Consider the following 57671-nt stretch of genomic DNA (forward strand, 5'->3'; position numbering starts at 1 on the left):
GTGCCCAATAAGCATTAAGCACGTTCTGGGCGAAGTAGCATGTTGTCTCCTTCGTGCCGCGCCCCAGCCCCCCGCCGCCAACGCCCACCCTGCCTGAAGAGCCCGACGAGCGCTATGGCAACGCCGACGCGTTGGGACGGGCCTCGCAGCGCGCACTGCAAGCCAATCGACTTGCCTCACAGGCGAATACAGAATATCAGGCCGATACGATCGCGGCGCCGTACGTTTCGTTGCCCCCTATGAGCGTGGCGCGGGGCCAGGCGCATTCGGGGCCGCCCACGGGTCCGACGGTGATGCCGGATCGCGGTGCCGAAGACCGCTCCCGGCAATGGCTTGTGCCGATGGTGGTAATCGGCGTCGCAGGGGCATTGCTGTTGGGTGCCATCGGGGTGGTCATCGGTCTGCTTGTCGACCGGAACCCCGGGCCGCAGGCCGGTCCCTCGCTCTCGGCCCCCAACACAGCGCCACCCACGCCTTACCCGAGCCCGTCCGCGCAACTTCCCCCGGGGCCGGTATCGCGGTCGGTGCCCGCTCCGGCCACGCCACCGCCGCTGGTGACAGGCCCGGATGCGAGACAAGAGGAATGCAACCAAGGTTTTTCAAGGCCAGGCTCGGCGGCATGGGGAAGCCATTCCGGACGCGGCACGAAGGAGACAACATGCTACTTCGCCCAGAACGTGCTTAATGCTTATTGGGCACAACACGGCGCCCCGGTCCCCGACCTGCGAATCGTATCGGTGCGGGGCGCAGTCCACTGCGACGCTGTGACGGACGACTGCGACCCCGCTACAAACGGCGTGAACTTCTTCATGCATTGCCAGAAGGAAGGCTCAGATAGTTGGATCACCTGCCGAGGGGGGAATGGCGCAGTGGTCTACCTGTGGTAGCGGCTGACGTGGGGCGTCGGCCGCACTACCTGCGTGGCGATTCTTAGCTCCCGCAATGACCGGCGGGCAGCGTCGCGATATGAGACGTCAGCCAGTGGGCCACTTCTGTGAGGTCGTGGGTACCGTCGGCGAAGGAGCCTGAGTAAGGCTCGGCCGCCACTGCAACGGCGACCATGCCGGTTGGGCCGGAAAGTATTCCGATCTGCCGTACCAGATACTTACCGGCCGGCGACGGTCCCCACCCGCCCTTGAAACGCGTGCCGGAAATGTCGCCGATGCCCCAGTCCTGGCCCGGTTCGATTTGGCCCATCAGGGCGAATATCGGCTCATTCCGCTTCTCGCACACCGCGAGAGCCATGAACCGGGCCTGGTTGAATAGCGACCAGTCGCTTTGACCGAACGCGGTGAACTGCGGCCGCACCTTCCGCGATTGGACGGTCGTCTCATCGCCGGTTTCCCGCAGCACGTCTTCCACCTTGTGGGCTGCGGTGATGGGATCTCCCAGGCTCTGCCAGATCGACTCGGCTGCCGCGTTGTCTGATTCGGTGATGGCGGCGGTCATCTCGGAGGTGAGCTGGGGCGGATCTTCTTCGCGCAGCGCAGCGATCGTCAGAGGTACTTTCATCGTCGACCAGGCCGGACCGCTTCGCCAGTCACCCAGAGTCAATGGGTCTCGCCCGTTGCCGACTGCACCGACCGCGATCCCCATGGTCGCCTGCAACTTGTTCTCCAGCTGTGAGAAGTCGGTGGCCAGCACCGTCGAGTTGGTGGGAGCCGAGTTGGCTGGCGGGCTCGCCGTGGGTACGGCGGGGGAGACGAGCCGGTTCTGGGTCGGCGACGGGCCGGGGGCGGTTTGCGATGGTCGTGCGGTTGAGCGGCGGTCGATAACGAATCTTGTGCCCCACGCGACGGCGAACACCATGAGCAGGCTCACCACAACGGCGATTACCCATGCGATCCGGGCGCGAGAGAACCAGCGCCGCCGGTGTGCCGCGTGCATGGACGGTCGAGTGCGCTGCATCGTCCCCCTAACCGACACGCCACGTGCTGTCGCGGCCCGCGTGCGGGCCGCGTCGGGGCAACCTGTGTCATCACACTATGTTGCAGGGGCGTGCCCACCATGTGACGCCGATTGACCGAGACAAGTTGGCAAGCCATCACGACTAAGCCCGCTTTCCGCCACCACCAATAGTTAGGACTCAAGCTTCTGGGTATTGCCCGTAGCCCGTACCGGTCAGAATTGCGCGACATTCTCGACGCTGATGAACATGCCCTGGCCGGTGCTGTCATTGGTGAACCCGGTCCCGTCGCGCTCGGTTTCACCGATGGTGGCGCCGGTGATCGGTGGAGGGTCCGCCCGCCGCCGTCGGCGCCGGCACGCCATTGTGGTGGGGTTGGTGGCGCGCAACCGGTCCGGGTGGTGGGACCAATGGTCCTGGCAGCCGGGGACAAGCGGCTCTACGCCCGGCCTCGAAGCGGCACGAGAATCACAATTCCAGCAACCAAGGGAGCCCAGTGACGGCGTTGATCGCTGCGCTGGTCAGCGCACTGGGTGGGGCGAATTTCGTCGATTAGGGGCGAGCGGATGGCATATGTGCAGACACCGGCGGGGTCGGTGGTCGAGGGCAGGCCGTTTGGGCGTTACCAGTTGGTGGAGTTGTTGGGTCGCGGTGGGATGGGTGAGGTGTGGCGGGCCTATGACACCGTCATGGATCGGGTGGTCGCGCTCAAGCTGCTGTTGCCCACTGTGGCCGAGGATCCGGCCTATGTTGAGCGGTTTCGCCGCGAGGCCCACGCCGCGGCGAGTCTGGACGAGCCGCACGTCATCCCCATCTACGACTTCGGGGAGATCGACGGACGGCTGTATGTGACCATGCGGCTGATCGAGGGCCGCGACCTGCACGATCTGCTGGCCGAGGGCCCCCTGGAACCCGCGCGGGCGATCGCGATCATCGAGCAGATCGCCGAGGCTTTGCACGCCGCGCATGAAATCGGGTTGATCCACCGCGACGTCAAACCGTCCAACATCTTGATCACCAAGAACGACTTCGCCTACCTGATCGATTTCGGGATCGCGCGCGCGGCCGGGGAGACCGGGCTGACCAGCACCGGGGCGGCCATTGGCACCTGGGCCTACATGTCCCCCGAGCGGCTCAACACCGGACAGGCCGACGCCCGCGCCGACATCTACGCCCTGGCCTGTGTGCTGTTTGAGGCGCTGACCGGCCAGCGCCCCTACCCCGGCGACAGCCTCGAGCAGCAGATCGTCGGGCACCTGACCACCCCGCCGCCGCGGCCCTCGGCACGCCACCCCGGGGTGCCCGAAGGGATGGATGCCGTCATCGCCAAGGGCATGGCCAAAGACCCCGACCAGCGCTATGCCACCACCGTGGAGTTGGCGCGCGCCGCCCGCGACGCGACCACCGTGCCGCTACCCCGACCGGAGCAGACCGTGCAGGTGCATCCAGCGGACCATACCGACCAGCCCACCGCGGGCCCCATCCAGAGCCGCGACACCCTACTGGCCCCCACCGGGGCCGCACCCGCCCTGCCACCACCGGCACCACCGCCGGGGGTGACGCCCACCCCGCACCGGCCGGGTTGGCGGCGACCCCGCGTCGTGGTTCCGGCGCTGCTGGTGATCGCGGTGCTGATCGGCGGCGGTGTCTTCGCCGCCGTGAACGCCTCCCAACACCACAACAACAAGCCAACCCCGGCCGCGCCGGCCGCACCGCCGCCGAATACGGGTCCCTTCACCGGTATCTACACCGCCGCCTTCGGCCCACAAACCGATCTCGACGGGAAACCGGTCGAGGCTGCGCCGCCGAGGACCGAAATCTGGGGTCTGCGCTCGGTGTGCCGTCCGGGCGGGTGCGTGGCCACCGCGGCACGGCGAAGCGCCGACACCCCGCTCGTGTCGACGTTGGTGTTCGACGAGGTTGGCGGGCGCTGGCTGGCCGTCGGCACCGGCCCCGGAACCTGCCGCGACGCTCCCGCCGAACGCTGGCAGGTGTTGACGCTGCAACCCCGTCCCGACGGCACCCTCGCCGGCGACTACAGCTCGACGACCAGCAATGGCTGCGGCTTCAAGCGGGCCGTGAGCTTCACCCGCACCGGCGACGTCGACGTCACCAGCCTGCCCGACCCGACCGGCCAGCCGCCGCGAGTGGTGTCGCCGGCCGAAGCGCTGCACGGCCGCTACCACGCCACGGTCACGTTTCCCGACGGGGAAAAAAAGGAGGCCGACCTCGCGGTTCGCACCGACTGTCTTCGCGCCGGTGATCGGTGCATGAGCTATTTCCACAACCCCGATGGCAGTATGCCGTTGGTGTTCGCCGGCGCGACGTGGACCCGGGACGACGGCTTCGACCAACCATGTCCGCGCGGCGGCACGACGCACACGAAAATCACCGCGGCGTATCTGCTTCCGCGACCATCGCAGGATCCGATCCCGGTGCTGACCGGGCACGGTCGCGCGGAAGAGACCGGCGCCTGCACCAGCTTTGAGTTCGACGACAAGTTAGTGCGCACCGGCGACTGAAGCTGGCAGCTGACGGTTACCAGCCTGACCGTGGTCGCCGTCGGCGTCGCGATCACGATCTCGCCGCTCGACCACGCCCCGCCAGCGTGCGCCCGTCGGCTATTCCGCCGGCAGCCAACACCGGAACATTGGGGAACCGGGCCACCACCGCACAAAGAAAGGGCAGCAGGCTCAACGTCCCGGTGTGGCCGCCAGCCGCACTGCCTTGGGCGATCAGAAGGTCAGCGCCCCCCGACGGCGAGGTCGGCGTCTTGAAGCGTCTGCACTTGGCAGATCACCGTGGCACCAGCCCTCTTCGCCTGCCCAAGCCACGGGTTAGGGTCGCCGAAGGAGAACATGACGGCGGGCACGCGCGCAGCCAGTGTCGCCTCGAACAGCGGAAGAACCATGGGTATGGCCGGCGTGATAAAGCCGACTCGTTGGCGAAGCGCTCGGGCATACCCCTAGCATCGAGCGAGCTACCAAGGCCACCTGTAACGGGTACGCCGGCCCATCATGCCGGTACGGGTGCGCGGACCCATCACGCCTGTACCGATACGCCGACCCATCATGGGTGTACCGGTACGCCGACCCATCATCATGCCGGCACGCCGGCCCGTCACGGATTCGTAGATCGCGATGAGGACAACGGCAGCGGCGACTCCGATGAAAAACGGAATCCAGGCGATGCCGCCATTGGCATTGTGGTAGCCGAACTGGCTCGCCACCACGGAGCCGATCAAGCCACCCAGGGCGCCGAGGAGAACCGTCATGACCATACCGATGTCTTGCCTACCCGGCATGACCAGACGCGCCACTACACCGATGATCGCCCCAGCGAACAGGGCGAGAAGTATTGATCCGACCATGGCAGCTCCTGTGCTAGCGGCGCCCGGAATGAACACCATCTTCGACGACGGGTTCCCCGAACCGACGGACTTAACACGAACTGCGACCGAGCTGTTGGCCCCCGGCCTCCCTCAGGCGGCCGGACACGTCCGAGCCGGGCACCGCGGTGGGCTAGCACGATCTAGCCTTCGGCGATGGGGCGATGGTCTGCAACCGGGGCAGCCGCACCGCGGTCGGCGATCTGCGCATCCTGCGGCTCAGCCAGGCCACCGCCCGAGCCGTTAAGCGGTGATGCAGGCCGGGGTGAGGCTGCCCAGGCGCCCGCCGCGGCGCAACGTCTATCTGACCGCTGAACAACTGCAGCGTCTGGCCGCCGAATCTGGCCGCTACCGATCGCTGGTGTTGCTGCTGGGCGTCGGGGGTCTGCGCTGGGGAGAGGCTGCGGCGCTGCGCGTCTGTGATATCGACTTTCTGCGCCGCCGGGTCGAGCTTCACCGCAATGTCGTGGACGTCAACGGCACGATGTTCGTCGGCACGCTCAAGACCAACAAGAACCGCGCGGTGGCGCTCCCTCCGTTCGTCAACGACGCGCTGGCACAGACCGCCGAGGGCAAGGAGCGCGACGAGCTGCTGTGGCCGTCGCGCACTGGCGGGTATCGGGGGCCGCCGTCGTCTCCGGATTCATGGCTCGCCGGTGCGGTGCGCCGTTGCCAGAGCCAGGACAAGTCCTTCCCTCGGGTGACGGCCCACGATCTGCGCCACACGGCTGCGTCGCTGGCCATCTCGGCGGGCGCGAATCCGAAGGTGGTGCAGCGCATGCTCGGGCACGCCAGTGCGGCGATGACGCTGGACGTATACGCCGATCTTTTCGAGTCGGATCTCGACAAAGTAGCCGTTACTGTGGCCAAAATGTGGCCACGAGAGCAGGAGACGAACACACGTTCGGCACCGGAAACCCTCTGATCAGGCCTTATCCTGCGCTGCACAAGGACCCGGCCGCTACACCGTTGACATGCCCCGGTCGAGGGCGTCGACGATGTAGGGCCGCAGTCCCTCGGCGGTGATGATGTGATTGACCGAGCCGACCGCCAGCGCCCGCTCGACCGTGTGCACGCGATCGAACTCGTCGGCCACTTCGCTGAGCTTTTCTGCGTGCACCGCCGCCCTGAGCTCGGCGAGCTGGGCCCGTGCGCTCGCTGCATCGGAACCGGTTGCTTCGCGGGCCCTTTCGGCGGCCCCGCGGACACGGGGATCGGAATCGGTGCGCGCCTCCACGTCGCGGACGAAGACGGTGGCGGCGGCGGGCGCACCGCCGATAACGGAGGCGAACGAGCCCTCGACGGCGGCGATCTCCAGCCGATCGTTGAGTTTCGTCGAGAACACCACGAAGGCGCCGCCGTGGTAGCGGGAGACCACCACAAAGACGATCGGGCCGCGGAAATTCGTTACCGCACGGCCGATTTCGGCCCCGTACTCCAGTTGCCAGCGGCGCATCGACTCGGGCGAGCCGTCGAAGCCCGACAGGTTGGCCAGCACGACGACCGGGCGGTTGCCGCTGGCCGCGTTGATCGCGCGGGCGAGCTTGCGGGACGACTGCGGAAACAGCGTCCCCGACGACCACGAGGTGGGGCCGCCCGCCGGGACGAATCCGCGACGAGGCACGGTGTGCGACTCGATTCCGAGCAGGCACACCGGGATTCCGCCGATGTGGGCGTCCCACACGATCGCCGTCTCCGCGCCGCGCCATTGGCCCCAGCGTTCCAGCGGCGCGGAGTCGGCGTCGGCGACGGCCCGCATCACCGAGCGCATGTCGAACGGCTTCTTACGCTCCGGATTGTGGTCGTCGGAGAAGATCTCGCCAACGGTCGCCATGTCGCACCCGGAGTGCGGCGCGGATCGCACGTCACGGTCAACCGGGTCCGTGGTGGTGCGCCGCCGCGGCCACCTCTCGCCTGGCGGCACGTAGGTGTATTCGTAATGGCGCAGCAGGATTTCGCAGGCTTCGGCCAGCGTCGGAGCCCAATACTGCCCCTGGCCGTTGGGCCCCATGATCCGGTCGAAACCGCCGATACCGAAGTTGTCTTCGGCGGACACCCCGCCGGAGAAGTCCAGCGCCTGTTTGCCGGTCAGCACCATCGCGCTGGCCGGCGTCATCACCAGGATGCCCCGGGTGTGCATCAGCATCGTCGATTCGCCGTTCCAGTACGGCTGGGCGCCCACGTTCACGCCGGTGACGACGATGTTCACCTCCCCGCCGGCCTGGGTGAACTCGATGAGGCGGCGCAGCACCGCGGCAATCCAGTCCATGTTCTCCGTGCCGCTGTCCATCGCGATCTTCGCCCCGGACGACAGCGCGAACCACTCGACCGGCACCCGCATCCGCTCGGCCAGATCCAGCGCCGCGATGATGCGCCGGCACTCCGGCTCGGCCAGGTTGCCCAGTCCGCGGGTCGGGTCGCCGAACAGCGCCACCCGGGTCATGCCCTCCGGCACCTTCTCGGTGTCGTTGCGGAGCACACCGACCACGATGTTGGCGCTGTTGTTGCCGTACGGTCGCGACACCGGCGCCAGGCCGCCCTGCTCGTCCAGGTCGTGCTCGACGAACCGCCCGGCGGGAAACCGGGAAACGGCCCCGGGCGGAGGGGTGAGCATCCGCACGATCTCATACGGATAGGGGGCACCAAAGCGGTTGGCGCGCAATAGCTTCTGCTGATACGCCGTCAACGGGCGGACCGGCTGCTTGTCCGGCGGACGTTCGCGTATCGTCACGCCCCCGTCCAAGCCCTCCAGGTCGAGCACGGCGTGGCGCCCGTCGGGATAGCGCACGCGCAGCACCACCTTCTCCAGCCCGGCGCCGACGGCCAACGGTGCCAGCGATCCGGCCAGTTCGTCCCACGCGGCGCGCGGAACATCCCACGGGGGCCGCACGTAGAGCATCATCCGGTTGGCGGCCGGCCGGTTGCGCGCCTCGAACGCGGTCAACGCTTCCTGCATCGCCGACAGTGCGAGCAGACCCATCAGCTCCAGGCGCGGGTATCGCACCGCGCCGCCCACGGAGCGCACCGGCGTCAGGTCGCGCACTTCGGCGAGCGCGAACAGCCGGTGATCGGCGGGGTTGTCGCGGGCCACCGCGTGGAACACGTACACGTCCTCGGCCGAGCGCAGGCGGCGGAGTTCGAAGTTCGCCAGCCGCCACACGTCCAGCCGCTTGGCCAACATCGGATGCAGATTGCGATAGAGCGGGTCCTCGACGAATTGACCCTCCCGCTGCCGGTAGGTCACGTGGTGGGTGCGGAAGCGCTCCGGCGCGGTCCCGTCCAGGGTTGTCACGGTCAAATCCAGGCGCCACAGCAGTCGCCCGAAATCGCAACCGGCAAGCAGCTTTTCGGCCTCGGCGATGACGGTGTCGATATCCGTCGTCTCGCCGTGCCGCCAGAGCTCCAAATCCACCACGACCTGCCGATCGGGGTCGGCCGTCCGCAACTGCGCGGCGATCGCCCCGGACAGCTCGGGCAGCTCCGCCCACGGCGCGTACGCGGTGACCAGGTGGATGTGCTTGTCCTCGAAGTCGTAGTCGGCGCTGCCCAACAGCCAGCCGTCATGCTCATCCACGGCCACGTTGCGGAGTTGGCGGATCCGGTAGAACCGGCGGATGTACACCTCCGCCAACACCCGGTGCAGCGCCGGGTCGCGGCTGGCACGCCATCGCCGCAGCAGCTCGGCGCGCAGCGGCTGCGGGCAGGCGACGAGGCGGTCGATTCGGCGGGACCGGCCGGCGCCGTCGGGATCGTCCCGCAGCGCATCGAGATCCCGCTGCACGCGGGAGTACTCGAGGGTGACGGTCGCCGCGAGCAGGGGTTCGTCGAAGTAGTGGAACCGCACATCGCGGGCCAGGTCCGCGACGTTGCGCTGGCGCCCCTGGATGGCCGCCAGCCGGTCAAGCCGGGACCGCATCTCGGGGTCGGCCACCTTAGCCAGCTCGGCGCGGTCGCGGAGCCGGCGCTCGAGGATCGCGGTCACCGCTCCGGCCAGCTCGCCGACCCGGCGGAATGAGCGGAACATCCAGACAACCGCTTCCTCGAGCTGGGGCGTGCGCTCCAGGCCACGCACCCCGTACCGCGACAGCGCGCGCTCCAGCCGGCGCCGATACGAGTCGGGCAGGCCGGCCCGGTCCGCGTCCAGCCACTGCAGGAACGACAGCAGGTACTCCCGGGTGCTGCCGTCGACGAGCGCCTCCTCGGGCTCGACCTCGCCGCGTGGTCGGTACAGCGAGCCGACGTCGGTGAACAGGTCCAGCAGGCCGTCCTCGCAGCGCAGCAGGTCGGGGTCGGTGGGCGCCGCGATCTCGCCCAGCCGGCGCTGCCGGGTCAGCATCGCCTGAACCGAGGCGGGATCCAGGTCATACCCGAGCAGGTAGGAGCGCAGCGCGCCGTACACGCGCTCGCACGCCGGCGTCCCGGGTGGCTCCGCGGTGCGCAGGCCGGTGAAGTCGACCGCGGCCGCGCCGACGCGCTCATGAGTGTCGGCCGTCGTGATGCGGACCACCGGCGCTCCAGCTTCTACCTGCACGTTCGCGCCGGCTTCGACCGAGGCGACGGTCCCGGCGAACGGCGCCGTGAGGGTGGTTTCCATCTTCATGCTCTCCAGCACGGCGAGCCGGTCGCCCTCGACGACCTGGTCACCCGGCTCGACGAGAACCGAGACCACGAATGCCGGCCCCGGGCTGCGCACCAGGCCCCCGTCGTCGCGCGACACGGTGTGCGCGACGCCGTCGATGTCGACGCGCAGGGTGGCGCCTTCCACCACGGACACCACCCGGTGCGCCACGCCGCCGACGACCACCCGCCGCTCGTATCCGTCGCGGTCGGAGACCGTCAGGTCCGCGGTGCCGGCACCGGTCACGCGGTAGGTACTTACACCGGTGCGGTAGACGTCCAGGATGTACCGCTGGCCCCGGTAGCGGAGGCGGCACCGGTGTCCCACTTCTGCTGAGGTGTCGGCACCACCGCGAGCGGCGCGGGCATGGAACGCGGCGCGCTCGGCGGCCTCGTCGAGGTCGTACGACTCCACGGCGGCGACCAGTACGGCAACCGGATCCGGCGCGGGCAGGTGGGCCGCCTCCGCGGTCAGCCGGTCCAGCCAGTGGTTGTCGAAGCGCCCGTCGCGCACCTCCGGTCGGTTGAGCAGGCTCAGCAGAAACGAGCGGTTGGTGGTGCCACCTTCCACCACGATGGTGGTGTCGAGCAGAGCGCGACGGAGCCGGGCGAGGGCCTCGGTGCGGTCGCTTCCCCAGGCGACGATCTTGGCGATCATGGAATCGAAGTCGGGCGGGATCCGGTCCCCTTCGCGCACGCCCGCGTCGACGCGGATTCCGTTGCCGGCCGGCAGGCGCAGGCTGGTCAACCGGCCCGGCGCGGGGGTGAACGCCTCCTCGGGATCCTCGGCGCACACCCGGGCCTCGATCGCATGCCCCGACACCTGCGGCGGCGCGCCGACCAGCCGCCTGCCGCGAGCCACGTGGAGCTGCAGCTTCACCAGGTCCAGCCCGGTGGTGACCTCGGTCACTGGGTGCTCGACCTGCAGCCGGGTGTTGACCTCCATGAACAGGAAGTTCCCGGTGTCCGGGTCGACCAGGAACTCGACCGTGCCCGCGTTGCGGTAGCCCGCCGCGGTGGCCAGGCGTACCGCCGCTTCCCGGATCGCCCGTTCCCCGTCGGCGTCGAGCACCGTTGAAGCCGATTCCTCCAGCACCTTCTGGCGGCGGCGCTGCAAGGTGCAGTCGCGGACGCCCACCGCCCAGACGGTGCCGTAGTGGTCGGCGATCACCTGCACTTCGACGTGACGGGCGGCCGGCACGAGCTTCTCCAGGAACACCGTCGGGTCGCCGAAGGCCAGCTGCGCCTCGGCCCGCGCCGAGGGCAGTGCCGCGGCGAGTTCGGCGGCGCTGTAAACCGTTCGGATCCCACGGCCGCCTCCCCCGGCGGCCGCCTTCACCAGCAGCGGATAGCCGAGCCTGGTCGCAAGCGCGCTCGCGTCGGCCACGTCGTCGACCGGCCCGCCGCTCCAGCACACCACCGGGACGTCCACCTGCTCGGCGAGCCGTTTGGCGGCCACCTTGTCGCCGAGTCGCCGGATGGTGGCGCTGCCCGGGCCGACGAAGACGATGCCGGCCTCCTCGCATGCCTCCGCGAAAGAGGCATGCTCGGCCAGGAAGCCCCAGCCGACCCATACGGCGTCGGCCGCGCTCTCGCGCAGCGCCGCCATCACCGCCGGCTGGTCCAGGTAGCGGGACCGCCGGGTGCCGTCGGCCGGGTCGGCGAACGTCGCGGACCCCAGCAGCACGGCCTCGTCGGCCTGGCGCACGTACCACGCGTCGGCGTCCGCGTCGGTATAGCAGACGATTGTCCGGATGGCCGGTTGGTCGCCGGCCTGGTTGAGTTCGGCGACCGCGGTCAGCGCGCGAACCGCGGGTTCGCCGCGGTTGACGATCGCCAGCCGGCGAATCTCCCTGTCCATAGCCCCGTCCCCTCAGCCGCGCATGACGGAGCGGATCGGGGCGACGACGTCCGCCGGCGGTGGCTGCGGCAGCGGCACGGTGCGGTAGCCGTCGACCCGCAGCACGGGCCCGCCCTCGCCGTCGCGGACGGTGCAGACGAAACCGCCGCGCCCGTCCGGTCGCGCGGTGGCCACGAGCCCGGTCCCTTCCGTCGGCGTCCCGTTCAGGGGAACCGCATCGACATGCAGCGGCAGGGCCAGGACGCCCTCGGTGCCGGCCTCGAACAGCCCGACGGCCTGGAAGCACAGCTCGACGAGCCGCGGCCCGATCAGCACCGGCTCGTCGGTTTGCGGCGGCAGGTCGGGGGCGAATCGGGCGGCGGCGCCGTCGTCGCACTTCCACGCCGAACCGACCACCCGATAGGCCGGGCCGTGGAAGTAGAGCCGGTAGACCTGCTCCGGGGTCAGCGCGGGCGCTTCGCCGCCGCGATCAAGGCTGCCGTCGGCGAGGGTGGGTGGCTCGGCCGTCAACCGCACCGAGCCGGTGAAGTGCACGGTGCGCTGCGGCTGGTCGCTTCCGGGTAGCGTGCGCTCGGCTGAGAGGCGGCATTCGGCGACGAGGTCGTCCCCGTCGGGTCGCACCAGGGCCGTCACCGTGACGGTGCGCGGCTCGTCCCGATAGAACTTGAGCGGGGCCCGGAAGTCGACGTTCTCGATGGCGGCGACGTGCAGGTCGGGCGCCAGCAGCCGGGCGGCTTCGGCGAATGTCTCCATGCCCATCACGCCGGGCAGCACCGGTGTGCCCTCGATGCGGTGGTGATCCAGGAATGGCCGGGTGGCCGGGTCGAGGACGGTGTGCATGACCAACCCGTCGTGCACGCCGGCACGGACAACCTCGCCGATCATCGGCCCGTCGGCCGTCAGCGAAGCGGGGTCGACGCCGCCGGTGTCGTGAAGTTCGGCGGTGAGCGTGCCCAGCGCCCCGGCTACGACGACTTCGCCGTCGGTCAGGCCGGCGCCCAGTTCACGCCTGATCCACGCCACGCCCGCCTCGGCGGGGAGCATCTCGACCCCGGCCGCCGCCATGATCTTCGGGATCGATCCGCGGGTGGCCATGCCGATGCTGCCCCAGGCGGTCCAGTCGATCGTCAGCGCCCTTACCCCCGGCCGGGTGCGACGCAGGTTGCTCAGGATCTTGCATTGCAGGTCGTTGGCGGCGCTGTAGTCGGTCTGGCCCATGTTGCCGAACCGGCCGGCGACCGAGCTGAACGCCACTACGGCGCCCAGCGGGTGGTCACCGGCGGCATGCAGCACGTTGAACAGCCCGTCGCCCTTGACCCCGAGCACCAGGTCGAACTCAGCGGGCTCCTTGTCGGGGAGCCCGTGGCTGACCTCGACGCCGGCGGCGTGCAGCAGGACGTCGATGTGCCCGCTGGTCTCCCGCACCTGCGCCATCACTTTGTCCACGGCGTCGGCGTCGGTGAGGTCGACGCTGTGGTAGCGCGCCGAACCCCCGGCCGCCTCGACGGCACGGATCGCGGCCAGCGCGGCCTGCAGGCGCTCCAGGCGTGCCAGTTCCCGCTCGATCAGGACCGGTGTCGGGCGCTCGCCCCGCGCGCGGATCCGATCCGCCAGTTCGACTTTGAACCCGTCGCGGTCTTCGGCGTACCGGCGCAGGTCGGGGTCGGCCGGGTCGGGCTCCGGCGTGAGGTCCAGCAGGTGGAAGGTGCCCCGCCAGGCTGCGGCCAGGTCCGCGGTAATCGCCGACACGATGCTGCCGGCGGCGCCGGTGACGAGGAAGACCGGGTCGGGGCCGAGGACCTCGCTCGCCTCGCCGGAAAACGGTCGCTCCGCCAGGCCGACGCCCCAGCGGCGGCCGTCGGCGTGACCGACCTCGACACAACCGGGATCGCGGAGGGTCTCGTCGATCAGCGCGTCGGCCAGCGCCGCGGTCTTGCGGTTGACCGGGAAGTCGACCGCCTTCACCAGCGCCTCGGGGCGCTCGCGCCGGTATGCCTTGGCGAACCCGGTGACCGCCCCACCCAGGGGGCAGGTCGCGCCCGCCGCGTCGTAGCCGTGGTACCCGCCCAGCCGGGTGGCGACCACCAGGAATGGGCTGTGGTCGTACAGGTGCCGCATGGTGGTGTAGAGGTTGCGCACACGGCGCCGCAGCGCTTCGTGCCAGCCGGCGAGGTCCAAGCGCTCCAGCGGGCCCTCGTCGTCCAGGGCCGCCAGCCAGTAGACGCCGTCGACCGCGTCGCTCAGGACGGCGCCGACGTCGTCGTCGGGCCTCAGCGCCACCACGTCGACGCCGAGCCGGGTCAGCCGGGCGATCAGCGCATCCGCGACGCCGCCTGCGTCGCCCATGACGGCGACGCGCGTGCCGCTGCCGAGCGTGACCCCGGTTTGCACGCAGGCCGCGAGCTCTGGCCGCAGGGCGGGTACCGGCACCTGTCGGGTGATCCGGTCGGTGGCGGCGATGTCGCCCGCGATGGTGGGCTGCACCGCGACGGCGTTTGGCGCCGCCTGCGGTGTGTCAGCCGGCGCTTTTGGGTGGGCCTCCCCCGCCTTGTCACGGATCCAGCCGATGACGTGATTCAGGGTCGGAAAGTCACGCAACTTCAGGTTCTCGTCACGAGCCACCCCGTAGTGCTCCCGAATCGCGGCGAAAATCTCGGCCTGCTTAACCGTGTCCACCCCCAGATCGGCCTCCAAATCCAAGTCCAGATCCAGCAACTCACGCGGATAACCCGTCAACTCCGCCACCGTGCCCACCACCACATCGACGACCTCGTCGCCGGCCGGCGCCACCGGGACCGGCGCCACGGGCGCCTCGGCGGGCGGCGCCGCCACGCCGGCCTTGGCACGGATCCAGCCGATGACGTGATTCAGGGTCGGAAAGTCACGCAACTTCAGGTTCTCGTCACGAGCCACCCCGTAGTGCTCCCGAATCGCGGCGAAAATCTCGGCCTGCTTAACCGTGTCCACCCCCAGATCGGCCTCCAAATCCAAGTCCAGATCCAGCAACTCACGCGGATAACCCGTCAACTCGGCCACCGTGCCCACCACCACATCGACGACCTCGTCACCGGCCGCCGCCACCGGCGCGGACACCACCGGGGCCGGCGCCGGCTCCTGCACCGGGGCGGGCACCGGTTTCTGCGAAGGGGCGGCCACGGGAGCCGGCGGGGCCGGCACCGGCGCACCGGTGTCCACGACCCGCAGCCGGTGCTGCACGATCTCCAGGTCGGCATCCGGCCTGCCCGACACCTGTGCGAGCCAGCGCCCCCAGGCGGCGCGGTCGATGATCCGGTACTCGTAACCGAGTTCGTCGGGTGGCCGGTGGCGGCCGTCGGGAACCGGGGTCCAGCGCATCAGCGTCATCGCGATCTGCGAACCGAACCCGGCGCCCAACCGGAGCGCGTACTGCACGGGATAGCTGCCGCCCACCGACAGGTTCAGCCGGCCCAGCTCCGGATCGGGTTCCTTGAAGTTCGGGACGGGCGGCACCAGACCGGTTTCGAGCGCCTTGATAGCCACGATGTCCTCGATGCCGGCGCCCATCGCGTGGCCGGTGAAGCCCTTGGTGTTGGTGATGACCACGGCGTCGGCGTCAGACCCGAAAACCCTTCGCAGCGCATTGATCTCGGCCGCGGCACTGCCGCCACGGGCCGGCGTGTACGTCTCGTGGGACACGAAAACGGTGCTGGGCGCGATGGCGTGGCGGTCCACACCGCGCGCCTCGGCCTGGGCAACCAGGTTTTCCATCACGCCGCCGATGTGCTCGACGTCGAGCCTGGTGCCGTGGAAGGCGCTGTTGGCGGTGACACTGCCGAGGACCTCGCAGATGGGTTGCAGCCCGCGCTCGGCGGCGGACTCGGCGGACTCCACCACCAGGGCGGCCGCGCCCATGCCGAGGATCATTCCGTGGCGGCGGCGGTCGAACGGTGTGGCGGCCTCCTCGACGATGTCGTCGGTGGCGGCCGCGCCGGACGCCAGGAATCCGGACCCCAGCCAGGGCAGCAGCGCGTCGGAGCTGGCGTCGTCGGCGGAGACGACGATCACCCGGCGGCAGCGGCCGACCCGGATCCAGTCCTCGGCGAGCGAAATCGCCTGCGTCGTGCTCGCGCATGCGGCATTGACCTGCGTGTTGGGCCCGCGCGCGCCGATGATCTCGGCGAACTGCGAATGACCCATCGCCAGGCAGCGGAAGATGAACCGGCGGTCGAACTGGTACGGGTCGGACGCCAGCGCGTGACGCAGCTCGTGGATGCGCCGGTCGACCTCCGTCGCGGCCGGTTCGTCGCCGCTCATCCGGGCCCGCACCGCCTCCAATGCGAGCAGATGCTCCCGGTTGCTCCGGTCGACGTAGTAGTGCTCGAGGTCGCGGGCGAAGTTGTCGTAACCCGGGAACGCGGAGGCGAAGACGACGCCGGTGTCGTCGCGCATCGAGCCCGGCAGCCCCCACCGGTCGGGCAACTGGGTGCCCAGCGTCGTGGTCTTGTAGTGCATGACCAGCGGGATTCCGGCATCGCGCAGCGCGTCGAAGCCCGCCCCGATCGCCAGCTTGGTGGTCGAATCCAGGGCGGCGTCGCGTGCGGTGTCGACCGCGAACTCGGCGACCACGTCCAGCGGTGCGCTGCGCCCGGCCAGTTTGATGACGTCGGCCTCGTTGTCGATCGTCTCGAACGTGGGGTCGCCGGATTCCCGCTTGACCAGGCGGGTGATGTGCCGGTCGAGCATCGACCGCCGCAGCCGGTGCGGAATGGTGTCGATGAACTGTTGCCCGTCGAGGATCCGCGCGATGTTTTCTTCGTCGAAGACGCGCTCGACACCGGGCAGCCCAAGCGCTGCGCCGGTGATCACCACCGGCTGTTCGCCATTCATCGCGGACCTCCCGCTCGGCACTACGGTTTGCGGGGCGGTCGCCACCGTGGCGGTGCCCGTGCCCGCCGCGGCCGGGGGGCCGAATCCCAGCCCGGCCGCGTAGAGCCCGCACAGTGCCCGGTTGAACGAGGCGACATCGCCGGTTTTCGGGTGGTTCGTGAAGAGCGCCAACACGTCTTCACCGAGCACGTCTTCGACAAAGCCGTGCAGCGCCTTCTTCGGGCCGACCTCCACGAAGACGCGGGCACCCGCCGCGTACAGCGTGCGCAATCCGTCGACGAACCGCACCGGCGAAGACACCTGACGGCTGAGCAGGTCCAGCATGGTTTCGAGGTCGGCGTCGGCCGGATAGAACTCGCCGGTGACGTTCGAAACCACCGGCAGGCGCGGCGCATTCACGCCGAGCCGGCGCAGGACGGTCTTGAGTGGTTCGCTGACCGGCGCGACGATCGCGGTGTGGAACGCGTGGCTGACCGGGAGCCGGGAGGCGCTCATGCCGGCGGCCTGTAACGCGGCGACGGCGCGCTCGACGGCGTCGGTGGCACCGCCGATGACGGCCTGATTGGTGCTGTTGATGTTGGCGATGACGACGTAGCCGTCCGTCGACTCGACGATCCGCTCGATCTCGGACAGCGGACCGGTCACCGCCGCCATCGCGCCGTTGTCGGGACCGGGCAGGTCGGCCATCGCCCGTCCACGGACGCTGGCGGCTTCGAGGGCGGCGTCCAGCGACAGCGCGTCGGCGGCCATCAACGCGCCGTATTCGCCCAGGCTGTGGCCGATCACCATGTCCGGCCGCACGCCGTAGGCATCGAGCAGCCGGGCCAGGCCCAGATCCGTGGCCAGGACGGCCGGCTGGGTGATCTCCGTTTGCATGAGTTGCTGCGAGAGCCGTTGCGCGACAGTCTCATCGGCGCTGTCGGTGAAGATGTAGTCGGTGAGCGGCTTCTCCAGCAGGTGCCTGGTGACGCGGTCGGCTTCGTCGAACATCGCCTTGACGATCGGCTCCCGGGCGCGCAGGTCGGAAAGCATGTTGACGTACTGCGAGCCCTGACCGGTGTAGAGGAACGCGACCTTGCCCGGTGCGCCGCGGCCGACGAAGACGCCCTGCGCCCGCAGCATCCGCCACACGGCCGGATCGCTTTGCCGCAGAGCACCGGCCGCCTTCGTCGCCTTCGTGGCGAGGTCGGCCGCGTCCGCATAGTCGATGGCAACCCGAACGGGCGCGCCCGCCAGGGCGGGGTCCGGCGGAGCCACCGCGGGGGCCTGGCCGGCCGACGCCCGTGCGGCAAGCCGCTCCAGCTGTGCGGCCACGTCGGCGTCATCCGCGCCGCCGACCACCGCCGCGCCGCGCAGCGGGGCTTTCGCCTCGACGGGTGCGGCCGTCGCCGGCGCGGAGCGCTGCTCGATCGTCGCGCCCGGGTAGGAGCGGGCCTCCCCCGGCGGGCGATGCCGACCGGGGACGTACTCCTCGAGCACGGCATGAAAGTTGGTGCCGCCGAATCCGAAAGAGCTGACCCCGGCGCACCGCACCCCGTTGTCCGGCGCGGGCCACTCGCCCAGTTCGGTGTTGACCCGGAACGGGATGTCATTCCAGTCGACGTTGGGGTTCGGCTGCTCGAAGTGCAGGCTGGGCGCCAGCACCTTGTCGTGCAGGCTGAGCACCGTCTTGAACAGGCCCGCGGCACCGGCGGCGCCCTTGAGGTGGCCGATGTTGGACTTGACCGAGCCCAGCGCGATCGAACCGTGCGGCGCGCCGGCCTTACGGAAAACGTCTGTGAGGCTGGCGAGTTCGGTGGCGTCCCCCACCCGGGTGGACGTCCCGTGCGCCTCGATGCAGGAGGCCGCCGCCGGATCGAGACCGGACACCGCCCAGGCGCGCTCCACCGCCAGCCGCTGGCCCACCGGATTGGGAGCGGTGATGCCCTTGCCGCGACCGTCGCTGGAGCCGGCGACGCCGAGCAGCACCGCGTAGACCCGGTCGCCGTCGCGTTCGGCGTCGGACAGCCGCTTGAGGACGAACAGGGCGGCGCCCTCACCCATCACGAAGCCGTCGGCGCCCGCATCGAACGGGCGGGTGCCGGTCGCCGAGAGCGCGCCGATCTTGCAGAACTTCACGAACCCCGCCGGGTCCATGTTGCGGTCGAGTCCGCCGGTCAAGGCGGCATCGAAGTCGCCGGCCTGCAATCCCCGCACGGCGGCCGACATGGCGGCCAGCCCCGATGCGCACGCCGCGTCGGTGGTGAAGTTGGGGCCGCGGAAGTTGAACAGGTTCGCCACCCGGCCCGCTGCCACGTTCGCGAGCTCTCCGGGCATGGTGTCCTCGGTGATCTCGGAGATGCCCTCCAGGAACGAGGCGCGGGTCTCCGCGACCACGGCGTCCCGCACCGACCCCGGCAACGCCGCGAAAGACGGTGCGCTGCAAAGCTTCTTGATGATGGCGGGCAACTGGATCCGAAGGTTGGTGTAATGCTGCTTGTCGCCGCCGATGGCGCTGCCGATGATGACCGCGACTCGTTCGGGGTCGACCGTCCAGTCCGGCCACCCGGCTTCGAGCAGGGCGGAGCGGGCGGCCGCTACCACCCACTTCTGACCGTCGTCCATCTGCGCGCTGACCGCCGGCGGGATCGGTAACCGCCACGCCAGCGGCTCCCATGTGAAGTCGCGGACCCACCCGCCGATGCGGGAATAGGTCTTGTCGGGCGCGTGCGGGTCCGGGTCGTAGTAGAGCTCAGGGTCCCAGCGATCGGGCGGCACGTCGCTGATGCTGTAACGGCCGGCCTTGATGTTGGCCCAGAAGGTGGCGGCGTCGGGCGCGTCGGGCATGATCGCGCTGACGCCGACCACCGCGATGGGCTCCTGTGGCGTTGTCGTCATGATTTTCCGGCCTCTCTTCGATACAGCGCGTCCGCCACCCGGTCCATGTCATCCAGCAGGCCGGTTTGCGCGGCCCGCACCCGGTCGAGCGGCATACCGAGGGCAAGGTCCGCCCCGGAGCCGGCGCCGGTCACCCACCGCAAGCCCTCCTCGGCGACCCTCAGCGCGGCATCGCGCGCAAACACTCGGCTGATCGCGGCCAGCGCGGCCCCGTCGAAGCGGGTGTCCGATTTCGGCGGCAACGCACCGGTTGCGGCCGCGGCTGCGCGGCGGGCCAGTGCGCCCGCGCACTCGGCGTAGCTGATCAGCTCGCCCAGCCGCAGCAGTACGTGCTGGCTGCGGGTCAGCCGGCCGACTCGGCACGATTCCAGCACCGCGGCAAGGCATTCCAGCGCCAGCGCCGCCGTGGGGCCGCCACATTCGCCGGGGACATCGTCAAGCGCGCGAGCCGCGTCGCGGTAGTAGGCGCCCGACGTCTTGAGGTGCTGCTGCCAGCGCCCGCGGGCGATCGTCATCTCCATGATCTCCGAGGTGCCCTCGTAGATCGTGGTGATCCGGACGTCGCGCTTGATCTTCTCCACCAGGTACGGACGGGTGTAGCCGTATCCGCCGTGCGCCTGGATCGCCGCCTCGGCGGCCGCGTTACCGGCCTCGGTGGCCAGGTATTTGGCGATCGCGCCCTCGGTGTTGAGCGCGCCGCCGGCACCCGCGCCGCTGTCGATCCGGGTCGCGGTCTCCTCGATGAACGCGCGTGCCGCCTCCAGCCGCACCGCATGCGGCACGATCAGCTTGTGGGTAAAGCCTTGCTTGTTCGAGAGCGGCGCGCCGCCCTGCACCCGCTCGGTGGAGTAGGCGATCGCCCGGTCCAGGGCCGCCCAGCCGCCACCGAGCCCGAATGCGGCGACCATCACCCGCGTGTAGCCGAAAACCTGCTGAGCCTGGGCGAGTCCGTGGCCCTCCTCCCGGCCCACCAAATGCTCCGCCGGGACCAGCACGTCATCGAGGAATAGCGCTGCGGTGTCGGACAACCGGATGCCGTGCTTGTCCTCCGGGGGCGCCGCCGAGAAGCCGGGCGTGCCCTTTTCCACGACGAACCAGGACGGTCCGCCCGGCGCCAGGGCCAGCACGGAGTAGGCATCCGCGATGGAGCCGTTGCTGATCCACTGCTTGCGCCCGTTGAGCCGGTAGCCGGTCACCTGGCCGTCGGTCTCGACCGGCGTGGCGGTCGTGTTCATCGCGGCCAGGTCGCTACCCGCCTCGGGTTCCGTTGCGGCGTAAGCGAATAGAATGCCCCGTTCGGCGATGCGCCCCAGCCACTCCTTGCGCTGCTGCGCGGTCGCGCCCACGACGATCGGGTCGCTGCCGAGGAACGTGGCCAGCACGGCGGTGGCGACGCCGATGTCGAAGCGGGCGAGTCGTTCGCAGACCCGGTAGGAGTCGAACGCCCCGCCGCCGAACCCGCCGTACTCCTCCGGGATGAAGACGAGCTGCACGCCGAGGTCCTCACCGCACATCGCGCGGACGGTTTCCTCCGGGCAGACGTCGTCGTGGTCGAGGTCCAACCGGCGAGCATCCGGCAGTGCCTCGGCGAGGAAATCGTCGAGTGAGGCCAGCATCATTTCGAGGCTGTCGCGGTCCAGGCCGACGTCGGTGGTCATCGCATTGCCCCCGGTCGCCAACCGACCATGACGATCAAGCGCCACGTGCGCCTCGCGGCGGACGGCATGGACTTCCTCATCGAAAATGTCCTCCCTGGCAAGCGGTGACTCCCCTTCCACTGCTGCTCTTACTGATTCTTTGACCGTCCGGGTATCGCGGGCGAGAGCCGAAAGTCCTATTGCCGTAGGACAAGGTCATCGCTGGCCTGCATGAATTCGTGCTCGGCGGCATCGATCAAAGTGTGCGTACACTCGGCGGGGTATTTAGTCGGACGGGGGGCTGGCGCGAAAGGGCGTGCATGACCGCCGTTGATGATCAGGGCCTGGCTTTTGCCGGGGTGGCAAGGCTGGCGCAGCTGGTGCGCGATCGTGAGGTTTCGCCACGAGAGCTCGTCGAATTCCATCTGGAGCGGATCGCTCAACTGGACCCGATTTTGAATGCATTCCGCGTTGTGCTCGCCGACCAGGCGTTGGCAGAAGCGGCGCAGGTCGAACGCCGGCTGGCCGCAGGCGAAGCGCTACCGCTGGCGGGGGTGCCGATCGCGGTCAAGGACGACACCGATGTGGCGGGAGTGTCGTCGATGTGCGGCACCGCGATCGACACCGGCCCGGTGAGCCGCGACAGTGCCGCCGTGCGGCGCCTGCGGGAGGCCGGGGCGGTGATCATCGGCAAGACGAATCTGCCCGAGTTCGGTGCCGTCCCGATGTGCGAGTCCCCCACCTGGGGTGTCACCCGCAATCCGTGGCACCTGGAACGGACAACCGGAGGTTCCAGCGGCGGTTCGGCGGCGGCGGTGGCGGCCGGCATGGTGCCCGGCGCGCTGGGCACCGACGGTGGCGGGTCGGTTCGCATCCCGGCCGCGTGCTGCGGAGTGGTGGGCCTGAAGGGTCAGCGCGGGTGGATCAGCACCAAGCAATCGCCGGAGCGGGCGTACCGGTTCCACGGGCTGCATCACATCGGTGCACTGGCCCGAAGTGTGGCCGATGCGGCGCTGCTGCACGACGCGATGGCCGGCCTGGAACCCCACGACGAAATCGTCTCGGCGGCACCGCCGCCGACACTGATCGAGGCGGTGTCGCGCGAGCCGCGGCGGCTGCGGATCGCCATGTCCTTCAAACCGGTCGTCCCCGTGCCGGTCAGCGACGAAGTGCGCCGGCCGGTATTGGAGACCGCCGAGCTGCTGCGCTCGCTCGGCCACGAAGTTGTCGAGCGTGATCCGGTCTATCCGCCGGCCGCTGTCCTCTCGGTGTTCGCGCTGATGATGCATGGCCTGGCCGATGAAATCGAGCGGCTGCCCACACCAGAGCTGTTGGAACCGCGGATTCAGGCCGAGGGGCGTACCGCCCGGCTGGTTCCCGACTGGCTGGCGCACCGAGCGCTGGCCGCCCGAGACCGGATGAGCGAGCGCGGGCTGCGGCCCGTCGCCGATTTCGACGTGCTCTTGACGCCGGTGCTGGGTAAGCCGCCGGTGCCCGTCGGGCACCTCGAGGGGCTGGGACCCACCCGCGCGATGGCGCGGGTGCTGGGGTTCATGCCGTTCACCCCGACGCAGAACTACACCGGGCAACCGGCCATGTCGGTCCCGGTCGGAATCTCGCCGCACGGGCTGCCCGAAGCGGTCCATCTGGTGGGGCGGCCCAACGATGGGTTGACGCTCATTTCGCTTGCCGCGCAATTGGAATCGGCGCGCCCGTGGGCTCAGCACCGGCCGCCGGCCGCACGGTATCGCACACCGGCTTGAGTCGACCCGCAATGCACGACGTGGTAACCGGGGCAAGCGGCCTGCTGGGATCCAACCTAGCCGCCGAATTGATCGCTCAGGGGCACACCGTGACCGCGACCCGGCGTCCCAGCACCGATACGAGTTTGGTGTCCGATCTCCCGATCACGTGGGTGTACGCCAACCTCGGCTCGGTTGCTGATCTTCGCGATGTATTCGCCGGCGCCGACGCGGTGTTCCATTGCGCCGCATGCGTTACCACCAGGCGAAAGATCACTCCGGCGGTCTCGGCCGTCAACGTCGATGCGACGCGAGCCGTCGTCGAAGCCGCGATTGCCGTCGGCACGCCGCGCCTCGTGCATACCTCCACCGCAAACACGATCGGACCCACACCGGACGGCGCACCCGCCGACGAGCAGACCCCATGGGGGTGGGACGAGGCTGGGCTGGCAGGAGCCTACCCGGTCACCAAACGGCGTGGCGAGATCGTCGTGCAACAGGCCTGCGACAAGTTGGATGCGGTTATCGTCAACCCCACCTACCTGGTCGGCCCGCGGGATGCCAGACCCAGCTCCGGTCGTCTCATCGTCGAGGTCGCTAACCGCAGAATTCCTTATTGGACACCGGGATACAATAATTTCGCGGATGTGCGCGAGGTGGCGCGCGGCATGATCGCCGCCTGGTCACGCGGGAAACGCGGCGAGCGTTACATCCTGGGCGGCCACGAATTGACGTATCGGGACTTCATTGAGCGAGTGGCTCGGGTGGTCGGGGTTACCCCGCCGCGCCGACGGTTGCCGTATCCGGTCGCATGGATCGGCGGAAAGGCCGGCGACCTCCTCGAGCTGGTCACGAGTCGGGAAACCACTGTGAACTCGATGTCCGTCGGATACGCGTTCACCGACCTTTATCGGTATCGCAGCGACAAGGCGGTGCGAGAACTGGGCTACGTACTGGCCCCGATCGAGCCCGCAATCCGCGACGCGGTCAGATGGTTTCGCGCTCGGGAGATGATCCGATCCGCGGAGATTCGATGACGAAAATCCCCTTATCCCACCGCTACTGAATTCTTAGATACTCCAGAGCCGCGAAGGCGCCTGGACCCCGAAACAGACGCTAGGCTGACATAATCATCGCCGGATCTATCGCGATGTGTTCCCCTTGAAAGGTTATTCACAATGGTCACGTTTTCGTGCACCAGATTGGCAGTCGCGACTGGTGGTCTGGCGTTAATCCTCACCGCAGGAGCCGGCATCGCGTCCGCCGATCCGGCCCCCGGCCCCGGCCCCGCTCCCGATCCCGATCTGGAACGGGTCATCAACTCGACCTGCACGTACGATCAGGCGACAACGGCGCTCAACTCGCAATATCCGGACGACGCCGCGAAATTCAACGGGTCCCCGATCGCGCAGGGCTTCTTGCATCAGTTCGTCGACTCGCCGCCGGATCAGCGCCGGCAATTGGCCGCCCAGATCCAGGGCATGCCCGACGCGCAGCCGTACCTCCAAACGATGAAGAACGTCGCGAAAATCTGCAACAAGTACTGAGCACCGGGCCCGGGCCGTATCAGGCGCAACGGCCGGCCCGGGCCAGGTTGTCAAGGGACCAATGACCCCCGAATTGGACCGATTGGCCGGTTGCTAATTGGTGCATGCAGGGTGAGGCTGTAGTTGAACCGATCAACTAGAGAATGCCGCCGGGGTCGGCATCGACGCCTCAGAAAAAGGGGGGACAAATGTCCACACCGTCATTGGCCAAATTGGCCGTCGCAATTTGCGGGCTGGCATTGCCGTTGACCGCGGGAGTCGGAGTCGCATCCGCCGAACCCGATATCACTCCGGCCGTCAACAGCCCATGCAATTACCAGCAGGTGGTTGCGGCGCTGAACGCGGAGTTTCCGGGTCCCGCCGCGCAATTCAACGCCTCGCCGGAGGCGCAGGCCTGGTTACACGATCTCGTCGATGCGCCGCGGTCCAAGCGCCGGCAGATGCTGCAGGACATGGGAAACAACCCCGACGCCGCCCCGTTCCACGGCATTGTCGTGCCACTGGCCAACTCCTGCCGCAACTACTAGTCCGCTGCGGGCTCGATGTTCTGGTTGACCGCCAAGCGGTTGTCCGGATCCAGGCGCGCCTTCAGCCTGGCGAGGCGGCGGTAGGTTCCTTCACCGAAGCTGGCCCGGATGCGGGCCTGCCCTTCATCGCCGACGAAATTGAGGTAGACGCCGGCCGGACCGAGGGGGCGCAGCGTTTCGTACGCTTCGTCGGTCCATGCCTTGCACCGTTCGGTGTCGGCGCGGTCGGTCCACGTGGTGATCAGATGGACGATGTAGGGATAGTTGCGGGCCGCGAAAGCCGTCGCCTCCGGCGGTACGCGGCTCGGAACGCCGCCGAGCCGGATCAGGTGCACGCGCGTCTGCGGCGCGGGCCGAGTTCGCCCGAGCAGCGCGATCCGCCGGATCGCGTCGTCGGATAACTCCGTCAGAAAAGTCGACTTCCAATAGTTCAGCCGCCCGAACGGGGCGGTGTGGTCGAGGGCCTGTTGCCAAGTGGGATAGGCCATTTCGCGTTCCAGCGCCATCACCGGCTCGGTGGTCACCCTGGGGACCTGTCCCAGCGCGCCCATGGCGGCCCGACCGATCTCGTCCGGTCTCGTCGAGCAGCTGAGCATCGTTACCAGGCGGCGCCCCGAGCCCTCATCGGTGCCGAAGTCGACCAGGGACGCGAGGTGGTCGTCGGCGTTGTTCATCTGGGCGCGAAAGTGTTTCAGCACGGCCTCGGCGTCGGTGTCGTCGTACGCCCACATGCCCCCGATGACCTGATCGACCGGGTGCAGGTCGAGCACGAAGTGTGCGACCACCCCGAAGTTGCCGCCGCCACCACGCAGTCCCCACAGGATCTCCGCGTTCTGTGACCCACTGACGTACAGCACCTCCCCGCTGGGTGGCACGAGCTCCGCTGCGGTCAAGTTGTCGCAGGTCAAGCCGTATGCGCGGGACAACCAGCCGACCCCGCCACCGAGCGTGAACCCGCCCACCCCCGTCGAGGACACCACCCCGCCGGGGCAGGCCAAACCGTGGCGGGCGGTGACCCGGTCGATGTCGCGCCAGGTCGCGCCGGGCTGGACGACCGCGATTCGATGCGCGGCGTCGACCACGACGCCGCGCATGAGGGAGAGGTCGATGAGGATGCCGCCGTCGGTCGAGGAGTGTCCCGCGACGCTGTGCCCGCTGCACCGCACCGCGATCTCGGCTCCCGAACCGACGGCGTAGCGGACGGCGGCGACGATGTCCGCGCGGGAGCGGCAGCGCAGCACAACGGCGGGCCGCTTGTCGATCAGGGCGTTGAAACCCTGCCGCGCCGAGTCGTAGTCGTCGCTTCCCGGGTGGACTATTTGGCCGGTGAAGCCGGGTACCGCGTCGATCGCGCGTGTCATCGCCGTATGCGGGCCCGGGGGTCTGCGGCTTGCTCCGGCAGGTAGTGGTTTTCCAGATACCAGTCGTAGGCGCTCTGGGCGGCCGTCCGAAACGGCGTGTAGGGCACGCCCAACTCGGTGCGGGCCTTGCTGCCGTCGGCGTAGATGCCAACGGACGACAGCCGCATCTGTTTGCCCCCGAGGGGCAATCGTGGGCCGACCACGAAGCGGGCCGCGCCGACGGCGGCCGCGGCAACCGGAATGGTCCACGCGGGAAGCACGACCCGCGGCCCGGACCGTCCGGCTATGTCGTTGACGGTTGCGAAAGCCTCACGGAAGCTGAGGTTCTCGCCGGCCAGGATGTAGTGCTCTCCGGCGCGTCCCCGCTCCGCGGCGGCGATGTGGCCCGCCACCACGTCACCAACCGCGACGAAGTTGGTGCCCCCGGGTGCGGCGACCCGCAGCCGGCCGCGCGCGGCCTGCACGAACATCGCGCTCTCCGTGCGGTTGAGGTCGCCCGGCCCGATGACGACCGACGGATTGACGGCCACGGCGTCGAGCCCCGCGGCGACCGCAAGGCGCAGCTCGGATTCGGCGAGGTGCTTGCTGTAGCCGTATGGGAATTGGCGCGGACGCAGATTGAAGGTGTTGGACTCGGTGAGCAGGTGGCCCGGTTCCGGCACGCCGAGCGCGGCGAGCGAGCTGGTGAGGACGAACCGTCCCACCCCCGCCCGCAGGGCCGCGGCCAACATGTTGCGGGTGCCGCCAACGTTGGTGCGGTAGAGGCGGTTTTGCCCCCGGTAGCGCCAGTAGTCGGAGATTGCGGCCGTGTGGAACACCCAGTCGCAGCCGGCCATCGCGGCCATAAGGGTGTCGACCTCGTCCAGCACGTCACCGACGCAGGTCTGGAAGTCCAGGCCATCCAGTGCCGTCAGCGACGACGTCGGTCGCCTCAGCACCCGGACACCGATCCCCCGTTTGACCAAGGCGGCCACCAGGTTCGAGCCCACGAACCCGGTTCCTCCGGTGACGAATGTGAGCATGGGTCAGAATCGGTAGGTCGTGCAGCCGATCTCGACACCCGAGCCGGCGGTGAGTATCAACGCGATGTCGCCCGGCCGAGCCAGCCCCTGCCGCCGGGCTTGCTCCAGCCCGTAAGGCACGGAGGACGTGAACGGGTCGCTGTCGGCGGCGAGGTCGACGAACCTCGATCTCGGGATGCCGAGCTGGGCGGCCAGCTCGTCGAGCGCCTCCGGGGACAGATACGGCGGGAGCACCGCCGCGATGTCGGTGGGGTTGAGTCCCTCGAGCGCCAGAAGTTCCTTGGCGGCGGCGGGAATACAGCTCAGGTAAATCGCGGCGAGGTTGGGGTCGCGCTCGATCTGTAGCCCGGCCCGGCCGTCCTCCCGCTGCTGGGTGTAGGTGGCCAGGGCCCCGCTGTACTCGGGGTGGTGCTGGAACACGAATCGGCCGAACCCTTCCGGGCCGTCGCTCCTGCTCAGCAGGACCGCCGAGCCCGTCTGGCTGATGCCGCGCTGCGGATAGCCGCTGTCGGGCCCGTTGTTTTCGATCTCCGAGGCGACGACCATCGCGTGTTCGGCCTTGCCCGCACCGATCATTCCGGCGGCGACCTGGCAGGCGTTGAGGAAGCCGACAGCGCCGTTGAGGACGTCGAAGGCGAAGGTCTTGGGCCCGTCGGGGGACTCCACGTCCCCGTTGATGTCGAGTTCGCCGGCGACGAGCGCGGCGACTGCCGGCTCGCTGAGGAAGTCGTCGCGGTACACGCCGGAATTGATGATCAGCCCCACCGCCGTACGATCAAGGCCGCTGCCATCGAGGCACGCCTCCGCGGCCTGAACCGCGAGCTCGATCGAGCTGGGGGAAGCCGGTTGCTCGGCCGGAGCGAGGCCGACGCTGTCGATGCGCACGCGGGGCATCGCCGGAACGGCTCTGTGGTTGCTGTCGGCCGGCATGCCGGGGCCGTGCTGGCCGGCGGCGCCCCGGCGCATCCGGTCGGGCAGGTCGTCGAACGTATACAGCGCCGCGCCGACGGTCTGTCCGGACCCGGTGATCGAAAAGACCACGTTGTCACCGGAATTGATGCGATTGCTCAGGATGTAGTCGTTCAGCGCGACCATGTGGGTCGTGGTGGCGGTGTTCCCCCGCTCCGCGACGTTGTAGATCGTGTTGCCCCGGTGGGCCGCGCCCTCCCCGAACATCTGGTTGATGGCGACGACCGCGTCGTTGAGCGACGCCTCGGACGTCTGATGCATCACCAGGTGGTCGGTGGTCTCCGGGCGCCAGCCGTGGCGCTGCATCACCGAAGCGACGTAAGGCACCGCGTGCTTGACGGCGATTGCGGTCTGCGTGACCGAGTCGGTGAACATGATGGCACCGCCGTGCGGGCCGTCGGTCACCTTCGCGATGCACAGCTTGCTGTAGCGACTGAGGGTGGCCATATCGATGTCGTGGAAGCCGACCTGGTTGTTCGGCCCGCGCTCGAGGACCACCGCCGCGCCGGCGTCGCCGAGGGTCAGGCACGCGATGCGCGGATCCATCGGCCCCTCGATTTCCTGCTGGGCGGTCTCACACAGGTGGCTGATGTATTCGCCGCTGACCACCAGGGCGTTCCGGATCAGCCCGGTCTGCAGGAAAGCGTCGGCGACGGTGATGCCGGTGAACATTCCGGCGCACGCGTTGCTGATGTCGAAGGCCAGCGCATTGGCGAGGCCGCATTGGTCGCGCAGCCGGGTGGCGGTGCTGGGCTCGAACGTGAACCGGTGCCCGAATCCGTCACGCCGGGAGATGTTGCAGGCGATGACGAGGTCGATCTCCTCGCGCCGGTAGCTGGACCGCGACAGGCAGTCGTCCGCCGCCTTCCTGGCAAGGTCGATCGAGAACTCGTCCTCGCCGACCACCCGTCGGTTCTTGATGCCGGTGAGGCGTTCCAGCGGTATGCGAATCTCGTTGGCGCACTCGGCCATAACCGTCTTCGTCGACACCGTTCGCGAGGGAAGGTATACGCCGATGCTCTCGATGACGGTGTTTCGCTTTTCCTCGGGGGTGGCCCGCACCGGCTGCTCCGGGGCCGGCGCCGTGACGACCGCCTCGACGGGGGCTTCGGGGTGACCCGTTGCCTCACCGGCGAGCGGACCGTATTCGGCGGCGAGTTCGGCGATCGTGCCGTAGACGAACATCGACTCCGGGCGCAGCGGCAGGCCCGCGGCGTTCGCCCGCACCGCGACCTCCAGACTCTGGGTCGAGGCACCACCGAGGGCGAAGAAGTCGTCGTTGACGCCGACCCGTTCCAAATCCAGGACGTCGCACCAGATTTCGGCCAGCAGCCGTTCGGTGGGCGTGCGCGGGGCGACGAACGCCGGCTCCTGCGGCCCGGATGCCCTGTCGGCCGCCATCAAGGCCTTGCGGTCCACCTTTCCGCTCGAGGTCAGCGGCAGCGTGTCCGTCACCTCGAAGACGGCGGGCATCATGGCGGCGGGCAGCAGGTCGAGCAGGAACCGGCGCAACTCCGCCGTCGACGGAGCGGCGCCGCCGGCCGGGACGACGTGCGCGACGAGGATGGGGTTGCCGCGGCTGTCGGTTCTGATCACCACCGCGTTCTCGGCGACCGCGGGGTGCTGTGCCAGCGCGGCCTCTATCTCTCCCGGCTCGATGCGGAAGCCGTGGATCTTGACCTGGAAGTCGATGCGGCCCAGGTAGTCGATGTTGCCGTCGGGCAGATACCTGGTCAGGTCGCCGGTGCGGTAGAGCCGCTGGCCGGGCTGCGCGGCATCGCCGCCGAACGGGTCGGCGACAAAGATGGCGGCCGTCAGATCCGGCCGGTTGAGGTAGCCGCGGCCCAGCCCCACGCCGCCGATGTACAGCTCGCCGGGCACACCCACCGGCACCGGTTGCAGGTGCGCGTCCAGGATGTAGGCGCGGATGTTGGCGATCGGTCGTCCGATCGGCACCAGCGTGCCGGATTCGCCACGCTCGCAGTGAAATGCGGTGACGTCAATCGCCGCCTCGGTCGGCCCGTAGAGGTTGTAAAGCTCGGCGTCCAGCGTGCCCAGGAAGTGGTCGCGCAGGTCGTAGGGCAGCGCCTCGCCGCTGCAGATCACTCGCCGCAGCGTGGTGCAGGCTGCCACCCCGGGCTCGGCGAGGAAGCGGCGCATCATCGACGGCACGAAATGCATTGTGGTGACGCCTTTTTCGACGATGGCCCGAACCAGGTAGGCGGAGTCCTTGTGGCCCTCGGGTTTTGCGATGACCACCCGGGCGCCGACGATCAGGGGCCAGAACAGCTCCCAGACCGACGGGTCGAAACTCACCGGTGTCTTGTGCAGCACCCGGTCGTCGGCGGTCAGCCGGTAGGCATCCTGCATCCACAGCAGCCGGTTACGGATCCCGGCGTGGGTGTTGAGCGTTCCCTTCGGCCGACCGGTGGAACCGGAGGTGTGGATGACGTAGGCGAGGTTTGCCGATACCGTCCCGGAGACGGGGGCGGCGTCCTCACCCGACGGCGCCGGCGGCACGTCGAGGCAGAGCCGGTAACCGGTGAAGTCGGGCGGCAGGTGGCCCAGATGGGTCCCCCGGGTGACGCAGACCGGCGCGTCCGGCACGTCGGCCAGCATCGCGGCCATCCGCTGCGCGGGCTGCGCGGAGTCCAGCGGCATGAAGGCGCCGCCGGCCTTGAGGACACCCAGCACCGCCACCACCAGGTCCTCGGAGCGGTCCAGCAGGACAGGCACGACCGTCTCGGGGCCCACGCCGAGCTGGCGCAGCCGGTGCGCGAGACCGTTGGCGCGGCGGTCGAGTTCCGCGTAGGTCATATCGCGGTCGTCACACGTCACCGCGATGGCGTCCGGGGTGCGCGCGACCGTCGCTTCGACCATCTCGTGCAAGCAGGGCGGGCCGTCATAGGCGGCCTCGGTCTGATTCCAGGCGGCCTGCTGGCGGCGCTCCGCCTCGGTGAGCAGCGGCAGCTGCGAGACCGGCCGGCCGGGGTCGGCGACGATGCCGCCCAGCAGGGTGGCGAAGTGCCCGGCCAGCCGCTCGATGGTGCCGGCGTCGAAGAGGTCGGTGTTGTACTGCAGTACGCCGGACAGCTTTCCGTCGTGCTCGCCGACCTCCATCATCAGGTCGAACGGCGCACCGCCCTGCCCGACGTGGAGTGTCTCGAGCGGCAGCCCGCCGTGTTCCGGGCCGGGGTCGTCGGTGAAGCGGCGCGTCTGTTCCCAGGCGAACGAGACTCCGAACAGTGGCGTGCGGCTCGGGTCGCGCGGTGGCCGCAGCCGCTCGACGAGCAGCGCGAAGGGATAGTCCTGGTGCTCGAGGGCGCCCTGCACGGTGTCCTTGACGCGGCCGAGCAGCGTCATGAACGTCGGATCGTCGTGCAGGTCGGCGCGCAGGGCCACCGGGTTGGTGAGGTAGCCGACCAGGCCCTCCAGCGCGACCCGGTCGCGGCAGGCGAAAGGCGAGCCGATGACCAGGTGCCCCTGGCCGCTGTAGCGGTGCAGCAACGTGGCGTAGGCCGCCAGCAGCGTCATGTAGGGCGTCGCGCCCACCTTGCGGCCCAGTTGAATGATCCCGGCCGTCACCGTGTCGTCGACGGTGAACCGGTGCACGGTGCCCGGGTAGGTCTGGACGGCCGGTCGCGGCCGGTCGGTGGGCAATTGGAGGACCGGCAGTTCGCCGGACAGCTCTTCACGCCAGTAGGCCCAGAGGTCCTCGCCCTCGGGGCCCGCCAGCATCTGGGCCTGCTGCTCGGAATAGTCGACGAAGCTTTCCGCGGGCGGCGGAGGCGGGGTGGCGCCGTGCTCGGCGGCATACAGCAAGCGCAGCTCGTCGAGAATGATGTCGATGGACCAGAAGTCGACGGCGATGTGATGCAAACCCAGGAGCAACACGTGTTCCTCGGGTGTGCGCTCGAGCAGCGTCAGCCGCAGCACCGGGCCGGTGTACAGGTCGAAAGGACGGTCGGTCTCGCGGCGGATCCACTCGTCGACCTCGGGCTCACCGGGGCCGAGGTGGCCCCGGGCGATGCGCACCGGCCACTGCGGATGAACGAGTTGGACCGGTTGCCCGTCACGCTCGGCGTACGTCGTCCGTAGCGCGGGATGCCGGTCGACGAGCGCCTGGGCCGCGCGTTCCAGCGCCGCGACGTCGAGCTCGCCCCTGATCCGCCCGGCATACGTGACGTTGTAGGCCGCGCTGGCCGGCGCGAGTTTGTGAATGAACCACATCGAACGCTGGCCGTACGACTGGGGGTGCACCGAGGCCGACTCCTCGGCCTTCTGCATCAGCAGCTGGGCAAGCAGTGCGCGTTTCTTCTCGGGCGACAGACCGGAGATGTCGATGGGTTTGTCAGTCATCGCCGCCGTCCTTCGCGGCAAGCTCGGCGCCTCTTTCGACGCCTCTTTCGTTCAAGACCTTCTGGAGCAGTTCGTCCACGGCATCGTCGGAAAGCTCCGGCACGCGGGTCAGCAAATCGATCCCGCCCGACGGCGCGCCGTCGGCGTGCTGGTGAGCCGATTGCTCCTGGGCGGCCTGCTGCGGCGCCGCCCCGGCCGCCGGCGTTGCGGGCGCGCCGGGAGCCGCCGCCGGCAGATGTTCGCGAAGCCATTCGGCGAGGCTGGCCACGCTGGGCCCCTCCAGCAACCGGGTGACCGGCACGACGAGGCCGAGGTCGCGTTCGACCTGCATGCGCAGCTCCAGCGTGATCAGCGAGTCGACGCCGAGGGTGTTCAGCGGGGTTTGCCTGTCCAGGTTCGCCGGCGCCAGGCCGAGTTTGCCGGCGGCGAGCTCGGACAGGTACGTCTCGAGCAGCCCCTGGCGCTCCTCGGGCGTCGCGCCCTGCAGGGCGTCGTACAGTCCGGCTCCCGGCCCGGGTGCGGGCTCGGCCTGCGGCTTGTCAGCCGAAGGCGCGATGCCCAGGTCTGCGAGCAGCGGCGGCTGCAGGTCGGGCTGCCAAACCGCCCAGTCGATGTCGAGAACCACGGCCTGCGTAGCCGACCGCTCCAGCAACGACGACAGCGCCCGGAGGCTGTCGGCCGCGGACATGGCCTCGACGCCGTATTGGGCGAAGTAGCTTTGCAACTCTGGCCGAGTGAAGAAACCGAGCTCCGCCCATGGCCCCCAGTTGACGCTCAACGCCGGCCGGCCTTCGGCACGCCGGTGCCACGCCAGCGCGTCCAGGAAGGCGTTCGCCGCCGCGTAGTTCGCGGACCCGGGCGGGCCCAGCAGGGACGAAGCCGACGAGAACAGCACGAAGAGATCCAGGTCGGCGTCTTTGGTCAGCGCGTGCAGGTTCCAGGCGCCCTGGACCTTGGGCGCCATGACCTTGCGCAGTTTCGCTTCGTCGAGGCATAGCAGGATGGCGTCGTCGGCGATCCCGGCCGCATGCACGACCCCACGCAGCGGCGGCATCGACTCGGCGATCGATTCCAGCATGGCCGCAACGTCGTCGGCCTTGGCGACGTCGCCCTTGGCGATGGTCACCTCGGTGCCGGCCGCGCGCAGGGCGTCCAGCTTCTCCTGCGCCTCGGCCGAGGCGCCGCCACGTCCCATCAGGACCAGGTGCCGGGCGCCGTGCTCGGCCAGCCACCCGGCCACCACGAGGCCCAGCGCGCCGAGCCCGCCGGTGACGAGGTAGGTGGCGTCTTCCTTGAAGGACGCGGTTTGGGTGGGTTCCGGCCCGTCGTAGCGGGTAAGTCGCTCGACATAGCGGCGGTCGCCCCGGAGTGCCACATCGCCGTCGCGCTCGTCGGCCCACACCTCCCGGAACAGGGATTCGGCCTCTTCCGGGCCGCCATCGGCGGACAGGTCGACACAGGTGCAGCGCAGTTCCGGTTGCTCATGGTCGATCGTCCGGGCCATCCCCCACACCGGTGCCTGCGCGATCGACACGGGCTGGACGTCGGGTGAGGTGGTCTGCGAGGTGTCGGTCACCTGCGTTCCGCGCGTCACCAGCCACAGCCGCGGCGTCGCCGACCAACCGGCCCGCGCCAGCGCCTGCACCAGATGGACGACGCTCACCGGGCCCAAAGTGGCTGCGGAATCCAGCGATTCGAGCGAGGTCTCGGCCGGCGGTGCGGCCAGCAGGTCCCACAGGTGCACCACCCCGCGGCACGGCGGCCGGTCGTCGGTGAAGGCGTCTTCCAGCAGCTGTTTGAAGTGCTCGGGCCGCGTCGGGTCAAGGCGGTAACTGTCGGCGGTGAGACGCTCGAAGTCGCCGTTCGGCGCCGGCTCGACGAGCACGCACCGCTGGGCATGGGATTCGAGCTGCTTCCGGAGGGTGTCCGCGGTGACCGCCCCGTCGCTCAAGATGAGCCAACTGCCGGCCTCGTCCGGCCGGCTCGACCCGTCCCGGTCCGCGGGACCGGGTGCCGGCTGCCAGCGCAGCTGATACATCCGGTCGCGTAGGCCCGCGGCCTCCGTCGCGCCGGTGTCCTGCGGCAGCGGGCCGGTGCCGTTCGGGGTGATGGCGCCGACGTCCAACCAGGAGTGCACGCGCTGCCACGGATACGTGGGTGCGGTCACGTAGTGGCTGCCCGGGGGGTACAGCGCCTCCCACGTGACTGGCTGACCGAGTGTGTAGAGGGTGCCGAGCGACGCCAGCGCGGTCGCCCGCCCGCCGTCGTCACGCCGCATCGACGCCAGGGCGGCGCAACTCCGCCCCAAGTCCTGGGCGTCCTCCCGGATGGAGTTCAGCAGGACGGGGTGCGGGCTGATCTCGACGACGGCGTCATGACCGCCCTCCAGCAGCCGGCGCAGTGCGGGCGAGAAGTGCACGGGCGAGCGGAGGTTCTCCGCCCAGTAGTCGGGGTCGGCGAGTCGGTCGGTGAGCAGGTCGCCGGTCACGGTGGAGTAGATGGGTATCGCCGGTGCGGTCGGCCGCAGTCCGACGAGCCCGCCGCGCAGAGCGGGAACCAGCGGGTCCATCTGCGGGCTGTGGGCGGCCACGTCGACGTCGACCCATCGGCAGAACCGGTCGCGCTGCTGCAGCACGCCCATCAGCTTGGCCAAAACCTTTTGATCGCCGGACAATACGGTCGACCGGTAGCTGTTGCTGGCGGCGATCGAGACCTTGCTTTCCTGGCCGGCGATGAGCTCCTGCGCTTCGGCGGGGCTGAGCTCTGCCGCCATCATGGTTCCGCGGCCGCGCACCGTTCGGAGCATCAGGGCGCGGAAGCGGATCACCCGTGCGGCGTCCTCGAGGCTCAGCGCACCGGCGATGTGGGCCGCCGCAACCTCACCCATACTGTGCCCCACCACCGCGGTGGGCTCGACCCCCCAGGAGCGCCACAGGGCGGCCAGCGCGACTTGCATGGCGAAGATCGCGGGTTGGATCAGGCTGATGTCGGTGAGTTCCTCGTCCTGGGCCAGCAGCTTGATGACCGAATGCCCGAGGTGGGGCTTGAGCGCGCGGTCGCACGCCGCCAGGGCGTCGCGGAACACCGGCTCCTCGGCCTGCAGTCGCCGCCCCATGCCGTGCCACTGTGAGCCCTGGCCGGGAAAGGCGAAGACCACCCTGGGTCGCTGGCCCGGACGGCATTGCCCGACCGAGAACGCCTGCCGTGACTGCCCGTGCCGGTAGGCGTCGAGGGCCTCCGACATCGCGGCGGGTGAGTCGGCGACGACGGACAACCGATGCTCGTAGTGGCCGCGACGGGCCGCGGCCGTATAGCAGAGGTCGGCGAGCGCCACACCGGACGCCAGCGCCGACTCGTACCGTTCGGCCAGGGCGACCAGGGCCTCGGGCGACCGCGCGGAAATCGGCAGCAACTCGGCCCGATCGGGTGCCGTGCCGCGTTCGGCCGTGGCGACCCGGGCCTGCGGGGCCTCGGTCAGCACGGCGTGCGCGTTGGTGCCACCCATGCCGAAAGAGCTGATGCTTGCGACCGCGCGACCGCCGTTTTTCGGCCACGGGGTCAGCGTTTGCGCCACCCGCACCGGCAGGCTGTCGAAGGGGATCTCCGGGTTGGGCTCGGCGAAGTTCAAGCTCGGCGGAATCTGCTTGTGCTGCAACGCCAATGCCACCTTGATCAGCCCGGCGACCCCGGCCGCCGCCTCCAGGTGCCCGATGTTGGTCTTGACCGAGCCGACCAGGCACTTGCTGCCCGGCGGACGGCCGTCCGCCAGCACGGTGCCGAGCGCGTTCGCCTCCATCGCGTCGCCCAGGAACGTTCCGGTGCCGTGCGCCTCGACGTATTGGGCGGTGCCCGGAGATATACCGGCGCGGCGGTAGGCCGCGGCCACCACGGCTTCCTGCGCTTGCCGGTTGGGTGCGATCAGCCCGTTGGTGCGGCCGTCCTGGTTGATGGCGGTGCCGCGGATCACCGCGTAGATCGGGTCGTTGTCGGCCAGCGCCCGGCTGAGCGGTTTCAGGACGACCATTCCGGCGCCCTCACCCCGCACGTACCCGTCCGCGCCCGCATCGAAGGTCTTGCACCGGCCGTCGGGCGCCATCACCTTGGACTTGCTGAAGTTGATCATCAGCGCCGGCGACAGGATGACGTTCACCCCTCCGGCCAGCGCGACCGAGCACTCGCCGTCACGCAGGCTGCGGCAAGCGAGGTGGACCGCAACCAGCGACGACGAGCAGGCGGTGTCGATCGCCATGCTCGGCCCGTGGAAGTCGTAGAAGTAGGAGAGCCGATTGGCGGCGATGCTCAACGCGTTTCCGGTGCCCGTGTAGGCGTCGACAAGCTGCATCTGGTTGCCGCGGAGGTTCGCGTAGTCGGTGGTCGCGATGCCGACGAACACGCCGGTGTCACTGCCGGCGAGCCGCTCCGGCACCTGCCCCGCGTCTTCCAATGCCTCCCAAGCCACCTCGAGGATCAGCCGCTGCTGCGGGTCCATCTGCGCCGATTCCCTCGGCGAGATGCCGAAGAATCCGAAGTCGAACTCGTCGACCTCGGGCAGGAAACCGGCCCGTCGAGTGACCGAGGTGCCCGGCACGGACGGATCGGGGTTGTAGAAGGCGTCGGCGTCCCAGCGGTCCGGCGGGACCTCGCTGATCGCTTCCACGCCGTCGGCCAGCTCGCGCCAGAAGGCGGCCGGCCCGTCGGCGCCCGGAAAACGGCACCCGATGCCGATGATGGCGATCGGCTCGTCCGCGGCGGGCGGGCCGCTGTCACCGGCCGGTGCGGCGGTGCGGTCGACCGCGGTGCCCTTGCCGCCCAGATGGCGGGAGAGCAACTCGATCGTCGGGTGTTCGTAGGCGAGGGTGGGCGAAAGTTCGCACCCTAACCAGGCTTCCAGAGCACCGGTCAGCCGGACGGCGCGAACCGAATCGAGGCCGTAGAAGGCGAACGGCTTGGACGGGTCGATATCCGTTGCGGGAATACCGAGTTCGCGAGCGAGCTGGGCGATCAACCATTCCTGGATCTCCGCCACGGTGCGCCCGGCGTGTTCCGGCGCGGCGGCCGCGGGCTGGATGTCGGGCAGCGGTGCGCGCCATTCGGCGACCGGCTCGAACTGGCCGTCGAGGAACTGCTGGCGGCAGGCGGACCGCTGGATCTTGCCGCTGGACGTGGTGGGAATTCGCAACGGATCCACCAGAACAACGGCGTCGGCCTGGATCTCGTGGTGTTCGGTGATCGCGGTCCGGATGGTGTCGACGATCTGGTTGAGGTCGGCGTCGCCGAGCTGATAGCCGCTCACCTCCTGCACGACCACAACCCGTTCGGGGGCGTCCGGTCCGGCCGCCACCGAAAAGACCGCGCCCCGGCCGCGCATCAGTGCGGGGTGACAGGCCTGCACGGTGAGCTCGATGTCCTCCGGATAATGGTTGGTGCCGCGAATGATGATGAGATCCTTGACGCGCCCCGTCACGAACAACTCACCGGAGCGAAAGAACCCGAGGTCCCCGGTGCGAAGGAACGGGCCCCGGCCGCTGTCCGAAAGATGCGCGCGCAACGCCTCTTCCGTCTCTTCGGGCTTCCCCCAGTAACCCTGCGCCACGCTCGGCCCGGCGACCCAGATCTCGCCGACCTCGTCAGCCCCGCAGGGCCGCCGGGTCTCGGGATCAACGATGATGACCTCCTGGCCGCCCGGTGGCCGGCCGCAACCGACCAACGTCAATGCGCTCGGGTCTTCCGTCGCGACCTCGGCGACCCGGCGTTCACCCAGCGCCGCGCGATCTATGTGCAAAACCACCGGGACCGGGGAGTCTGACCCGCCGGACACCAGCAGCGTCGCCTCCGCCAGGCCATAGACCGGCGCGAACGCCTCAGGCCGAAAACCCGCCGGGGCGAATGCTTCGGCGAAGCCCTGCATGGTCGAGGGACGCACAGGCTCGGCACCGCACATGGCCGTCGACCAGTTGGACAGATCGAGCGCGGCACGCTCCTCGGGGGTGCTGAGTTCGATGCACAGGTCGTAGGCGAAGTTGGGGGCGGCGGTGATCATGGCGCGGTGCCGGGATATCGCCTCCAACCACCGCATCGGGCGCTTGATGAACGCGTTCGGCGGCATGAGGACGGAAGTACCGCCGACATAGATCGTTTCGAGGACGCCGCCGATGAGACCCATGTCGTGGTAGGGCGGCAGCCAGAACACACCGTTCGCCTCGCGGTCGAATCCCGACTTCCACGACTGGCGGATGGTCTCCAGGTTGTGGACGAGGTTGCCGTGCGACAGCACAACACCTTTCGGTGCGGCCGTGGAGCCCGAGGTGTACTGGATCATCGCGATGGTGTCGGCGTCGATGTCGGGTGCAACCCACCGCGCCTCGTCGCCGCCCGTGTCGGTGACGAACCACCGCAACGGATGCCCCTTGACCAGACCGTCCACCGTGGCCTTGATCCGCGCTTGCATCTCTGAGTTCGACAGGGCGAAGCGCGGTTTGGCATCCGCGACGATCGAGGCGACGCGCGGGACCAGGTGCTCGCGCGCCGGCGGATGCACCGGCACGGCGATCGCCCCGGCGTAGAGGCAACCGAACAGGCCCGCGATGAAATCCAGACCCGGCGGGCACAGGACCAGGACGCGCTCGCCGGCGGCGCCGTGCCGCTGCAGGTTGGCTGCGATTCGCTTCGCCCTGCTATCCAGCTCGCGATAGGTCAGCTGGGTGACTTCGGTCTCCTCACCGTCGCGAGAGTAGGTGAAAGCAACCTTGTCCCCGTAGCGGTCCGCCCTGTGCCGCAGCTGCCCGACCAGCGTCGGTGCCATCAGCAACGACGCATCACCCGTTGTCTCCCAAAATGATCCTGCGTGGTCGTCTGCGTGCTCGGCGTGCTGCCTGTCGGCGGTGCTCATCTCGTTCCCTCTGTCGGCCCCGGAGCGGCTACCTCTTCGCCGAACCGTGACGTGTGCGTTGCTCCATCAAGGAGTGAGTGGTTGTGGTTGGTATTCCCTTGCCCCAGAGCGGGTTTGGATCGCGCCAGGATGCCCTCGGTGTAAGCCTCGAGTAGTATGCGGAACTGCTCCACGGTGTAGCCGGTGACGGCCGCGTCGGTGCGTGCGCGTACCGTCGCCGAGCGGGCCATCCGGAACAACGGCCCGAGCTCCCCGACGTACTCGCCGGGGGTGGCGACCTTGACCAGTTCCTCGGCCCCGTCCCCCGATTCGCGCACGACTTCCAGTTCGCCGTCGGTGACGACGTAGATCAAGTCCCCCATGCTGCCCTGCTCGAACAACACCGAACCGCCTGCCAGACGCCGCGTTTCGGGCTCGGAGTCGATCGTCGGGACATCCGGCATCAGCCTGACCACGCGGTCGGCGAACGGCAGGATCCGGGTGTCATGGGTGGCGACCACGACGATGCGGTCACCGCTGGCCAACTCCCTCAGCAGCCGCAACACGCCCTCCGCGCGGGCATAGTCGAGGTGGGCCGTGGGTTCGTCGGCCAAGATCAGCGGTGGGTCCAACGCGATCGCGCGGGCCACCGCCACCCGTTCGCGCTCGCCGCCGCTGAGGTCATTGGGCCGGTGTGTCATGCGGTCCTGGAGCCCGGCGCGGGCCAGCAATTCCTTGGCGCGGTGGCGCGCCGCCCGCCGCGACCAGCCCGCCGCCCAGAGTGGCACCGCAACGTTCTCCACCGCGGAGAGGCTTGCGACCAGGTTGAACGATTGAAACACGATGCCCACGGTGTTGCGCCGGTAGGTGGTCAGCCTGCGACCTTCCAGCGCCGTGACGTCCGTGTCACCGACCTGGACGCGCCCGCTGGTGGGGCTGAGGATGCCGCCGATGCACGACAGCAACGTGGTCTTCCCGCACCCGCTCGGGCCCAACAGGATCACCAGCGAACCCGCCGCAACCTCCAGATTCAGACCGTCGATGACGCGGTTCGGCTCGCCACCGTTGGAGTATTCGACGACGAGATCCTTGATGCGCAGATCACCCATGACTATCCGGCCCCAAACGCCATGACCGGGTCGATCGCCACCGCGCGCCGCAATCCCGCCAGGCTCGCCAACAGGCCGACACCCACCGCGGTCCCCACCAACGACAGGAAGGCCGAGGGGGTCACCACCACGAGCATCGGGAACAGCGGGCCGAGCAGCACGGCCAGCAGCCCACCCAGCATCGCCGCGACCAACGCGACGAGCACGGCCTGAAGCATGAGCCCGGCGAGCACCGACTGAGTGGCGACACCGAGCGCTTTGAACACGGCGAAGTCGCGGGTGCGTTCCAGCGCGGACAGGTAGATCAGCGACCCCACGATCGACGCGGCCACTGCCCACAACAGGATCACCAGGTACGACATCGCCAGCCGCGCCATATGCAGCGGGCGAATCATGTCATCGACCGCGGCGCTGCGGTCGACGACGCGATAGCCGGCGGGCACTTGCGTGGGCACGCCGCGCAGACCGATGGCCGAAATCACGTGCTGCGCGGAAAACATCAACCGCTGTGCCGTGGCGACGGTGACGAACGCGTTGGGCTGGCCCGCGAGCGTGGTGGACTTGTTGACCAGCCCGACGATCCGCAACGTTTGCGATCCCACCTCGACGTTGTCGCCGATGGATCGCTTCAGCGTGGTCGACATGGCGACCTCGTCGGGATTCGACGGTGCCCGCCCCGCCACGATCGGTGGCATCTCCTGCTCGGGCAGGCCGTACACGTTCAGGTTTTCCGGCAGGCGCCGGTCTTGCAGGATCGTGTTGCCGTAGACCACCGGGATCGCCGATTCGACGCCCGGAAGCTTGGCGACGTCCCGCAATTCGGCCTCCGGGAACCTCGATGAACCGATGAAGGGTCCGACCGCGCCCGCCTTGATGAGGTAGTGGTCGATGCCGATCGAGTCGGCCAGGCGCTGGGCCTCGACCCGAGTCCCGATCATCAGCCCGGTGATGATGAGCGTCATCGCGAACACCATTCCGGTGCCGACGGCCGCGATGATGAAGCGTCGCTGCCGCCATTGCATGTCCCGTATGGCGGTAATCAACATCGGCGTCCGCAGCCGCTCTTGCAAGCCATCAATAGCCCACACGGCTTGACCTCCGATCTTCTTTCTCAACAAGAGTCGCCCGGAACACGGCGTGGCGCGTAGAGCCGAAGGGCCTTGATCGGACGGACCTACGCCCCGCTTTTCCGGCGGGCCCGATTCGCTGTGTCTGCGTCATTCCTGCAGGTCACGCGCACCAAGTCCGGTCGATATGGCGGCGCACGCGATCAGGCCGGGAAATGTGACGAGAACGCATTGACCGAATACGGTCCGTGCAATTAGCCGCGCGCCCAATAACACCGATCGCGAAGATGCATATCACATCCGATATCGAAAATCGAATCCAGGGCGGGATGCGCACGGCGACCTCACCGACCGTCGGGAACCAGCCACTTCTCGAACGCGATCGGGACGAACGGCCCCCAGGACGGCAACGGGTCGGCGGGAACCCGCGTGTACCCGGTCGCGTCGTACAGCGCCTCGGCCTCGGGTTGCCGGTTGCCGGTGATCAGGTAGAGCCGCCGGTACCCGCGCGCGGCGGTCTCCGCCTCGAGCGCCGCCAACAGGACACTCGCGTACCCGCGGCGCCGATGGGCACGGTCGGTCCAGATCCGCTTGAGCTCGGCGGTCTGGGCGTCGTAACGCCGGAACGCCCCGCCGGTGACCGGCACGCCATCCAGCACTCCGATCAGCAATCCGCCGTCCGGCGGGGCCAACTCGGCCTCCGGCACCGGCAACCAGGACAGGTGCGTGCTGGGCGTGCCGCCGTAGCGCTGCGCGTACTCGTCGGCCAGCTCGGCCAGCAGGGGCTGCGCGAGCGGTTCGTCGTGGGTGGCCGTCACGAACCGCAGCCGGTGACTGGGGCTTGATTGGTGCACCACGTGATCATCCAACGCCTCTGACCGCGACACATTCCATTCGGGCATCCCCCCGTCGGCGAAGCCGTGCCAGCGGTGCGGGCGCCCACCAGTTCAGGCCGCCGAACACGTGCATGAAAGCCGGGACGAGCAGCACCCGCACCAGCGTTGCGTCGACCAAGACGGCAAGGGTCAGACCCACACCGAACATCCGCATGAAGGAGACCTCCGCGGAAGTCAGGGCGGCGAACGAGATCGACATCAACAGCGCTGCCGCCGTGATGATCCGGCCCGTTCGCGCGACGCCCGACGCGATGCTCTCGTCGTTGTCGGCACACGTGCGGTCCGAGGCCAGCCAGTACTCGCGGATGCGGGACAACAGGAAAACCTCATAGTCCATGGACAATCCGAACGCGATGCAGAACATCAACACCGGGATATTGGCCACCAGCGTGCCGGTCGGGGTGGTGCCCAATGCACCCAGATGCCCGTCCTGGAAGATCCACACCAATGCGCCGAATCCCGCCGTCAACGACAGCATGTTGAGCAGCACCGCCTTGACGGGCAGCACCACGCTGCCGGTGAGCAGGAAAAGCAACACCATCATGACGCAAGCGACGAAACCGAACAGCAATGGCAATCGCGACGTGATCGCTTTGACGGAGTCGCGATTCATCTGGGCCAACCCGGCCAGCTCGACCTGGCGGCCCCCGGGCACCGGAACCGCATGCAAGCGGTCCAACTGCGCGCCCGACGCCGCCGAATACAACGGCGCGCTGCTGGCCACCGTCAGATAGGCGCTGCCGCCTGCCATTCCGGCGGCCGGAGTCGGTGGTCCTTTCCGGTCACCGGCGATGAAGGTTCCGGTCGGTGCGGACACCGCCGATACGTCGGGTACGCGCGACAGCCGGGCGGCGTACTCGTCAAGATCCAGCGTTGTCAGACCCTCCGCACGCGGGATGACGACCCGCACCCCGGTCCCGGAATCGGGGCCGAAGTCGTGCCGGATCCGGTCGCTGACGGCGCGCGCCGACGATGCCGCCGGGAGCACCCGATCGTCGGGATACCCCCATTTGATGCCGAGGAATGGTGCGCCCAAAGCCAGCAGGAGGGCGACGATCGCCAAGCCGATCGGGATCGCGTGACGCATGGCCAGCTTGGCCGTCCGGTACCAAAAGGTCTGCTCAATGGTCGCCGGCGGTGATTGGGGGCGGCGAAAGACCCTGCGTCCCAAGTCCCAAACGTTGAGTGTGTCAAGCCGGTCGCCCAATAACACGATCACCGCGGGCGCGACCACCATTGCGGCCAGGGCCGCGAAAGCCACCACCGCGACGCCGGCGTAGGCGAAGGACCTCAGGAAGTACATCGGAAATATCACCAATGCGGCCAGTGCGAGGGCCACGGTCAGGGCGGAGAACAGCACGGTGCGTCCGGCCGTGGCCATCGTGCGCGGAAGGGCTTCGGCGGGGGGCAGTCCGTCGGCCAGTTCGTCGCGATAACGGCTGATGATCAGCAGCGTGTAGTCGATGCCCAGCGCCAGAGCCAGCGCCACCGCCACGTTCACCGCGAAGATGGATACGTCCGCGACCAGCGCGACCGCACGCAACACCGCCAGTGAGCCCAGGATTGCGAGGCCGCCGACGAGAATCGGCAGTGCGGCGGCCAGCAAGCCACCGAAGACCCATACCAGCGCAGCGAAACTCAACGGGATGGCGACGAATTCCATTCGCAGCAGGTCATTTTGGGTCTGCCGGTTGAGCTCTTCGTAGATGATGGCCATGCCTCCGGCCTGCACGGTCACGCCGTCGCGGTCGCGCGTCAGCCGGTCCGCGAGCTCCAACGCGAGCTTGGGCGCGCTGGTCTCCCCGCCGTTGAGGGCGGCCACGATCAGCGCGGACTTCCCGTCGCGGCTGACCAATCCCGGCTGCGGCGCATCCCACGGTGACGCCACCTGCGCGACGAACGGCGACTGGGCCAGCTGCCGGACGATGTCCACGCCCACCGTCCGGGCGGGACCCTGGCTGACGCCGCTTTGCGATCGGACGAGCAGCGTCATCTCCATGTCACCCTGATGGAACTTCTCGGCCAGAATCGCTGTCGCACGGGCGGATTCGGCCGTCTGGTCCAGGAACCCGCCGCCGGGCAGAGTCGCCGCGGCCGGGATGCCGAAGACGGCGGCTACGACCGCCAGGAACATCGCGCTTGCGATCACTCGTCGCGGAGCGGCGATGGCGATCAGGGCCAGTCGCGATAGCATGTGCGTCCTCCGGGCTCATGGCTGTCGATCCCCCCGATCGGTCTGGGTCTGGCCCCCCGGTGTGGGTTAGCTACTCGCGGCGCCGCACGGACGCGATGCGGACGGCTCGGTGGATCTGCATGGCGTCCCCTTCCATCGCGGCCCATAAAGCGGGTACGACGTTAGGGCGCATCAAGTTCAAGGATCCGACGAACTAATTTAAGTTAATTAACCGTTAAACGACTTAAGAGGGGGGACCTATGGTCACGGCCGCGTGGCGGTGAGGTATTCGGGGAGGAACTCGGTGTCGCTGGCGCGGCGGCGCCGCCTCGTCGGCAGTCCCACCCCTGCCAGCAGCTCGGTGACTTTGCGCTGCATCGTCTCCCAGCCGCGGGCGGTCAAATACTCGGGGACGTAATGGTATTGCCCCGCATGGGTCAGGCTGGCCAGGTCGACGTCCACCCCGTTCTGGCGCAAGCCGTCGACAAACGACCGCTCCGCCTCCAGCTGCAACGGTGTCCAAATGGGCATATGGTCGGCGGCGAACCGGCTGCCGGCGGCGCTCATCGCGGTGACGCCCTGCAGCAGGCGGTCCTGCACTAAAGGGGTGAGATACCCGATCAGCAGCTGCTCGGCGATCCACACCGTGAGCGCGGTGGCGTCGAAGCCGACCCGCCGCAGGGCGGCCGGCCAATCCTGGTGCAGCGCGACGCCGACGGCGCGCCGGCTCGCCGTCAGTTCGGCGCCCAGCCCGCGCAGCGCTTCGGCTTTGAAGTCGAGCACCTCGGGCCGGTCGATCTCGTAAACGGTTGTCCCCGGCGGCCACCACAGCCGGTAGGGCCGGGTGTCCAGACCCGACGCCAGGATCACCACCTGGCGGAGGCCCGCCCTCCCGGCGTCGGCGACGAACTGGTCGACGAACCGGGTGTGCGCCGCGCAGGCGTCGAGGAACCGCGGACCGTCGGCGTCGTCCGCGCCGAACCGGTCGTCGTCTATCAGCCGCACGAAGTGGTCGACCCCGGCGGCGCGCACCAACGGTTCGGCGAACGGATCGTCCAGCATCCCCCTGTTGGTGGCGACGGCCCGCGCGGCGGCCCCGAATGCCGCGGTGACCGCCACGCCCGTCGTCGCCGCCATGGCTCTACACGCCGGACCGGCGCCGCACGGTCAGCCCGACGACCGCCCGCCAGCCGAGCAACAACAAGGCGGTGACCGACGCCGCGACCACCACGAAACTCGCCGCCACGCCCGCGGAGCCGGCCTTGCGCAACACCATGCCGACGACGACGGTGCACAGCCAGACGACCACCCCGGTCGGCACCACCGCGGTGGGGCGCCGCCAGGCGCGGGATGCCAGCCAGCCCGCGACGGTTCCGGTGAGAAACGGCCACGCGGTCGACGCGACGCCGGCGATGTCGAGCCCTTCGTCGTGGCTGCGACGCCCGGCCGCGCAGAACACCAGCACACCGATGACGTCCATGACCAGCCACAGGAGCCGTCGCATGCAGCGAGAGTACCGGGCACGCCGCCGGCCTTGACCCCGTCGCCGAGCTGAACCTAAATTCGTCAACAATGAATCCACATTCAGAGCGGCGCCTGGCCGTCGTGACCGGGGCCGGTTCGGGCATCGGCAGGGCGATCGCGTTGGCGTTCGCCGCGCAGGGCGCCCGGGTGATCGCCGCCGACCTCGACTACGCCGGCGCCGCGGCCACCGCCAAGGAGCACCCCGGGCTGATCACCGCGCTTCCGGTGGACGTCGCCGACCCGGCCCAGGTCGACGCCCTGCGGGACGCGACACACGCCGAAGCCGGTGTGCCCGACATCGTCGTCAATGCCGCGGGTTGGGATCGCACCGACCAATTCCTCAATGCGACACCGGAATTCGCGGCCAAGGTGGTCGCGATCAACTACCTGGGGCCGGTGCACGTCTGCAGCGCGTTCCTGCCCGGAATGATCGAGACGCACGCCGGCGGGCGCGTCGTCAACCTGGCCAGTGACGCCGGCCGCGTCGGGAGCGCGGGGGAATCGATCTACGCCGGCGCCAAGGGCGGGGTCATCGCGTTGACCAAGTCGTTGGCCCGCGAGATGGCCCGCCACCAGATCACCGTGAACTGCGTGTGCCCGGGCCCCACCGACACGCCGCTGTTCCACGCCCAGCCCGAGAAGCTGAAAGAGGCGCTGGTCAAGGCCATCCCGTTTCGCCGCCTGGCGCGACCCGAGGAGGTTGCCGCGCCCGTGCTGTTCTTCGCGTCGCCCGCCGCGTCGTTCATCACCGGGCAGGTGATCAGCGTCAGCGGCGGCCTGACGATGGCTGGTTAGCGGCCGGTTAGTGGCAGGCTGAGACCCATGAGCACCCACAAACCTCCCGCCTTCGACCGGTACGACCCCTTGGGCCTGGACGCCTCCCTGTCCGACGACGAGCGCGCGGTGCGCGACACCGTCAGAGAGTTCTGCGCCGAACATGTCCTGCCCTACGTCTCGGAGTGGTTCGAGATCGGCGACCTGCCCGTGCGCGAACTCGCCAAAGGATTCGGCCAGCTCGGCCTGCTGGGCATGCACCTGGAGGGCTACGGGTGCGGCGGTGCCTCCGCCGTGCACTACGGCCTGGCCTGCGTGGAGCTGGAGGCCGCCGACTCCGGCTTGCGGTCGATGGTCTCCGTGCAGGGATCGCTGGCGATGTTCGCGATCTGGAATTTCGGCTCCGAGGAGCAGAAGCAGCAGTGGCTGCCCGCGATGGCGTCGGGCGAACTGCTGGGGTGTTTCGGGCTGACCGAACCCGATGTGGGGTCGGATCCGGCCGCGATGAAAACCCGTGCGCGGCGCGACGGTTCGGACTGGGTGCTCGACGGCCGCAAGCTCTGGATCACCAACGGCTCGGTCGCCGACGTCGCGATCGTGTGGGCCGCCACCGACGACGGCATTCGCGGTTTCATCGTCCCGACCAAGACGCCGGGCTTCTCCGCCAACACAATTCACCACAAGCTCTCACTGCGGGCCTCGATCACCAGCGAGCTGGTGCTCGACGACGTGCGGCTGCCCGCCGACGCCATGCTGCCCGAGGCGAAAGGCCTGCGGGGGCCGCTGTCCTGTTTGTCCGAGGCGCGCTACGGGATCATCTGGGGTTCGATGGGCGCGGCGCGGTCGGCCTGGCAGGCCGCGCTCGACTATGCCAGGCAGCGCACGCAATTCGGCCGCCCGATCGCCGGATTCCAGTTGACCCAGGCGAAGCTCGTCGACATGGCGGTCGAGCTGCACAAGGGGCAGCTGCTGTCGCTGCACCTGGGCCGCCTCAAGGACAGCGTCGGCCTGCGTCCCGAGCAGGTCAGCTTCGGCAAGCTGAACAACACCCGGGAAGCCATCGAGATCTGCCGGACCGCTCGAACCATTCTGGGCGGCAACGGCATATCGCTCGAGTATCCGGTCATCCGGCACATGGTCAACCTGGAGTCGGTGCTGACCTACGAGGGCACGCCCGAAATGCACCAGCTCGTGCTGGGCCAGGCGTTCACCGGTAGCGACGCCTTCCGGTAACCGGGGAAGACATGGCCGCCCGTCTGGAGTACACGCAGGAACATCACCAGTTCCGGCAGTTGGTGCGGGATTTCGTGCGCCAGACGGTGGTGCCCGGGCACGAGGACGGGGAGAAGCGGGGCCAGTGGGACCGCTCGCTGTTCATCGAGGCGGGAAAGCTTGGGCTGCTCGGCTTCTCGGTGCCCGAGCAGCTCGGCGGCCCGGGGGTCAACGACTTTCGCTACAACGCGATCGTCATCGACCAACTGCAGCGGGCCGGGGCGGCGGCCGAGGCCATCGCGTTCACGCTGCAAAACGACGTGGTGCTGCCCTATCTCACCGACCTGACCACGCCCGAGCAACAACGGCGCTGGCTGCCCGGCGTGGTGACCGGCGAGACGGTCCTCGGCATCGCCATGACCGAGCCCGGCACCGGCAGCGATCTGGCCGGCATCCGCACCGCGGCGGTGCGGGACGGCGACCACTACGTCGTCAATGGCGCCAAGACGTTCATCTCCAACGGCCAATGCGGCGACCTGTTCGTCGTCGCGGTGCGGACGTCACCCGATCGCCACCAGGGGCTGTCGCTGCTGGTGGTCGACGCCGACACCCCGGGTTTCTCCCGGGGCCGCAACCTGGAGAAGATCGGCCTGCACGCCCAGGACACCAGCGAGCTGACGTTCACCGACATGCGGGTGCCGGCGGCCAACCTGCTCGGAGAGGAGGGCAGGGGCTTCTACCAGCTGATGCAGAACCTCCCCCAGGAGCGGCTCGCGCTGGGGGTGGGGGCGGTGGCCGCCGCCGAAAGTATCCTGGCCGAAACGCTGGAATACGTGCGCGGACGCAAGGCGTTCGGCACGCCGATCGCCGGCTTCCAGCACAGCCAATTCGTGCTCGCCGAGGTGGCGACCGAAATCGACATCGCCCGAACGTATCTCGACGACTGCCTGGCCCAGCACCTCACCGGGGAGCTGACGGCCGCGCGGGCCGCGCGGCTGAAATGGTGGACCACCGACCTGCAGGTGCGCACCGCCGACCGCTGCCTGCAGCTGCACGGCGGCTACGGCTACATGCGCGAGTACCCCGTGGCGCGCGCGTTCGTCGACGCCCGCATCCAGACCATCTACGGCGGGACCAACGAGATCATGAAGACGATCGTCGCCAAGGACCTGGGCATCTGATGGCCGTCGATTACGGCTCCCTCCCCGTCGGGGAGGCCGTCCGCGCCGCCCGGACCAGCGCGCGGCGCCGCCAGGTGCTCGACGCCGCGGTCAAGCTGATGGGGGCGCGCGGCTTCCACCAGATGTCCATGCAGGATCTGGCCGCCGAGGCGAAGGTGAGCGTCGGCCTCATCTACACCTACTTCGGCGGCAAGGAGGACCTGCTGCTCGCGACGATCGTGCGGATCCTCGATGTGTTCCGCGATCAGCTGGCGCCCGTGATGGCCGCCGCCGGCGCCGACGTCGTGGACCAGCTTGCCGCGGGCATCGGCCGCTACATCGAGATAGTGGACGAGAACCTCGACGGCGTGGTGCTGACCTATCGGGAGAGCCGGACACTGGCGCCGGCCGATCGGGCGAGGATCAAGGAACTCGAAATCGCCACCGCCGCACCGCTGCGCGCGGTCATCGAAACCGGGATCGCCACGGGCGTCTTCCGCGACGCCGACGTCGACCTCACCGTGTTCGACATCATGCTGCTCGCCCACGGTTGGGCGCTCAAGCACTGGCATTTCGGGCCGGCCTACACCCGCGACGAGTACATCCGGCTGCAGACCCGCCACCTGCTCCACGCACTGGTGCGCGACGACCGTCGCGCCGACTACGCATACGTGCTGGAATGAAAGCCATGAGACGCACCGCGCTCCGCAACATGGCCGCCGCGATCGCGTTGGGCGCAGTCGTCGCGGCGCCCACGGCCGGCGCCGACCCCACCGTCGCGCTGCCCCCGATGACGTCGAGCGGGGGCGGCCCGATCATCGGCGGCCTCAGCAACGCCGGGATCGCCCAGCAGCTGTTCAGCTTCGGCACCCCCAACGTGCAGGAGGTCGACGGCTCGGCCGCGGCGCAATTCATCACGGCCGCCGCCGGCAGCGCCAATCCCCAACTGGCCGCGCCCTTCTCGCTGATGCGCCGGGCGCTGGCATGCCAGACGAACAACGCCGGGTTCGGGGCGCGCGCCTACCGGCGCAACGACGGGCAATGGGGAGGCGCGATGGTGGTCGCGGCCAAGAGCGCGACGCCCAACGCGGACGCCCTGGTGGGCTGCGCCAAGACGAATTGGCGCAGGGCCACGGCCGGCACGCAGAGCTCGCTCTGCAACAGCGGCTGGAGCACGCCCAACACCTACGAGAGCCGCCGCGGCGAGACGTACTACGTCCTGCTCGCCGGCACCGCCGACGACTTCTGCACCGCGGTCAACGGCAAATTCAAGGACAACTCGAACGGGTGGCCGTTCTAGCGGCTGCCTGCGGAACGGGTTGCGCGCGTGGCCTTTTCGTCGCCGAGCGGGTGATCAGGATATCCCGGGGCTAAGGGTAGGTTTACCATTCCAGGGTATTCCGGGCGGGCACAATTAATGCGGTCACATCTATTGGCGTAATGAATTCAATACATTCCGCGGGGCCGTGAAACTCCCGTCGAAAAGTCGACGCGCCCGATTTTCGAAATCCACTGGCGCAACGGCGAAGACGACGTAAACTTCCGCCATCGGGCAATCGGGCAATCGGGCAGACAACGCAAATTGTCCATCCATGAACGGGGTTGGTGTTATGTCACGATTGACCGGCAAAATCATTCTCGCAGCGATGCTGGGATTCACCGTCTGCGCGGCTTCGGCTTGTACGACGCCGATAACCATCGACTGCGGTCCGGGCCTGACCTGCCAGTAATAGCACGCCGGCGAATCAGGTCGCACTCCCTTCGGGCGGCCTGATTCGTTTATCCGCGGCTTCGGCAAGGGATCGCCCACCCCGGTCGGCGGGCGGTCCCTTGCCGAACCGCTGGCTTCATCCGAATTGCCCTGTGCTGCAGCCGGATCTGCGGGCCCCCGTGCCGATCTGCGCCTTGCCGTGACGTTCGCCCGGTCCAAGTCGTACGGTGGACATGCGTTGGAAAGCAGCGTGCGACCAGAACGACGAGGCCAATAAGGGGTAAGCATGTCGCGTCATCGCGTCGTCATCATCGGAAGCGGATTCGGCGGTCTGAAGGCGGCCAAGGCACTCAAACGGGCCCCCAAAGGATGCCAAGTGGACGTCACCTTGATCTCGAGGACGACCACCCACCTGTTCCAGCCGCTGCTGTACCAGGTGGCCACCGGCATCCTCTCCGAAGGCGACATCGCCCCGACCACCCGGCTGATCCTGCGCCGGCAGAAGAACGTCCGGGTGCTGTGGGGCGAGGTCAGCGGCGTCGACCTGACCGCGAAGACCGTGACGTCGCACCTGATGGGCATGGAGACGGTGACGCCCTTCGACAGCCTCATCGTGGCCGCCGGCGCGCAACAGTCCTATTTCGGCCACGACGAATACGCCGCCTTCGCGCCCGGCATGAAGAGCGTCGACGACGCCCTCGAGCTGCGCGCCCGCATCCTCGGCGCGTTCGAGGCCGCCGAAGTCGCCACCGACCCTGCCGAGCGGCAACGCCGACTGACGTTCGTGGTGGTCGGCGCCGGGCCCACCGGAGTCGAGCTGGCCGGCGAGATCGTCCAACTCGCCGAGCGCACCCTGGCCGGCGCGTTCCGGACGATCACGCCCAGCGAATGCCGGGTCATCCTGCTCGACGCGGCACCGGCGGTGTTGCCGCCCATGGGCGAAAAGCTCGGCCTCAAGGCGCAACGCCGGCTGCAGAAGATGGACGTCGAGATCCAGCTCAACGCGATGGTGACCGCGGTGGACTACATGGGCATCACCGTCAAGGACGCCGACGGCGGCGAGCGCCGCATCGAATGCGCGTGCAAGGTGTGGGCGGCGGGCGTGCAGGCCAGCGGGCTGGGCAAGATGGTCGCCGAGCAGTCCGACGGAACCGAGACCGACCGCGCCGGACGGGTCATCGTCGAGCCCGACCTCAGCGTCAAGGGGCATCCGTACGTGTTCGTCGTCGGCGACCTGATGTCCGTCCCCGGAGTGCCGGGCATGGCCCAGGGCGCCATCCAGGGCGCGCATTACGTCACCACGCTGATCAAGCAGGCGGTGAAGGGCCACGACGATCCGGCCAACCGCAAGCCGTTCAAGTACTTCGACAAGGGCAGCATGGCCCTGATCTCGCGATACAGCGCCGTCGCCAAGGTCGGCAAGCTGGAGTTCGGCGGCTTCATCGCCTGGTTGGCGTGGCTGCTGCTGCACCTGTTGTACCTGGTCGGGTTCCGCAACCGCCTTGCCGCCATGTTCTCCTGGGGAATCTCCTTCCTGGGCCGCACCCGTGGCCAGATGGCCATCACCAGCCAGATGATGTATGCCCGGCCGGTGGTGGATTGGGTGGAGCGTCAGGCGCAAGAGGGGACGCTGGCGGCGGCCGAACGCATCGACGCGGCCGAGAAACAGGCCGGTTAGCTCAGCGCCCGGTCGATGTCGGCGATCAGGTCGTCGGTGCCCTCCAGCCCGACCGAGATCCGGACCACGCCGTCGCCGAGGCCGATCGCCGCGCGGCCCTCCGGGCCCATCGCCCGGTGGGTGGTGGTGGCGGGATGGGTGACAAGGGATTTGGTGTCGCCCAGGTTGTTGGAGATGTCGATCAGGCGCAGCTTGTCCAACACCTCGAAGGCCCGTTGCTTGGCCTTGTCGTCGGGACAGTCCAGCGCGAAGGTGATCACCGTGCCGCCCCCGGACATCTGCCGCTTGGCGAGGTCGTATTGCGGGTGCGACGGCAGATAGGGGTAGCGCACCCAGCTCACTGCCGGATGGCTCTCCAGGAATTCCGCGATCCGGTGCGCCGAGGAGTTGCTGTGTTCGACCCGGATCGCCAGCGTCTCAAGGCCTTTCACCAGCACCCAGGCGTTGAACGCGCTCAGCGCCGGGCCGGTGTGCCGCATCAGCTTCTGCACCGGACCGTCGATGTACTCCTTGTCGCCGAGGATGGCGCCGCCAAGCACCCGGCCCTGACCGTCGATGTGCTTGGTGCCCGAGTACACCACCACGTCCACCCCGAGGGGAATGCCCTGCTGTAGCAGCGGTGTGGCAAAGACGTTGTCCAACACCACTTTTGCCCCCGCGGCGTGCGCGAGCTCGACCACCGCGGCAATATCCACCAGCGACTGCATCGGGTTGGACGGCGTCTCGAAGAACACCGCCGCGGTGGGGACGGACAGCGCCTCCTCCCACTGCGCCAGGTCATCGCCATCGACGAAAACCGTCTCGACGCCCCAGCGCGGCAGGATCTCGTTGCACACCACGAAGCACGACCCGAACAGGCTGCGCGCCGCGACCAGCCGGTCCCCGGCGCCCAGCAGCGCGCCCAGGGAGGTGAACACCGCGGCCATGCCGCTCGCGGTGGCGAACGCGGCGGGGGCGCCCTCGATCAGCCGCAACCGCTCCTCGAACATCGTCACGGTCGGGTTGCCGTAGCGGGAGTAGACGAAGTGGTCCAGCTCGCCGGTGAACGACTTCTCGGCGACGGCCGCCGAGGAGTAGACGTAGCCGGACGTCAAGAACATCGCCTCGGCGGTCTCGTCGAAACCGGACCGCAGGATTCCCCCGCGCACGCCGATGGTGGCCTGGCTGACGCCGTCGGGCAGCGCCTTGGGCGTGCGGACCGAACCCCCCGACGGGTGGGTCACAGCTGCTTCCAGGGCAATCCGATGGCGCGCCAGCCGGATTCGCCGCGCACTCCCTCGGCGTTCGGGTGGCCCTCGAACCCGTCCAGCACGTTGTAGGCCGGGGTGATGCCCGTCCGCGTGGCGACCTCGGCGGCGCCGATGGAGCGGTTGCCCGAGCGACACAGGAAGACGACCGGACGCTCAGCCTCGGTTTCGGGCACCCGGTCGCGCAGTTCGTCGGCGAAGTTGGCGTTGTACCTTCCGTCGGAGGTGTTCCACTCGATGAACACCACCTCGCGGCCCAGGCTGGACAGGTCGGGCACCCCGACGAACCGCCATTCGGCGTCGGTGCGCACGTCGACCAGCACAGCGTCGGGGTTCTCGCAAAGCAGTTCCCACGCCTGCTGGGGCGTGATGTCTCCGGCGTAGCCTGCGCGCTCTGTGCTCATGAACTCGGATCGTAACGAGGTTGTTGGGTCAGCCGGTTCGCCACCTCGCGGGCGCGCTCACGCGCGGCCGTCACCTCCGGCGCCGTCGCCAATGCCTGGTACCCGCGCCCGACGGCGCGGAGGTCGCTCTCCGGCACCGCCAGCGCCCCGGCCAGCGCGGCGGCCGGGGTGTCGGCACGCTCCACCCGGTGCGCCGCGCCCGGCGAAATCATCATGGTGTCCACCGGCAGGCCGAGGATGGTGCGGGCCTGCAGTTCGAACACCGAGAGCCGCTGGCTGCGCACCGTGACCCACGCGCTGTCGGCGGGGCGGGGCGTGACGTCGACGAAGTACACCTCGTCGCCGTTGATCATCAGCTCGACGCCGAAGACGCCGCGGCCGCCGAGCGCCTTGATGATCCGCGCGGCAATCGATTTGGCGGCGTCCATCGCCGCCGGGCTCATCTTCTGCGGTTGCCAGGACTCCAGCCCGCCGGCGGAACCCTCGCGGTGGCCGATGGGCGAGCAGAAGTCGATCACCGGTCCCTGGGGACCGTCGCTGCGCACCGCCAGCAGGGTGACGTAGAACTCGACCTCCACCACGGTTTCGGCCAGCACCCGGTGCTGCTCCCCCTGGCCTCCGGTGGCGCGCTGCCAGGCCGCCCCGATGTCGTCGGGGCCCGACGCCACCGACTGTCCCCGCCCGGCGGCGGCGAGCACCGGCCGCACCAGAAGCGGGTAGCCGGCGTGGGCGCCCACCGCCTCGAGTTCGTTGAGGGAGCCGACGAACCAGAACGGCGCGGTGGGCAGCCCCAACTCGTCGGCGGCCAGCCGGCGCAGGCCCTCGCGGTCGGCCGCGAGCCGGACCGCGCGAGCGCTGGGCACCAGCTGGGTGTGCGCGCCCTCGAGGCCCTCGAGCGCCTGGGTGGCGACGGCGTCGGTGGCGGTGACCACGAAGTCCGGCTGCAGCCCCCGGACCGCCGTCGTCAGCTCGTCGGGGTCGGTCATCGGTACCACCAGTGACTGGTCGGCCGCCCCGTGCGCGGGCGCGTCCGCGCGCTCGTCGACGGCGATCACCCGGGCGCCCAGCCGTCTCAGGGCGATCGCCAGTTCCCGGCTCAGCTCACCGGAACCCAGCAACACCACGCGCGGCCTGACGTCGGCTTCGTCCGCTTGCGCTTGCGGGGGCGCGGCGAGCACGGTCGTCTTGTCGTCTTGTCCTTCGGTCACGCCGTCAGTCACCGCTCAAGGATAGGTCGGGCGCGCATACCTCAAGGTTGACCGGGACGCAGCCGCACCATCAGCCCGTTGGCCTCCGCCAGCACCGCTTCGTCGCCGTCGCGCAGTTCGGCGGCCACGAACGCCTTGCGCCCCTCGGTGCTCGTGACGCGGCCGCGCACCGTCAGCGGCGCATCGATCGGGGTGACCTTGCGGTAGTCGACGTGCAGGAAGGCCGTCCGGCTGATGGGCCGCCCCGCGGCGTGCGACACCATGCCGAACACGTGGTCGAACAGCAGCGGCAGCACGCCGCCGTGCACGGCGTGGTTTCCGCCGACGTGAAACCGGCTGAAGTGGCCGGTCATCTCCACCCCGTCCGGCGCGTACTTCGTCAACGTCCAGGGCGGCAGCAGCAGGCTGCCCATGCCGGGCAGGTCGGGCGTGCGCCCGGCCGGCGCCTTGCCCTCGTCGGCCTGAAACGGGCCCAGCAGCTGCGCCAGGGCCGCGGCCCGGTCGGCCGCCTCGTCCCACAGGTCGTGAAGCTCTGGGCCGGGATCGGCGGACACGGCCAGGTCCTGCAGCTGGCGCATCGCCGCGACGAACCGGCCGAATCCCGGGCCGGGGCTGGCCGGGCCGTATTCGGGAAAGCCGCCGTGGTGCTCGTATTCGGGGTCGAGTTCTTTCGGGTCGGGCTCCGTCACGGGCGCGCCGCCAGGATGTCGCGGCGCACGATCGTCTGTTCCCGTCCCGGACCGACGCCGATGCACGAAACATGGGCTCCGGCAAGCTCTTCCAGCCGCAACACGTAGTCACGCGCCTTGGCGGGCAGGTCGTCGAATTCCCGGGCGTCCGAGATGTCCTCCCACCAGCCGGGCAACTCTTCGTAGATCGGCTCGGCGCGCGCGAGGTCGCTTTGCGTCATCGGCATGTCGTTGGTGCGCTCGCCATCTATGCGGTAACCGACGCAGATCGGCACCGTTTCGAGGCTGGAGAGCACGTCCAGTTTGGTCAGGAAGAAATCGGTGATGCCGTTCACCCGCGTGGCATAGCGGGCGATGACGGCGTCGAACCAGCCGCAGCGGCGCCGCCGCCCGGTGGTCACACCGAACTCGCCGCCGGTCTTGGACAGGTATTCGCCGTTCTCGTCGAACAGCTCGGTGGGGAACGGGCCGGAGCCCACGCGGGTCGTGTACGCCTTGAGGATCCCGAGCACGGTGGTGATGCGGGTGGGGCCGATGCCGGACCCGACGGCCGCGCCGCCGGCGGTCGGATTCGACGACGTCACGTACGGATACGTGCCGTGGTCGACGTCGAGCAGGGTGCCCTGGGAGCCCTCCAGCAACACCGTCTCACCAATCTCGAGCGCGGCGTTGAGCAGCCGTCGGGTGTCGCGGATGCGGTGGCGGAACCCCTCCGCCTGTTCCAAGAGGGCCTCGACGACCTGGTGCGGATCCAGCGCCTTGCGGTTGTAGATCTTGACCAGGATCTGGTTCTTGAGTTCCAGCGCGGCCTCGATCTTGTGGGTCAGCTGGTCGGGGTCGAGCACATCGGCGACCCGGATCCCCTGGCGGGCGATCTTGTCCTGGTAGCAGGGCCCGATGCCGCGGCCGGTGGTGCCGATCTTCTTGTTGCCCATGTAGCGCTCGGTGACCTTGTCGATGGCCACGTGGTAGGGCAGCAGCAGGTGTGCGTCGGCGGAGATCAACAGCTTGGTGGTATCCACGCCGCGGTCCTCGAGGCCTCTGAGCTCGTCGAGCAGCACCCCGGGATCGACCACCACGCCGTTGCCGATGACGTTGGTGACGCCGGGGGTGAGCACTCCCGACGGGATCAGGTGCAGCGCGAAGTTTTCGCCGTTGGGCAGGACGACGGTGTGCCCGGCGTTGTTGCCACCCTGATAGCGCACCACCCACTGCACGCGCCCACCCAGCAGGTCAGTGGCTTTACCTTTGCCCTCGTCGCCCCATTGGGCG

General features: G+C 69.0%; 33 protein-coding genes and 1 pseudogene (1 of these 34 running past the window's edge). 12 read left to right on the forward strand and 22 right to left on the reverse strand.

Features of this window, described 5'->3' with window-relative positions; genetic code table 11:
* Positions 1-930: 930 nt before the first annotated feature.
* Together A5678_RS00080 and A5678_RS26870 are read right to left on the reverse strand one after the other, a co-directional pair.
* A complete protein-coding gene (locus A5678_RS00080) occupies positions 931-1644 on the reverse strand; it encodes a hypothetical protein (protein WP_156746698.1) in 714 nt (237 codons plus the stop codon).
* 477 nt (positions 1645-2121) lie between these two features.
* The gene (locus A5678_RS26870; RefSeq protein WP_156746699.1) at positions 2122-2295 is read right to left on the reverse strand and encodes a hypothetical protein; all 174 of its coding nucleotides are present in this window, start codon (positions 2293-2295) and stop codon (positions 2122-2124) included.
* A 177-nt stretch (positions 2296-2472) separates the two neighbouring features.
* Here A5678_RS26870 and A5678_RS00085 point away from each other — a divergent pair, with 177 nt between their 5' ends.
* Entirely contained in the window at positions 2473-4428 is a 1956-nt protein-coding gene (locus A5678_RS00085) for a serine/threonine-protein kinase (RefSeq protein ID WP_068036585.1), read from the forward strand.
* Positions 4429-4480: 52 nt separating this feature from the next.
* Here A5678_RS00085 and A5678_RS28270 read toward each other — a convergent pair.
* Positions 4481-4648, reverse strand: a pseudogene (locus tag A5678_RS28270) (nitronate monooxygenase); the annotation flags it as partial.
* 238 nt (positions 4649-4886) lie between these two features.
* The gene (locus A5678_RS00090; RefSeq protein ID WP_368664885.1) at positions 4887-5276 is read right to left on the reverse strand and encodes a GlsB/YeaQ/YmgE family stress response membrane protein; all 390 of its coding nucleotides are present in this window, start codon (positions 5274-5276) and stop codon (positions 4887-4889) included.
* Positions 5277-5559: 283 nt separating this feature from the next.
* Here A5678_RS00090 and A5678_RS00095 point away from each other — a divergent pair, with 283 nt between their 5' ends.
* Positions 5560-6219, forward strand: a complete 660-nt coding sequence (locus A5678_RS00095) for a site-specific integrase (protein ID WP_231983533.1) — start codon at positions 5560-5562, stop codon at positions 6217-6219.
* 36 nt (positions 6220-6255) lie between these two features.
* Here the strand turns inward: A5678_RS00095 and A5678_RS00100 are convergent, their stop codons facing one another.
* Genes A5678_RS00100 through A5678_RS00110 form a run of 3 tightly spaced genes read right to left on the reverse strand, consistent with a single transcriptional unit; the run spans position 6256 to position 21293 of the window.
* Positions 6256-11772 carry a biotin carboxylase N-terminal domain-containing protein gene (locus A5678_RS00100; protein WP_068036592.1) on the reverse strand — a complete coding sequence of 1839 codons (5517 nt, stop codon included), beginning with the start codon at positions 11770-11772 and terminating at the stop codon, positions 6256-6258.
* 12 nt (positions 11773-11784) lie between these two features.
* On the reverse strand, positions 11785-19515 hold the full coding sequence (locus A5678_RS00105; RefSeq protein ID WP_068036595.1) for a type I polyketide synthase: 7731 nt from the start codon (positions 19513-19515) through the stop codon (positions 11785-11787).
* On the reverse strand, positions 19512-21293 hold the full coding sequence (locus A5678_RS00110; RefSeq protein ID WP_197501994.1) for an acyl-CoA dehydrogenase family protein: 1782 nt from the start codon (positions 21291-21293) through the stop codon (positions 19512-19514). The genes A5678_RS00105 and A5678_RS00110 overlap by 4 nt, the downstream gene beginning before the upstream one ends.
* 179 nt (positions 21294-21472) lie before the next feature.
* On the opposite strand from A5678_RS00110, the gene A5678_RS00115 reads away from it, so the two are divergent.
* The 4 genes from A5678_RS00115 (at position 21473) to A5678_RS00130 (ending at position 24968) form a co-directional block, all read left to right on the forward strand.
* Entirely contained in the window at positions 21473-22915 is a 1443-nt protein-coding gene (locus A5678_RS00115; protein ID WP_068036600.1) for an amidase, read from the forward strand.
* Between the two features lie 11 nt (positions 22916-22926).
* Complete coding sequence (locus A5678_RS00120) at positions 22927-23931, forward strand: NAD-dependent epimerase/dehydratase family protein (RefSeq protein ID WP_068036605.1); 1005 nt, start codon at positions 22927-22929, stop codon at positions 23929-23931.
* Between the two features lie 141 nt (positions 23932-24072).
* Positions 24073-24441 (forward strand): hemophore-related protein, encoded by a 369-nt coding sequence (locus A5678_RS00125; RefSeq protein WP_068036608.1) that lies wholly within the window; start codon positions 24073-24075, stop codon positions 24439-24441.
* A 188-nt stretch (positions 24442-24629) separates the two neighbouring features.
* Entirely contained in the window at positions 24630-24968 is a 339-nt protein-coding gene (locus A5678_RS00130) for a hemophore-related protein (RefSeq protein WP_068036611.1), read from the forward strand.
* Here A5678_RS00130 and A5678_RS00135 read toward each other — a convergent pair.
* The 10 genes from A5678_RS00135 to A5678_RS00180 form a co-directional block, all read right to left on the reverse strand.
* Positions 24965-26329 carry an FAD-binding oxidoreductase gene (locus tag A5678_RS00135; RefSeq protein ID WP_068036613.1) on the reverse strand — a complete coding sequence of 455 codons (1365 nt, stop codon included), beginning with the start codon at positions 26327-26329 and terminating at the stop codon, positions 24965-24967. The genes A5678_RS00130 and A5678_RS00135 overlap by 4 nt on opposite strands.
* Positions 26326-27351: an NAD-dependent epimerase/dehydratase family protein gene (locus tag A5678_RS00140; protein ID WP_068036616.1), complete on the reverse strand. Its 1026-nt coding sequence runs from the start codon at positions 27349-27351 to the stop codon at positions 26326-26328. The genes A5678_RS00135 and A5678_RS00140 overlap by 4 nt, the downstream gene beginning before the upstream one ends.
* A gap of 3 nt (positions 27352-27354) precedes the next feature.
* Complete coding sequence (locus A5678_RS00145; RefSeq protein WP_068036619.1) at positions 27355-32679, reverse strand: non-ribosomal peptide synthetase; 5325 nt, start codon at positions 32677-32679, stop codon at positions 27355-27357.
* Positions 32672-39568 carry a type I polyketide synthase gene (locus A5678_RS00150; protein WP_231983535.1) on the reverse strand — a complete coding sequence of 2299 codons (6897 nt, stop codon included), beginning with the start codon at positions 39566-39568 and terminating at the stop codon, positions 32672-32674. The genes A5678_RS00145 and A5678_RS00150 overlap by 8 nt, the downstream gene beginning before the upstream one ends.
* Positions 39565-40656: an ATP-binding cassette domain-containing protein gene (locus tag A5678_RS00155; protein ID WP_082945315.1), complete on the reverse strand. Its 1092-nt coding sequence runs from the start codon at positions 40654-40656 to the stop codon at positions 39565-39567. Before A5678_RS00155 ends, A5678_RS00150 begins: the two co-directional genes overlap by 4 nt.
* Before the next feature lie 2 nt (positions 40657-40658).
* Positions 40659-41702, reverse strand: coding sequence for an ABC transporter permease (locus A5678_RS00160; protein WP_068036625.1), 1044 nt, complete (start codon positions 41700-41702; stop codon positions 40659-40661).
* A gap of 365 nt (positions 41703-42067) precedes the next feature.
* Positions 42068-42580, reverse strand: a complete 513-nt coding sequence (locus A5678_RS00165) for a GNAT family N-acetyltransferase (RefSeq protein WP_156746700.1) — start codon at positions 42578-42580, stop codon at positions 42068-42070.
* A 4-nt stretch (positions 42581-42584) separates the two neighbouring features.
* A complete protein-coding gene (locus A5678_RS00170; protein WP_068036633.1) occupies positions 42585-44813 on the reverse strand; it encodes an MMPL family transporter in 2229 nt (742 codons plus the stop codon).
* A gap of 243 nt (positions 44814-45056) precedes the next feature.
* Positions 45057-45929, reverse strand: a complete 873-nt coding sequence (locus A5678_RS00175; RefSeq protein WP_068036636.1) for an SAM-dependent methyltransferase — start codon at positions 45927-45929, stop codon at positions 45057-45059.
* Positions 45930-45933: 4 nt separating this feature from the next.
* Positions 45934-46296, reverse strand: a complete 363-nt coding sequence (locus A5678_RS00180; RefSeq protein WP_197501995.1) for a DUF3054 domain-containing protein — start codon at positions 46294-46296, stop codon at positions 45934-45936.
* 68 nt (positions 46297-46364) lie between these two features.
* Between A5678_RS00180 and A5678_RS00185 the strand changes: the two genes are divergently transcribed.
* The 6 genes from A5678_RS00185 to A5678_RS00210 all read left to right on the forward strand — a co-directional run bounded on the left by A5678_RS00185 (position 46365) and on the right by A5678_RS00210 (position 52851).
* Positions 46365-47111 (forward strand): SDR family NAD(P)-dependent oxidoreductase, encoded by a 747-nt coding sequence (locus tag A5678_RS00185; RefSeq protein WP_068036637.1) that lies wholly within the window; start codon positions 46365-46367, stop codon positions 47109-47111.
* 27 nt (positions 47112-47138) lie between these two features.
* A complete protein-coding gene (locus tag A5678_RS00190) occupies positions 47139-48323 on the forward strand; it encodes an acyl-CoA dehydrogenase (RefSeq protein WP_068036638.1) in 1185 nt (394 codons plus the stop codon).
* An 11-nt stretch (positions 48324-48334) separates the two neighbouring features.
* Positions 48335-49483: an acyl-CoA dehydrogenase family protein gene (locus tag A5678_RS00195; RefSeq protein WP_068036643.1), complete on the forward strand. Its 1149-nt coding sequence runs from the start codon at positions 48335-48337 to the stop codon at positions 49481-49483.
* Positions 49483-50145 carry a TetR/AcrR family transcriptional regulator gene (locus A5678_RS00200; RefSeq protein ID WP_068036645.1) on the forward strand — a complete coding sequence of 221 codons (663 nt, stop codon included), beginning with the start codon at positions 49483-49485 and terminating at the stop codon, positions 50143-50145. Before A5678_RS00195 ends, A5678_RS00200 begins: the two co-directional genes overlap by 1 nt.
* A 29-nt stretch (positions 50146-50174) precedes the next feature.
* The gene (locus tag A5678_RS00205; protein ID WP_231983536.1) at positions 50175-50762 is read left to right on the forward strand and encodes a hypothetical protein; all 588 of its coding nucleotides are present in this window, start codon (positions 50175-50177) and stop codon (positions 50760-50762) included.
* Positions 50763-51459: 697 nt separating this feature from the next.
* A complete protein-coding gene (locus tag A5678_RS00210; RefSeq protein ID WP_068036646.1) occupies positions 51460-52851 on the forward strand; it encodes an NAD(P)/FAD-dependent oxidoreductase in 1392 nt (463 codons plus the stop codon).
* On the opposite strand, the gene A5678_RS00215 is transcribed toward A5678_RS00210, so the two are convergent.
* From A5678_RS00215 to A5678_RS00235, 5 genes are all read right to left on the reverse strand, one after another.
* The gene (locus A5678_RS00215) at positions 52848-54074 is read right to left on the reverse strand and encodes an O-succinylhomoserine sulfhydrylase (RefSeq protein ID WP_068036647.1); all 1227 of its coding nucleotides are present in this window, start codon (positions 54072-54074) and stop codon (positions 52848-52850) included. The genes A5678_RS00210 and A5678_RS00215 overlap by 4 nt on opposite strands.
* Positions 54071-54502, reverse strand: a complete 432-nt coding sequence (locus A5678_RS00220; RefSeq protein ID WP_068036650.1) for a rhodanese-like domain-containing protein — start codon at positions 54500-54502, stop codon at positions 54071-54073. Before A5678_RS00220 ends, A5678_RS00215 begins: the two co-directional genes overlap by 4 nt.
* The gene (gene purT, locus A5678_RS00225) at positions 54499-55680 is read right to left on the reverse strand and encodes a formate-dependent phosphoribosylglycinamide formyltransferase (protein WP_231983537.1); all 1182 of its coding nucleotides are present in this window, start codon (positions 55678-55680) and stop codon (positions 54499-54501) included. The genes A5678_RS00220 and purT overlap by 4 nt, the downstream gene beginning before the upstream one ends.
* 71 nt (positions 55681-55751) lie before the next feature.
* Entirely contained in the window at positions 55752-56399 is a 648-nt protein-coding gene (locus tag A5678_RS00230) for a PaaI family thioesterase (RefSeq protein ID WP_068036654.1), read from the reverse strand.
* On the reverse strand, positions 56396-57671 hold the 3' portion of the coding sequence (locus tag A5678_RS00235; protein WP_068036655.1) for an adenylosuccinate synthase. It continues 23 nt past the right edge of the window; only the last 1276 of its 1299 coding nucleotides appear in the window; its start codon lies off the right edge, out of view; its stop codon occupies positions 56396-56398. Before A5678_RS00235 ends, A5678_RS00230 begins: the two co-directional genes overlap by 4 nt.

The organism is Mycobacterium sp. E2733, assembly GCF_001667585.1.
In the GTDB taxonomy this organism is placed as follows: Bacteria; Actinomycetota; Actinomycetes; order Mycobacteriales; family Mycobacteriaceae; genus Mycobacterium.

What these genes read in the sequence shown, in the direction of transcription:
- A5678_RS00085 (WP_068036585.1), top strand. Translation starts at nt 2,473, where the DNA reads ATGGCATATGTGCAGACACCGGCGGGGTCGGTGGTCGAGGGCAGGCCG.
- A5678_RS00090 (WP_368664885.1), bottom strand. Translation starts at nt 5,276, where the DNA reads ATGGTCGGATCAATACTTCTCGCCCTGTTCGCTGGGGCGATCATCGGT.
- A5678_RS00100 (WP_068036592.1), bottom strand. Translation starts at nt 11,772, where the DNA reads ATGGACAGGGAGATTCGCCGGCTGGCGATCGTCAACCGCGGCGAACCC.
- A5678_RS00105 (WP_068036595.1), bottom strand. Translation starts at nt 19,515, where the DNA reads ATGACGACAACGCCACAGGAGCCCATCGCGGTGGTCGGCGTCAGCGCG.
- A5678_RS00115 (WP_068036600.1), top strand. Translation starts at nt 21,473, where the DNA reads ATGACCGCCGTTGATGATCAGGGCCTGGCTTTTGCCGGGGTGGCAAGG.
- A5678_RS00120 (WP_068036605.1), top strand. Translation starts at nt 22,927, where the DNA reads ATGCACGACGTGGTAACCGGGGCAAGCGGCCTGCTGGGATCCAACCTA.
- A5678_RS00125 (WP_068036608.1), top strand. Translation starts at nt 24,073, where the DNA reads ATGGTCACGTTTTCGTGCACCAGATTGGCAGTCGCGACTGGTGGTCTG.
- A5678_RS00130 (WP_068036611.1), top strand. Translation starts at nt 24,630, where the DNA reads ATGTCCACACCGTCATTGGCCAAATTGGCCGTCGCAATTTGCGGGCTG.
- A5678_RS00135 (WP_068036613.1), bottom strand. Translation starts at nt 26,329, where the DNA reads ATGACACGCGCGATCGACGCGGTACCCGGCTTCACCGGCCAAATAGTC.
- A5678_RS00140 (WP_068036616.1), bottom strand. Translation starts at nt 27,351, where the DNA reads ATGCTCACATTCGTCACCGGAGGAACCGGGTTCGTGGGCTCGAACCTG.
- A5678_RS00145 (WP_068036619.1), bottom strand. Translation starts at nt 32,679, where the DNA reads ATGACTGACAAACCCATCGACATCTCCGGTCTGTCGCCCGAGAAGAAA.
- A5678_RS00150 (WP_231983535.1), bottom strand. Translation starts at nt 39,568, where the DNA reads ATGAGCACCGCCGACAGGCAGCACGCCGAGCACGCAGACGACCACGCA.
- A5678_RS00155 (WP_082945315.1), bottom strand. Translation starts at nt 40,656, where the DNA reads ATGGGTGATCTGCGCATCAAGGATCTCGTCGTCGAATACTCCAACGGT.
- A5678_RS00160 (WP_068036625.1), bottom strand. Translation starts at nt 41,702, where the DNA reads ATGTTGATTACCGCCATACGGGACATGCAATGGCGGCAGCGACGCTTC.
- A5678_RS00170 (WP_068036633.1), bottom strand. Translation starts at nt 44,813, where the DNA reads ATGCTATCGCGACTGGCCCTGATCGCCATCGCCGCTCCGCGACGAGTG.
- A5678_RS00175 (WP_068036636.1), bottom strand. Translation starts at nt 45,929, where the DNA reads ATGGCGGCGACGACGGGCGTGGCGGTCACCGCGGCATTCGGGGCCGCC.
- A5678_RS00180 (WP_197501995.1), bottom strand. Translation starts at nt 46,296, where the DNA reads ATGCGACGGCTCCTGTGGCTGGTCATGGACGTCATCGGTGTGCTGGTG.
- A5678_RS00185 (WP_068036637.1), top strand. Translation starts at nt 46,365, where the DNA reads ATGAATCCACATTCAGAGCGGCGCCTGGCCGTCGTGACCGGGGCCGGT.
- A5678_RS00190 (WP_068036638.1), top strand. Translation starts at nt 47,139, where the DNA reads ATGAGCACCCACAAACCTCCCGCCTTCGACCGGTACGACCCCTTGGGC.
- A5678_RS00195 (WP_068036643.1), top strand. Translation starts at nt 48,335, where the DNA reads ATGGCCGCCCGTCTGGAGTACACGCAGGAACATCACCAGTTCCGGCAG.
- A5678_RS00200 (WP_068036645.1), top strand. Translation starts at nt 49,483, where the DNA reads ATGGCCGTCGATTACGGCTCCCTCCCCGTCGGGGAGGCCGTCCGCGCC.
- A5678_RS00205 (WP_231983536.1), top strand. Translation starts at nt 50,175, where the DNA reads ATGGCCGCCGCGATCGCGTTGGGCGCAGTCGTCGCGGCGCCCACGGCC.
- A5678_RS00210 (WP_068036646.1), top strand. Translation starts at nt 51,460, where the DNA reads ATGTCGCGTCATCGCGTCGTCATCATCGGAAGCGGATTCGGCGGTCTG.
- A5678_RS00220 (WP_068036650.1), bottom strand. Translation starts at nt 54,502, where the DNA reads ATGAGCACAGAGCGCGCAGGCTACGCCGGAGACATCACGCCCCAGCAG.